Source organism: Alkaliphilus transvaalensis ATCC 700919 (assembly GCF_000621485.1).
Lineage (GTDB): Bacteria > Bacillota > Clostridia > Peptostreptococcales > Natronincolaceae > Alkaliphilus > Alkaliphilus transvaalensis.
This window is the reverse complement of sequence record NZ_JHYF01000002.1, coordinates 1-57,671: the sequence shown is the minus strand read 5'-3', so window position 1 is coordinate 57,671 and position 57,671 is coordinate 1. Positions and strand designations below refer to the sequence as shown.

General features: G+C 33.7%; 53 protein-coding genes, 15 tRNA genes and 1 riboswitch (1 of these 69 running past the window's edge). Of the genes, 14 read left to right on the top strand and 54 right to left on the bottom strand.

From position 1 onward, the window contains the following. The 8 genes from T335_RS0102550 to T335_RS0102515 form a co-directional block, all read right to left on the bottom strand. A protein-coding gene (locus tag T335_RS0102550; protein ID WP_026476142.1) for a hypothetical protein crosses the window boundary here: on the bottom strand, positions 1-322 show its 5' portion. The gene continues 176 nt to the left of window position 1, outside the view; only the first 322 of its 498 coding nucleotides appear in the window; the start codon lies at positions 320-322; its stop codon lies beyond the left edge, outside the window. A 283-nt stretch (positions 323-605) separates the two neighbouring features. Next, positions 606-863, bottom strand: coding sequence for a TIGR04076 family protein (locus T335_RS22950; RefSeq protein WP_026476141.1), 258 nt, complete (start codon positions 861-863; stop codon positions 606-608). A 403-nt stretch (positions 864-1,266) separates the two neighbouring features. After that, the gene (locus T335_RS0102540; RefSeq protein ID WP_026476140.1) at positions 1,267-2,097 is read right to left on the bottom strand and encodes an ion transporter; all 831 of its coding nucleotides are present in this window, start codon (positions 2,095-2,097) and stop codon (positions 1,267-1,269) included. A gap of 274 nt (positions 2,098-2,371) precedes the next feature. Next, on the bottom strand, positions 2,372-3,115 hold the full coding sequence (locus T335_RS21470; RefSeq protein ID WP_051569097.1) for a dienelactone hydrolase family protein: 744 nt from the start codon (positions 3,113-3,115) through the stop codon (positions 2,372-2,374). Positions 3,116-3,395: 280 nt separating this feature from the next. After that, positions 3,396-3,845, bottom strand: a complete 450-nt coding sequence (locus T335_RS0102530; RefSeq protein ID WP_026476139.1) for a DUF5071 domain-containing protein — start codon at positions 3,843-3,845, stop codon at positions 3,396-3,398. 260 nt (positions 3,846-4,105) lie between these two features. Then, entirely contained in the window at positions 4,106-4,717 is a 612-nt protein-coding gene (locus T335_RS0102525) for a class I SAM-dependent methyltransferase (protein WP_026476138.1), read from the bottom strand. Between the two features lie 215 nt (positions 4,718-4,932). Next, positions 4,933-5,868, bottom strand: a complete 936-nt coding sequence (locus T335_RS0102520; protein ID WP_026476137.1) for an amidohydrolase family protein — start codon at positions 5,866-5,868, stop codon at positions 4,933-4,935. A gap of 733 nt (positions 5,869-6,601) precedes the next feature. Next, complete coding sequence (locus tag T335_RS0102515) at positions 6,602-7,534, bottom strand: RluA family pseudouridine synthase (RefSeq protein WP_242837236.1); 933 nt, start codon at positions 7,532-7,534, stop codon at positions 6,602-6,604. A gap of 290 nt (positions 7,535-7,824) precedes the next feature. On the opposite strand from T335_RS0102515, the gene T335_RS0102510 reads away from it, so the two are divergent. Beyond that, positions 7,825-8,631 carry an NAD(+)/NADH kinase gene (locus T335_RS0102510; protein WP_026476135.1) on the top strand — a complete coding sequence of 269 codons (807 nt, stop codon included), beginning with the start codon at positions 7,825-7,827 and terminating at the stop codon, positions 8,629-8,631. Between the two features lie 323 nt (positions 8,632-8,954). On the opposite strand, the gene T335_RS0102505 is transcribed toward T335_RS0102510, so the two are convergent. From T335_RS0102505 to T335_RS0102495, 3 genes are all read right to left on the bottom strand, one after another. Beyond that, the gene (locus T335_RS0102505; protein WP_026476134.1) at positions 8,955-9,860 is read right to left on the bottom strand and encodes a response regulator; all 906 of its coding nucleotides are present in this window, start codon (positions 9,858-9,860) and stop codon (positions 8,955-8,957) included. Between the two features lie 13 nt (positions 9,861-9,873). Beyond that, complete coding sequence (locus T335_RS0102500; protein ID WP_034327552.1) at positions 9,874-11,154, bottom strand: sensor histidine kinase; 1,281 nt, start codon at positions 11,152-11,154, stop codon at positions 9,874-9,876. Positions 11,155-11,262: 108 nt separating this feature from the next. Further along, on the bottom strand, positions 11,263-11,898 hold the full coding sequence (locus tag T335_RS0102495; RefSeq protein WP_026476132.1) for a hypothetical protein: 636 nt from the start codon (positions 11,896-11,898) through the stop codon (positions 11,263-11,265). 252 nt (positions 11,899-12,150) lie between these two features. Between T335_RS0102495 and T335_RS19665 the strand changes: the two genes are divergently transcribed. Then, positions 12,151-12,627 carry an NUDIX domain-containing protein gene (locus T335_RS19665; protein WP_051569096.1) on the top strand — a complete coding sequence of 159 codons (477 nt, stop codon included), beginning with the start codon at positions 12,151-12,153 and terminating at the stop codon, positions 12,625-12,627. A 127-nt stretch (positions 12,628-12,754) separates the two neighbouring features. On the opposite strand, the gene T335_RS0102485 is transcribed toward T335_RS19665, so the two are convergent. Next, complete coding sequence (locus T335_RS0102485; protein ID WP_026476131.1) at positions 12,755-13,900, bottom strand: dicarboxylate/amino acid:cation symporter; 1,146 nt, start codon at positions 13,898-13,900, stop codon at positions 12,755-12,757. A gap of 542 nt (positions 13,901-14,442) precedes the next feature. On the opposite strand from T335_RS0102485, the gene T335_RS19660 reads away from it, so the two are divergent. Beyond that, on the top strand, positions 14,443-15,690 hold the full coding sequence (locus tag T335_RS19660; RefSeq protein WP_034327550.1) for a [Fe-Fe] hydrogenase large subunit C-terminal domain-containing protein: 1,248 nt from the start codon (positions 14,443-14,445) through the stop codon (positions 15,688-15,690). A 171-nt stretch (positions 15,691-15,861) separates the two neighbouring features. On the opposite strand, the gene T335_RS0102475 is transcribed toward T335_RS19660, so the two are convergent. After that, positions 15,862-15,938 (bottom strand) — tRNA-Val (locus T335_RS0102475). Between the two features lie 254 nt (positions 15,939-16,192). On the opposite strand from T335_RS0102475, the gene T335_RS0102470 reads away from it, so the two are divergent. Genes T335_RS0102470 through T335_RS0102450 form a run of 5 tightly spaced genes read left to right on the top strand, consistent with a single transcriptional unit; the run spans position 16,193 to position 20,114 of the window. After that, positions 16,193-17,155 (top strand): RnfABCDGE type electron transport complex subunit D, encoded by a 963-nt coding sequence (locus T335_RS0102470; RefSeq protein ID WP_026476130.1) that lies wholly within the window; start codon positions 16,193-16,195, stop codon positions 17,153-17,155. Next, a complete protein-coding gene (locus T335_RS0102465) occupies positions 17,152-17,760 on the top strand; it encodes an FMN-binding protein (protein ID WP_026476129.1) in 609 nt (202 codons plus the stop codon). Before T335_RS0102470 ends, T335_RS0102465 begins: the two co-directional genes overlap by 4 nt. A 1-nt stretch (position 17,761) precedes the next feature. Continuing rightward, entirely contained in the window at positions 17,762-18,394 is a 633-nt protein-coding gene (locus tag T335_RS0102460) for an NADH:ubiquinone reductase (Na(+)-transporting) subunit D (protein ID WP_034327547.1), read from the top strand. Continuing rightward, positions 18,394-18,984: an NADH:ubiquinone reductase (Na(+)-transporting) subunit E gene (locus T335_RS0102455; RefSeq protein WP_026476127.1), complete on the top strand. Its 591-nt coding sequence runs from the start codon at positions 18,394-18,396 to the stop codon at positions 18,982-18,984. Before T335_RS0102460 ends, T335_RS0102455 begins: the two co-directional genes overlap by 1 nt. Positions 18,985-19,004: 20 nt before the next feature. Beyond that, on the top strand, positions 19,005-20,114 hold the full coding sequence (locus T335_RS0102450; RefSeq protein WP_026476126.1) for an NADH:ubiquinone reductase (Na(+)-transporting) subunit F: 1,110 nt from the start codon (positions 19,005-19,007) through the stop codon (positions 20,112-20,114). Positions 20,115-20,190: 76 nt separating this feature from the next. Here T335_RS0102450 and T335_RS0102445 read toward each other — a convergent pair whose 3' ends face one another. The 6 genes from T335_RS0102445 to yedE all read right to left on the bottom strand — a co-directional run bounded on the left by T335_RS0102445 (position 20,191) and on the right by yedE (position 27,305). Beyond that, positions 20,191-21,390, bottom strand: a complete 1,200-nt coding sequence (locus tag T335_RS0102445; protein WP_026476125.1) for a WG repeat-containing protein — start codon at positions 21,388-21,390, stop codon at positions 20,191-20,193. 451 nt (positions 21,391-21,841) lie between these two features. Further along, positions 21,842-22,726: a YitT family protein gene (locus T335_RS0102440; RefSeq protein WP_051569095.1), complete on the bottom strand. Its 885-nt coding sequence runs from the start codon at positions 22,724-22,726 to the stop codon at positions 21,842-21,844. A gap of 173 nt (positions 22,727-22,899) precedes the next feature. Then, on the bottom strand, positions 22,900-25,194 hold the full coding sequence (helD, locus tag T335_RS0102435) for an RNA polymerase recycling motor HelD (RefSeq protein WP_026476123.1): 2,295 nt from the start codon (positions 25,192-25,194) through the stop codon (positions 22,900-22,902). A 494-nt stretch (positions 25,195-25,688) separates the two neighbouring features. Next, the gene (locus T335_RS0102430) at positions 25,689-25,961 is read right to left on the bottom strand and encodes a DUF3343 domain-containing protein (RefSeq protein ID WP_026476122.1); all 273 of its coding nucleotides are present in this window, start codon (positions 25,959-25,961) and stop codon (positions 25,689-25,691) included. A gap of 8 nt (positions 25,962-25,969) precedes the next feature. After that, positions 25,970-26,203 (bottom strand): sulfurtransferase TusA family protein, encoded by a 234-nt coding sequence (locus tag T335_RS0102425; RefSeq protein WP_026476121.1) that lies wholly within the window; start codon positions 26,201-26,203, stop codon positions 25,970-25,972. Continuing rightward, complete coding sequence (yedE, locus tag T335_RS0102420) at positions 26,196-27,305, bottom strand: YedE family putative selenium transporter (protein ID WP_026476120.1); 1,110 nt, start codon at positions 27,303-27,305, stop codon at positions 26,196-26,198. Before yedE ends, T335_RS0102425 begins: the two co-directional genes overlap by 8 nt. A 258-nt stretch (positions 27,306-27,563) precedes the next feature. Between yedE and T335_RS0102415 the strand changes: the two genes are divergently transcribed. Then, complete coding sequence (locus tag T335_RS0102415) at positions 27,564-27,977, top strand: hypothetical protein (protein ID WP_026476119.1); 414 nt, start codon at positions 27,564-27,566, stop codon at positions 27,975-27,977. A gap of 15 nt (positions 27,978-27,992) precedes the next feature. Here T335_RS0102415 and T335_RS0102410 read toward each other — a convergent pair whose 3' ends face one another. The 12 genes from T335_RS0102410 to T335_RS0102355 all read right to left on the bottom strand — a co-directional run bounded on the left by T335_RS0102410 (position 27,993) and on the right by T335_RS0102355 (position 39,183). Further along, positions 27,993-28,382, bottom strand: a complete 390-nt coding sequence (locus T335_RS0102410; protein ID WP_026476118.1) for a hypothetical protein — start codon at positions 28,380-28,382, stop codon at positions 27,993-27,995. Positions 28,383-28,638: 256 nt separating this feature from the next. Then, the gene (locus T335_RS22155) at positions 28,639-28,794 is read right to left on the bottom strand and encodes a hypothetical protein (RefSeq protein WP_156943610.1); all 156 of its coding nucleotides are present in this window, start codon (positions 28,792-28,794) and stop codon (positions 28,639-28,641) included. A gap of 124 nt (positions 28,795-28,918) precedes the next feature. Next, a complete protein-coding gene (locus T335_RS0102400; protein ID WP_026476117.1) occupies positions 28,919-30,247 on the bottom strand; it encodes a helix-turn-helix domain-containing protein in 1,329 nt (442 codons plus the stop codon). A gap of 465 nt (positions 30,248-30,712) precedes the next feature. Further along, positions 30,713-31,381 carry a hydrolase gene (locus tag T335_RS0102395; protein WP_026476116.1) on the bottom strand — a complete coding sequence of 223 codons (669 nt, stop codon included), beginning with the start codon at positions 31,379-31,381 and terminating at the stop codon, positions 30,713-30,715. 206 nt (positions 31,382-31,587) lie between these two features. After that, positions 31,588-32,775 (bottom strand): aspartate aminotransferase family protein, encoded by a 1,188-nt coding sequence (locus T335_RS0102390; protein ID WP_026476115.1) that lies wholly within the window; start codon positions 32,773-32,775, stop codon positions 31,588-31,590. Continuing rightward, positions 32,772-33,992: an aspartate kinase gene (locus T335_RS0102385; protein ID WP_026476114.1), complete on the bottom strand. Its 1,221-nt coding sequence runs from the start codon at positions 33,990-33,992 to the stop codon at positions 32,772-32,774. The genes T335_RS0102390 and T335_RS0102385 overlap by 4 nt, the downstream gene beginning before the upstream one ends. A 3-nt stretch (positions 33,993-33,995) precedes the next feature. Beyond that, on the bottom strand, positions 33,996-34,709 hold the full coding sequence (dapD, locus tag T335_RS0102380) for a 2,3,4,5-tetrahydropyridine-2,6-dicarboxylate N-acetyltransferase (RefSeq protein WP_026476113.1): 714 nt from the start codon (positions 34,707-34,709) through the stop codon (positions 33,996-33,998). Between the two features lie 15 nt (positions 34,710-34,724). Continuing rightward, the gene (gene dapB, locus T335_RS0102375) at positions 34,725-35,447 is read right to left on the bottom strand and encodes a 4-hydroxy-tetrahydrodipicolinate reductase (RefSeq protein WP_026476112.1); all 723 of its coding nucleotides are present in this window, start codon (positions 35,445-35,447) and stop codon (positions 34,725-34,727) included. An 11-nt stretch (positions 35,448-35,458) separates the two neighbouring features. After that, the gene (dapA, locus tag T335_RS0102370) at positions 35,459-36,331 is read right to left on the bottom strand and encodes a 4-hydroxy-tetrahydrodipicolinate synthase (RefSeq protein ID WP_026476111.1); all 873 of its coding nucleotides are present in this window, start codon (positions 36,329-36,331) and stop codon (positions 35,459-35,461) included. A 32-nt stretch (positions 36,332-36,363) separates the two neighbouring features. Beyond that, positions 36,364-37,368, bottom strand: a complete 1,005-nt coding sequence (locus T335_RS0102365; RefSeq protein ID WP_026476110.1) for an aspartate-semialdehyde dehydrogenase — start codon at positions 37,366-37,368, stop codon at positions 36,364-36,366. A gap of 313 nt (positions 37,369-37,681) precedes the next feature. Further along, a riboswitch (Lysine riboswitch) is annotated at positions 37,682-37,866 on the bottom strand. A gap of 97 nt (positions 37,867-37,963) precedes the next feature. Next, complete coding sequence (locus T335_RS0102360; RefSeq protein WP_026476109.1) at positions 37,964-38,800, bottom strand: family 1 encapsulin nanocompartment shell protein; 837 nt, start codon at positions 38,798-38,800, stop codon at positions 37,964-37,966. An 11-nt stretch (positions 38,801-38,811) separates the two neighbouring features. After that, on the bottom strand, positions 38,812-39,183 hold the full coding sequence (locus tag T335_RS0102355; protein ID WP_026476108.1) for a demethoxyubiquinone hydroxylase family protein: 372 nt from the start codon (positions 39,181-39,183) through the stop codon (positions 38,812-38,814). Positions 39,184-39,431: 248 nt separating this feature from the next. Here T335_RS0102355 and T335_RS0102350 point away from each other — a divergent pair, with 248 nt between their 5' ends. Then, entirely contained in the window at positions 39,432-40,751 is a 1,320-nt protein-coding gene (locus T335_RS0102350) for a bifunctional folylpolyglutamate synthase/dihydrofolate synthase (protein WP_026476107.1), read from the top strand. Between the two features lie 416 nt (positions 40,752-41,167). On the opposite strand, the gene T335_RS22550 is transcribed toward T335_RS0102350, so the two are convergent. The 3 genes from T335_RS22550 to T335_RS0102335 all read right to left on the bottom strand — a co-directional run bounded on the left by T335_RS22550 (position 41,168) and on the right by T335_RS0102335 (position 44,134). Beyond that, complete coding sequence (locus tag T335_RS22550; protein ID WP_051569094.1) at positions 41,168-42,154, bottom strand: cell wall hydrolase; 987 nt, start codon at positions 42,152-42,154, stop codon at positions 41,168-41,170. Positions 42,155-42,230: 76 nt separating this feature from the next. Then, complete coding sequence (locus T335_RS0102340) at positions 42,231-43,247, bottom strand: alpha-hydroxy-acid oxidizing protein (RefSeq protein ID WP_026476106.1); 1,017 nt, start codon at positions 43,245-43,247, stop codon at positions 42,231-42,233. Positions 43,248-43,300: 53 nt separating this feature from the next. Beyond that, on the bottom strand, positions 43,301-44,134 hold the full coding sequence (locus tag T335_RS0102335; protein ID WP_026476105.1) for a carbon-nitrogen hydrolase family protein: 834 nt from the start codon (positions 44,132-44,134) through the stop codon (positions 43,301-43,303). A 320-nt stretch (positions 44,135-44,454) separates the two neighbouring features. Here T335_RS0102335 and T335_RS0102330 point away from each other — a divergent pair, with 320 nt between their 5' ends. After that, the gene (locus tag T335_RS0102330) at positions 44,455-45,174 is read left to right on the top strand and encodes a lysophospholipid acyltransferase family protein (protein WP_026476104.1); all 720 of its coding nucleotides are present in this window, start codon (positions 44,455-44,457) and stop codon (positions 45,172-45,174) included. 1 nt (position 45,175) lies between these two features. On the opposite strand, the gene T335_RS0102325 is transcribed toward T335_RS0102330, so the two are convergent. Beyond that, entirely contained in the window at positions 45,176-45,790 is a 615-nt protein-coding gene (locus T335_RS0102325; RefSeq protein WP_026476103.1) for a DNA-3-methyladenine glycosylase, read from the bottom strand. Positions 45,791-46,025: 235 nt separating this feature from the next. Here T335_RS0102325 and T335_RS0102315 point away from each other — a divergent pair, with 235 nt between their 5' ends. Then, the gene (locus T335_RS0102315) at positions 46,026-46,808 is read left to right on the top strand and encodes a ZIP family metal transporter (RefSeq protein ID WP_026476102.1); all 783 of its coding nucleotides are present in this window, start codon (positions 46,026-46,028) and stop codon (positions 46,806-46,808) included. 165 nt (positions 46,809-46,973) lie between these two features. On the opposite strand, the gene moaC is transcribed toward T335_RS0102315, so the two are convergent. The 4 genes from moaC to T335_RS0102295 all read right to left on the bottom strand — a co-directional run bounded on the left by moaC (position 46,974) and on the right by T335_RS0102295 (position 50,779). Next, a complete protein-coding gene (moaC, locus tag T335_RS0102310; protein ID WP_034327545.1) occupies positions 46,974-47,456 on the bottom strand; it encodes a cyclic pyranopterin monophosphate synthase MoaC in 483 nt (160 codons plus the stop codon). A 50-nt stretch (positions 47,457-47,506) separates the two neighbouring features. Next, positions 47,507-48,691 carry a tRNA uracil 4-sulfurtransferase ThiI gene (gene thiI, locus T335_RS0102305; RefSeq protein ID WP_408605156.1) on the bottom strand — a complete coding sequence of 395 codons (1,185 nt, stop codon included), beginning with the start codon at positions 48,689-48,691 and terminating at the stop codon, positions 47,507-47,509. Next, entirely contained in the window at positions 48,691-49,845 is a 1,155-nt protein-coding gene (locus T335_RS0102300) for a cysteine desulfurase family protein (protein WP_026476099.1), read from the bottom strand. The genes thiI and T335_RS0102300 overlap by 1 nt, the downstream gene beginning before the upstream one ends. A gap of 316 nt (positions 49,846-50,161) precedes the next feature. Continuing rightward, positions 50,162-50,779, bottom strand: a complete 618-nt coding sequence (locus T335_RS0102295) for a lactate utilization protein (RefSeq protein ID WP_026476098.1) — start codon at positions 50,777-50,779, stop codon at positions 50,162-50,164. 618 nt (positions 50,780-51,397) lie between these two features. On the opposite strand from T335_RS0102295, the gene T335_RS0102290 reads away from it, so the two are divergent. Next, positions 51,398-52,393 (top strand): asparaginase, encoded by a 996-nt coding sequence (locus tag T335_RS0102290; RefSeq protein WP_026476097.1) that lies wholly within the window; start codon positions 51,398-51,400, stop codon positions 52,391-52,393. 120 nt (positions 52,394-52,513) lie between these two features. Here T335_RS0102290 and T335_RS0102285 read toward each other — a convergent pair whose 3' ends face one another. Beyond that, entirely contained in the window at positions 52,514-54,547 is a 2,034-nt protein-coding gene (locus tag T335_RS0102285; protein WP_026476096.1) for an ATP-dependent helicase, read from the bottom strand. 437 nt (positions 54,548-54,984) lie between these two features. On the opposite strand from T335_RS0102285, the gene T335_RS21460 reads away from it, so the two are divergent. Further along, on the top strand, positions 54,985-56,043 hold the full coding sequence (locus T335_RS21460) for a ribonuclease H-like domain-containing protein (RefSeq protein WP_051569093.1): 1,059 nt from the start codon (positions 54,985-54,987) through the stop codon (positions 56,041-56,043). Positions 56,044-56,362: 319 nt separating this feature from the next. Here the strand turns inward: T335_RS21460 and T335_RS0102275 are convergent. The 14 genes from T335_RS0102275 to T335_RS0102210 all read right to left on the bottom strand — a co-directional run bounded on the left by T335_RS0102275 (position 56,363) and on the right by T335_RS0102210 (position 57,670). Continuing rightward, positions 56,363-56,438: transfer RNA gene (locus T335_RS0102275), tRNA-Phe, on the bottom strand. Between the two features lie 12 nt (positions 56,439-56,450). Then, a tRNA-Ile gene (locus T335_RS0102270) sits at positions 56,451-56,527 on the bottom strand. A 24-nt stretch (positions 56,528-56,551) separates the two neighbouring features. Next, positions 56,552-56,628 (bottom strand) — tRNA-Ile (locus T335_RS0102265). Positions 56,629-56,646: 18 nt separating this feature from the next. Next, a tRNA-Pro gene (locus T335_RS0102260) sits at positions 56,647-56,723 on the bottom strand. Between the two features lie 8 nt (positions 56,724-56,731). Beyond that, a tRNA-Ser gene (locus tag T335_RS0102255) sits at positions 56,732-56,822 on the bottom strand. A 6-nt stretch (positions 56,823-56,828) separates the two neighbouring features. Further along, positions 56,829-56,917: transfer RNA gene (locus T335_RS0102250), tRNA-Ser, on the bottom strand. Between the two features lie 21 nt (positions 56,918-56,938). Continuing rightward, a tRNA-Gly gene (locus T335_RS0102245) sits at positions 56,939-57,012 on the bottom strand. A 9-nt stretch (positions 57,013-57,021) separates the two neighbouring features. Next, positions 57,022-57,106 (bottom strand) — tRNA-Tyr (locus tag T335_RS0102240). Positions 57,107-57,148: 42 nt separating this feature from the next. Next, positions 57,149-57,237 (bottom strand) — tRNA-Leu (locus T335_RS0102235). A gap of 7 nt (positions 57,238-57,244) precedes the next feature. Continuing rightward, a tRNA-Asn gene (locus T335_RS0102230) sits at positions 57,245-57,319 on the bottom strand. A 23-nt stretch (positions 57,320-57,342) separates the two neighbouring features. Further along, a tRNA-Arg gene (locus tag T335_RS0102225) sits at positions 57,343-57,419 on the bottom strand. Between the two features lie 4 nt (positions 57,420-57,423). Further along, positions 57,424-57,498 (bottom strand) — tRNA-Cys (locus T335_RS0102220). A gap of 16 nt (positions 57,499-57,514) precedes the next feature. Beyond that, positions 57,515-57,590 (bottom strand) — tRNA-Lys (locus T335_RS0102215). 4 nt (positions 57,591-57,594) lie between these two features. Then, positions 57,595-57,670, bottom strand: a tRNA-Gln gene (locus T335_RS0102210). Position 57,671: the final 1 nt, after the last annotated feature.

The following is a 57,671-nucleotide window of genomic DNA, read 5'->3' as shown; positions in this document are numbered from 1 at the left end:
TAGCTGGCTCATCAAGCTCATACATTTCATTCTGTAATTCGCTAAACCAACCTTCGTAATATTTGGATTTTGGTCCTCCCATTCCATGTGGGCATCCGTTTTGACTTAATTCATTTGGATTAACATAACACCACCAGCTGACTGCTGTTATAAGTACTCCTAACTTACTTAACTCCATGATAAATGCTTCAAGGTTATCTTTATGAACGATACAATCAATATACCCAGAACCCACAGACTCTACTTTGTATCTATTCATTAAAATTTCTAATTGATCTACTAATACTCCCTTATTTATATTCAAGTAATCAAAGTATTGCATGTTCAACAACCTCCTATAATATTAACTACTTAGTTGGATTGCAATTCTCTTGAATTCACACTAACATAAATCAGTTCTCTGATAGTGCCGCCATGCTCGGTCCGTCTGTCATATAACGTCTCTGTGTTTGCGGCGCCTTCGAACTGGACGCGCCTGACCTTTCCATTGACACATGCAGGCAGCACCCGTACGCCAAAAATTTTGTTATATGATGGTTGGTGCTCCCCCAGAGACCACCTCTATTAAAATCTATCATATTTTCAAATATTTCTATAATTATTATCTAGTACTTACAGTCATCAATTATTTCGCCACGTATTAAAACTCTCCCATTATCCGGACACCTCATTTTAAATTCCTTTGACCTTGTATTCCCGTAATCCAAGTCACCATTATTTAACAATGTATAGATACTAGGATACATACTCTGCCATAGTTCATGACAAATAGGAGGACAAATATCTATAACTTCATAAATATCTCCTACCTTATGAAAATTTCCTCGGCACTTGCTTTCTAAAACGGTTAATTTGACTTTCATATATTTTCCCTTCCTCTTATTTTCTTTCAACTTCTTTTCGCTTATCAAAGTATATTTATAGCTTTTCTTACTATGAAACAGCTTGAAAAATCTACCTACATTATAATTTTCATGATCCTACATTATCAGCAAGTTTAAGCTAATTATAGTAGATTAAAATAACGACTAATCTGTCACATTCTTTTTTATAGTTATAATGTCTTGAATATCTTCTTAATTTTTTTTGCACCATATGTCATATAAGGGTCTCGTGTTTACAACGCCTTCGAGCTGGATCCAATAGATAGAACTTCGTTCCCAGTGAGAAGGTGTGTGCTCTGACCTTTCCCTTGACACGTGCTTCTGGCACCCTTGAGAAAAAACATTGTTATAAGACGGCATGATCTCTAAATTTATAATTACTCTAATCATTAATCTTTTCACCACAATGTTTACAATATTTTGCGCTTTTCACAGTATCATTCTGATTATTATTTTGAGAAAGCTCTTCCATAAAGCCGGAACTAATAATACCAGTAGGTAACGCTACTAAACCTATACCAAGTACTGCAATTAAACCACTCAAAATCTTTCCCCACACAGTAATTGGATATACATCACCATAACCAACGGTTGTTAAAGTAGCAACAGCCCACCAAAAAGCAGCGATAATGTTTGGAAATACGTCTGGTTGTACATCCTGTTCTATGTAGTACATGAGCGTTGAAGCAAATAAAACTAAAAGGAATGTAATCGAAATGGTTATAATTAACTCTTCCTTTTTATTCTTTAAGACTCTACCAACTAAGCTTAATGCATTAGAATACCTGTTTAACTTAAATATTCTCATCAATCTTGTTATTCTAAGCATTCTTAAGAATCTCAAATCAAAAGGAATAATCATTGGTAGGTAAAATGGTAAGATAGCAAATAAATCTATTAATGCGATTGGTGATATAATGAATAAGATACTAGCAAAAATCTTCTTTTTATCTTTATATTTTTGATCGGCTGTCCAGACTCTTAAAATATACTCTAAGCTAAATATAGCAACTGATATAATTTCAAAACTCTTAAATAAATAACCATATCTTAAATAAACTGAATAAAATGATTCCAATATAATTGCTAAGACATTAAGTATTATCATACTTACAATAAAATAATCAAATAAGCGACTTAGAAAATCATCTTCTTCACCTTTTTCGATAATCTCAAAGACCCTTAGCTTAAAATTTTTTTCTAATATCAACACGTTATCCCCTCCAAAAACTTAAGATAGTAGAGACTTTGCAAAGTGCTGTCTTATAACGTCACTACCATTCCCGACGCCTTCGAACTGGACCTTAAGAGGAATACCCTCTTGGCAGTACTTGTCCCCAGTGAGAAGGTGTGGTGCCCTGACCGTTCCCTAGACACTTGCCCACCAGCATCCTTGTGGGAATACTTGTTAGAGATTTAAATTGTGATTTAATAATTGTTTAGTTTCAGCAAGCAAACTCTTCTTTACATTAAAGATTTGCATTTAACTATGTAATTAAATTTTCAACCATACTTATGGTCACTCTATGGTTAACGTTACTAAATTCTATTAGCTGCAATTTTTCCTGATTTGTGTAAATTGATTTCATTCTATCAACAAACTTTCTCTGTATTTCAATAGGTATAGATGTATCTTCTACTCCGTGAAAAATAGAAATAGCTCTCTCTTTTATTTTTTCTTCATTTGTCATTGGATCATATAACTCAATTTCATCTTTATAAAGTTCACTCAATGGCAAGATATTCATTTTTATGCAATCTTGCCAAGCAAACGCTCCATTAAATCCAGACAGACATTTTATATTTTCATGCTTAACGAAAACTCCCCCAGCTGTTATTGCTCCCATCGAATCTCCCATTACACCTATTCTAGTTGGGTCAGCTCCATGCTTTTCTATTACATTTTTAATAATCACATCGGATTTTTCAATACTCTTAAGCATTATTTCCCATACATGTTTTTCTACAAATTTTGGAACATCAAGTTTTGTTGACCCTCTTTCACCATGGTATAATGCATCGGGCACAATCACTTGATAACCAAAACTGGCAATTGACATTGCTTGAAATCTTATAAATTCTTTACTTGAATGGGACCCATGATAATAAATAACAGTTGGTAGTGCTCCAGTATATTCTTTTGGTCTAAAGCTTAGGTAGGGAGCATCGCCTACTTTTTCTTCAGTGATCATCACAAATGCATTCTCCTGTTTAAATATTGACCATTCCATTCTTAGCATCTCCCCTTAACCTCATCATTGATTACTTAATCAATTTTCTAAGCAATTTACTTCGTCTAACGTTTAGCATTTGCGACACCTTTGAACTGGACCTCAGAGGGATACCCCTTGGCGGTGCTTGTACCCAGTGAGAAGATGTGGTGCTGACCTAGCTAGATTACAATTAATACAGAGACTTTCTTCATGACGGTGCTTCTTTCACCCCCTTGGGAATGGTCATGTTATATGTAGTGACAACCCCCAAAGCAATGATTAGTATCGATTTCGAGATTTAGTCATTGGATAAGCAAACCAATTGATTATATATATCGCTGTTTATTTTATGGTTTAGCTCTAACTTTTCTAGCAAGAAGACAATACCAAGTGCCCACAATCCATCCTCATCTATTATTGCTCTTTTTGAAGCTTCTTCTATATAAGGTATCAATTCAAACGGTTTGGCATCACGTAAAATTTCTATGATTGTATAAACCTCAGGCCAATTTATATCTTGGAACCATTGCATAATGTAGGGCAAAGCCGGCTTAATTCGAGGATAATCTATTAACTTCAACACAAGTGCAGCATTTTGCCAGCAGCCTTTGTGACAGATATCATTCGACTGTTTAGCCAATAATACTATATCCTCATCATCAATTTCTTTAAGTCTTCTTATTGCATTCTCTTGAATTTCTCTAGGTTTACCCCAATCCAAATCAGCAATTAATTCTTTAATCAGCATATTCAATCTCCTAAATAATAAAACTTCATATTCAACCCCGAAATTGCCATTACACATAACGACTCTGTGTCTGCAACGTCCCTGAACTGGACCCGCATGACCCTTCCCCTTGGTGGAGCTGTGCTCCCGGTGAAGGGATGTGATGCTCTGACCTTTCTCTGATATGGTTATGGACTAAGTTTTACTGACCTTCCCCCCCAGCACCTTCTGTAAACACATTGTTTGTATACCGTAGTGATAGAACAATTTTTAGAAAAACATTATTTTCGTCTCATAATTAGAGATTGAAAATAGTATTTTCCTCCTGTGTCAATTTTCTGAAAGTTTATTATGTCAAAATAACTTGAGACAACTCTTTGAATATTATCATCAGTGTAAAATGAAAAAAAACGAGGTGGATTGTAGATATCTTTCTCCCATATTCCTTCAAAATCTTCTCCACCATATACTCCCATAAAAAATAGCCCAGAAGGTTTTAAAACACTTTTTATTTCTTCTAACACTAAGTTTATATTTAGCTTTTCAACATGTAGTAAAGAATTCATTGCCCAAATTGCATCAAAATTTTTACCTATTTTATGAAGATTATGAAAATCTAATTCATAAGATTCAATAGATTTTTCTCTACATATTTTTATCATTTCTTCTGATAAATCTACTGCTATTACGTTAATATCATTCTTTTGAAAAAACTCGCTGTCCTTTCCAGTCCCTGCTCCAATATCCAAAATAGTGGACTTTTTCTCATTTAATATTAATTGTAAAAATTCACTTCTTATGTTTATTTTCCAGCTTTCCATATCGCTTTCTTCTCTTTCGCTAGCGTGATTATTATATGACTGTCTTAAAACATCTTTCACTACATTACTCATGATATACCTCCATAATCTTCTAATTTATTATCAGAATACCGAGCATTAGCTCTGTTGTTAATTTTATAATTTATTTCTCATTTAAATTTATTTTTTGCAATATTAAATAAGAGAACAACATATTGGGTCTATGGCATATAACGTTCCGCAAATTGCCGCCGTGGACATCCTTCCGATTCCCTGTCCATGTTGGCAATTCGCTGTTAGTCGACGTATTAGTCATCAGCCTGAGAACAACTTGGGTCCAACCCGAACCCTCTCACTACATTCAAATCAGTAGCAGATAAGCAACCACTATCATACAAATTCAAGTAATCTTGAGTCACGCTCTGGTCAAAGATTAACATATCATCACTATTAATTGTCACTCTTATACCATGATAAAACAATTCTTTAATCGGATGTTTCTCATAAGAGTTAACTCTGTTTAACATTACATTACTCGAAGGGCAAACATTAAGCTGGACATCATTATCTCTTAACCAGTGCATTACATCTCTAGATGTTACTGCAGAAATACCATGCTGTACTTCATCTAGCTCCAAATCATTGACACCTTTACGAATACTTTCAGCATCCCCAAATTCACCCAAATGTGCCTTAAGTATATATCCATTCCTCTTAGCTTTCCGATAAATATTCTTATAATTGGATACTGGCAACCTATCATCACCCACTAAATCTATAGACTTGAAGAAACCATAACTTAATACCTCTTCAAACATCTCTTCTACCGGTTCAATATTATCAGTACGCCCAAGGCAAAGTTCAGGTATGAAATTTATCTCAGGGGCAATAGAATGCTGAATGCTTTTCAGCTCTGCAAGATACTCCTCTATATTAGTAAAATGAATAGAATCTCCGATACCAAAACTTAGTGCTAACCTTGTCACTCCATCATTCTTAGCCTGTTTAAATGCCGACTTAACCCTGGAAATAAATCCTTCTCTTCCGGAAAACAGATACTTAACATTAGAATCATACCAATATTGCATCTCATCTAGACTTCTAAAATTTCTCTGTGGTAAATCTATGTCATTTAAGAAATCTCTTATATTGCCTCCACGTGTTGCATGATTGTGCAAATCAGATTTAGGTGTTCGCCTTAAAAATTCAAAATTTCTAACCTGTAATGCTTCAACAAACTCCATATTTCTCTACCCCCTACATCATGATTCATAACCAGATTAATATGTTGACTAACGTAATATTACCGCCCCCATATTCGTAAACCATACCCATCTAAAAGGTATTTGCGAACCTAGTGCTATTAATCTTCTTGATCTTTATAATTGTAAAAGAAAAACTTTCTCTACCTCTTTTTATCCTTTTCTTGATGTCCCTTTTTGTTACCTATATGCGACGCCATTTAAAACCTTTTTTCATATATTTTCATATAACTACTATTCTACGTGCTTCATTATCACACCTTTCTAAAGTGTTCGCCAAATTCCCTTAAAATTCGACAATTCTTATTAAATGTCTTACTATTTTTTTAGTAACAAAATAACCGACAGCGTCTTTGATCTGCTCCACCTTACAGTAAACAGTTTTTATTATTTTAACTGTCTACCATAAGGGGAGCATATCACTTTACCATCGGTTTTCTTTATTATCTTTATATTAATTGATCTACCAAGAGGTTCTTCATCAGTTTGTCTATCTTGTTTATCTTGTCTATCTTCTCTATCTTGTCTATTCGTTCATTAGTTTCTTAGAATTAATTTTATAGCAAAAAATACTTAAGTCATTAAAGAGAGCATTAAAAATATCTTAATTTTCAAACAAAAATAGCTTTTATAATTTCCCTCCTAATTAATGTTCTATAATTAATACAAGAGCCCTAGCAAAAGCGCTAGAGCCTATAATCTATAATCATTCTTGTTATCCCTTTAATGTATTCTGTAGCTGAAGTAAATCCTCTGGTAATGGTGCCCTTACCTCTACCCCATGTCGATATCTAGGTTGATAAAATTTAAGAAAAGCTGCATGTAGTGCCTGTCTATCTATTAACTTACCCTCTGGATCACCGTATAAGGTATCGCCAATAATGGGATGTCCAATATGGTTCATATGTACCCTAATCTGATGGGTTCTTCCTGTAAGTAATTCAACTTCTAACATTGAGGCATTATGGTACCTTTCTAATACTTTATATTTGGTAATTGACTGTTGTCCTCTAACATCAACCACCCGTTTAATTGAATCCTCTGTTGGTCTATAGATAGGTGCATCTATTGTCTCTTCATCTTTATCAACAACCCCTTCAACAAAGGTAATATATCTTTTTTCGACCTTGTCGGCTTGCATCTGTTCTGAAAGAACATGGTGGGCATAAGGGTTTTTAGCAATCACTAACAGTCCCGATGTATCCATATCTAATCTATTTACGAATCTTATTCTGTATTCTAAACCTTGCTTATGTAAATAATAAGTAGCAGCATTAGCGATTGTATAGTTAGGATGACTTTTAGTAGGATGAGAAACAATTCCTGGTCGTTTATTAATAACGATTACATCAACATCTTCATATACTACTTCAAAGGGAATCTCTTGAGGTAAGAATTGATTTGGCTCCTCTTTCATTAATACCTTAATATAGTCACCTTCCTTTACTTCCTCATGATATTTGACGTATTCATTATTAAGAAATACCATTTTTTCATGCTTTAATTTAGTAAGTAGGCGACTTGAAAAGTCCAGTTTAGTTTTTAGTACCTGTTTTACTGTTTTGCCTTCATCATCATTTTCAACTTGATAAACTAGTTTTATTTCTGTCTGTTGGTCTGCAACCAGCATTTCTTCACCTTCTTTCATATCATGCCTATTATATTATGAAAAGAAATATACATCAACTCTTTTATGATCTTTAAAGGATATTTTAGATTATAAAAGGAATTTAGCATCTAAATATAGAATTACTAAATCATTGGTGATGTATACAACAAAAATGAAATCCTAAAATTTAAAGTTGCAAATGTGAATAATAATCTGTATAATTTAGATTTATTATAATAAATTTAAATTAAATAGTTTAAAACTTCAACTTTTGATACATACATTAGATACAGAACATTATAAAACATATTTATAAAGGAGTAGTGCTTATGAGTAATAAAAAAATCATTTATATCGTCTATAATGAATCTAAATTTTCTATAGATACGGCTAGCTATGTTAAAAGAAAATTTGAAGAATTAGGGTACCATGTCTGCGAAGACTTCGACTATAATGCAGAATTAATTGTTTGCATAGGTGGCGATGGTTCTTTATTAAGAACACTACATAATCATCAATTTCCAGAAATACCAATAGTGGGAATAAATACCGGTCATCTAGGGTTTTTAGTTGAAATAAACCCTGACGAAATAGATAATTTCCTAGAAAAATATATTAACGGCGAATATTTTATTGAAGATGTTAACCCTATCGAGGGTGTCATCTGTACAAGAACTGATTGTATCAATACCTTTGCTGTTAATGAAATTGTTATTAAAGGAGATAAGTCTCGCACAATCCATTTAGACCTCTCAGTTAATGATCAACTGGTTCAGCGTTTTAGTGGTGATGGAATTCTTCTAGCCACTTCCACTGGAAGTACTGCTTATAATTATTCCATTGGCGGTTCTATTGTAGATCCTAGTCTAGATGTTATTCAAGTTAGTCCCTTGGCCCCTATCAATACTAATGCCTATCGGTCTTTTACATCTAGCATGATTTTACCTTCTAGTGCCACCATAAAGGTTAATCCAGAATATCGTTTCGAAGATTCGATTGTAATAGTAAGTGATGGAATGGAACACAGACACAGCAGTATTATTGAAGTATCATTAAAGCTATCAACCCTAAACATCAAGATGCTACGCTTAAAGGGTTTTGAGTTTTGGACCAAAGTCAAAAACAAATTTTTATAAACGAAGAAATTGCATAATATCATAACTCTGAATTTATTTTCGTTTCATCCAAAGATGAAAGCTGAGTCGTGCATTGTGAAAAGCAGATGGGCGAAATCTTAGATTTCGAGGCAGTCGCTTTGTTATAAACTTTAATACTAATTACAAATGTTTATAATATTGAACTGTTAGTATGAAAGTTTCTAACGTCATTTATATTACTCATTGAACTCTAAACAGCGAGGTTTTCATTTTGCATTAATATAAATATGCAATTTCATCAATTATAAGGACACTACTAATGAGTAGTGTCCTATCTATTTTACGCCTTTATTCTTTACGGTTTATTCCCTTTGGTTAGCAAATAAAATTACCCCTTCAATAAATTTTTTAACATTAATCTTACCACGATACTTTGATTTACCTTTTAAAAAATCCATCTCCATTCTAACCTCTTGAAAGTCAAAAAGAGTATTAGCATAGGTGTTAAAGGTAAGGTCTCCATAATCTTCTAGCCCTAAACTTGCTATGTTTCTTAGGGCCTTCCCTATTGCCCGCCGCACCCTTTGCTCTATTGCCTTTTCACTTGCATCCTCCAATCGCTTCTCTTCTCGATAAAGATCACTAAGCAGTTTATAAATTTCAGATGTTTTATATCTTGGTAACGTTTCCTTTGTTGCTATTCTATTATTTGCTAATATTGTAGCCATTTCTACAATGTCTTTGCTACCTGTCTCCCCTAAAATTCCTAGATGGGATAAATTTAATTTAATTCGCTCTTTTATACCTGCCGTATCTTCTTTCACATATATTTTATTCCCCTTCATATCCCCCAAGAGACTAAAGGCACTTTCTATATGTTTTAATGCTCTAGTCAGTTTATATTTTTCGATCACTTTTTTTAATATTGAGACAACTTCATTGACATTAATAGGTTTATTAATGAAGTATTCTATCCCTTCTTCATAGGCTTTAACCACCATATCTTTAGCACTTACTTGGGAAATCATAATAAATAATGGGCCTTCCTTTATTGTCTTAGCCGACGAAACTAACTCTATGCCATCAATAAAGGGTAGTAATAAGTCTATGATTACAATGTCTGGTTTTAACAAGAGAATATCCCTTAACCCTTCTTGTCCATTGTCACTTTCTCCTACGATATTTCCGATCTGTCTAGAAGTAATAATATCCTTTAAAATATGTCTAATACTTATATCATCATCAATTATGTAAATATTTAAGTCCATGTCCCCCGCCCCCTTAAACATTTTTTAATGGTATTGTAACTTTAAAGCATGTACCCTCTCCTTCTTTCGATTTAACAGATATTTCTCCATCTAATTTAGTTTTTACCAAATAAGCCACATGGGTTAGTCCAATTCCCGAACTCATTTTACCAGATAATTTATCAAATTTAGTTGAGTAGCCCGCCTCAAAAATTATTTCTATATTTTTTGAAGCGATGCCTGCTCCATCATCATCAACATAAATTTCAAGAAAATCATGGGAAGAATTAGCCGTTACTTTAATTAATCCTCTTTTTTCAATCGCTTCAATACCATTTGTTACTAAATTATTTATAATAGATATTAGTTCATATGATTCCTTTATGAAGATATTATTATTATAATTAAAATCAAGCAAAATTTGCTTGTCCATCTGTATAGAATAGTTGTCACAACTGTCTTTAACTAAATTTAAAAGTTCTTTAATATACATTCCTTTGTCGTTTTCCATATCTGGTAATACCTTTTCTAGACCTACAGATACCCTCAAATAGTCCTTTTTTATTTCATGGATGTCCTTTGCTATTGAAAGAGCTTGAAAGGATAAATTACCTAGATTAGGCTTTTCTTGAAGTTGATCTTTTGGTAGTTCCTTTAATTGCTGATAAAGCTGATAACTCTTCTCCATAGCATTTTCCATATCATCCATAGACTTTCTTAAAAAGAATACTTCTGACTTCAAGTTTGAAGTTAGTAAAATTAATTGTTTATACCTTTTCTCATGCTCTTCCTTCCTTAAAAACAGCTCATAATACCTAGTGCATTCCATTACTAAAACCGCCATAAAAGCCCTAAGGATACCTACAAAAAAAATAGTATTTATTCCTTGTAGATCAGTACCTTCTCTTCTGATCATTACCTCCACTATATTGGAAAGGCTGTCAGAAAAACTTAATACAAAAAGAGCGAGTAAAGCTTCTTTATGGTACTCTCTAAATCTTAAAAGACGTAAAAAGATACCAAAGGTCAAATAATATATTATCACAGGATAATGAATAATCATTAAATTAATTAGTGAAGATTCTGTAAATATTTTGGTTATCAAAACTCTAAAGCCAAATAAAAATATACCAGTAACTACAGCAGTTGGAATAATCTCTAGTTCTTTATACCAAAAAATTAACAGTGAAAAGGCTACTACACTTAAGGAAATACGAAAATCCGTAGAGAATGGATTAATAAAAATTTGCCCCATAAAACTTGTTACACAACAGATCAACAGTAATTTCTTTTTCTTCGTGTTAAAGTATTCCAATATTATATCACCCCGATAATAGATCATAGTTTTCATAATTAAGTTACCTAATCAAGACATAATTACCTCTATTATACAGGAATATGAGGAAATTTAAAATTTCCTCATTTATTTAGACAATTCATTAAAAATAAAATTTGCATTACCTTCAGCCCATACTCGATGTTGCTTATTATTCTTGTAGAATACTAATGCCCCATTTTCAGGCATCACTTTCCAAACACAATTATTTTTTTTATATTGACCACTTATTAAAAATTCTTCTAAGATCATAAAATTATCCTCAAAATCTTCTTCATAAAGGGTCCTTAACTGAATTTCTGGAGTTAAATGTTGAAAAGCATCTACCGCCATAGCCTTTAAAGCCCATTGTAATTCCTTCATTTTTGCAATCATCTTTAACATAAAAAACTTTTTTTTAGCAAAAATAAAAGTATTTATATCTTTTGTGGCATTAAATCCGTCCTCTAGCTTTTCAAATAACAGCTGATTAACTTCCGTCCATCCAATCTCCTTCATTTTATCTCTAACTATTTTAATCAATTCAGTTTCGCTAATTTTGTTTATTTCATCCACAAGTTCCTTTTCGTCATAACTATCGTAATCTATGGCATTCATAGCCAGGTCAGCAAATATTTCATTATTGACCCATATCCATTCCTCTTTATTAAAATCTAATCCAAATAACTTTTCTAGATTGCAGTCTTTTATAGCTTCTGTTAAGATAAGATTAATTTTAATCACCCTCTTTATATTTGATTATCATTATATTAAAAAAGAAATACTAACACAAGAAGAATCTTTACTTAAGAGTATTTCTTTATACTATTTCTATGAATTAACTCATCACTTCATAACCCGTAGTGTTTAATTCTTTAGATGCCAACAAACCTAAAACTAATTTCGGATATTTTCATTAAGGTAAAAACATATTTTTCTTATGTATTATAAGATATTATTACTTTAACTATTCATAGCTTAAAGGAGGTAAAGGAGATGAAAGATCACAACTTTATAGGTGTAGGGGGCCTTCTATACCACCAAAAAAAATATTTATTAGTTAAGCATTCCTACGGAGAATATGATCAACAATGGATTATCCCAGGTGGATTTGTAAAAAACGGAGAACATCCTAGTGATGCTGTTAAGCGGGAATTATTTGAGGAAACCAGCGTTATTGCATCAACTAAAGATCTTGTTGCAGTAAGAACACGTCAAAGAAGTGATCAATGTGTTGATTGTTATTTAATTTTTACTATGGAATATCTTTCTGGCCATCCCACATCTGATGGATATGAAAATTCTGCAGCTGAATTTTTTACTTACGAGGAGGTTATGGCTTTACCTAACTTGATTCCTTTATCAAAACTCATTATCGAAAAACATCAAAAAGGAGAGTTACAATCTTTTAAGAGAGTTACTGATATAGATCCCTACATAGAAGAACATACATTTCTTAACCTATTCATATGAAAGAGGAAGTTCCCTACAATATAAAACAATTTCTTCATCACAATAAGAAACCCAACGGAATTTAATTAAAGCCCGTTGGGTTTTTCATTATTACAACTTCATATAACTCATATAATATTTCTATTAACTATTTTGATCCTGCTATTTTATTTACTAATAATGCAATTGCTCCATCACCAGTAACGTTTGCTGCTGTTCCTAAACTATCTTGAGCTACGTAAATAGCCATCATAATAGCTAATTGAGCTTCATTAAATCCTAACATGGTTCCTAATAGACCATAGGCCGCCATAATTGCTCCTCCTGGCACCCCTGGGGCAGCAACCATCGTAACCCCTAACATCATAACAAATGGTAAAATTTCGCCAATTCCTGCGGTTTGTCCACTCATCATTAAAACTGCTAAGGCACATAAGGTAAGTGTAATTGTACTACCTGCTAAGTGGATTGTTGCACAAAGAGGTACAGCAAAGTCAGCAACCTCATCTGAAACTCCATTTAACTTAGTTTGTCTAACTGTAACAGGAATTGTTGCAGCTGAAGATTGTGTTCCAATAGCTGTTAAATAAGCTGGAACCATATTTTTTAATGCTGCAAAAGGGTTTTTGCCAGTATAAGTTCCCGCTATCAGATATTGAAGAACAATATATACAATATGTACTGCAAATACAAGAATTACTACTCTTCCAAAAACACTAAGGGTTTCAACAACATCACCTTGGAATGCCATTCTTGCGAATATCCCAGCAATGTATACAGGTAATAATGGAATAATAATGTTTTGAATTACCTTATTAATAATTTCTTGGAATTCCTTCATAAAGTTAAGCATTGTATTTCCTTTAATTGCAGCCATCCCTAAACCAAATACAAAGGCTGTTACTAGGGCTGACATGACACCCATAATGGCAGGTATTGCAATTTCGAAATATGGCTCTACAGAAACACCAGAACTAGCTACTTCACCTGCAGTAATGATAGAAGGTAAAATTGTAGCTGCTGCTAAATAAGCAAGAATACCAGCTAACACAGTTGATGCATAGGCTATTAATGCTGTAATACCTAAAAGTCTACCCGCTTTAACTCCTAAATCTGCAATCCCTGGTGCTACGAATCCAATAATCAACAATGGTATGATGAATCCTAAAAAGCCTCCGAAGATGCCTGTAAAGGTTACCAATAACCTTGTTAAAAACTCAACCCCTGTAGATCCAATAATAATTCCTAAAATAATCCCAATTACCAACCTAGGCAATAAACCTAAATTTTTCATACTTGTCCTCCTCCAATTCATATTATTACTAATGATGGTTAATAATTTAAATAATTGTATTATATTTATTCAATTAACTCAACATTTATAAACACATTTTTATATCAAAAAAAAACAATATATATCTAAGTTACTTCTACTGAAGATTTTATACTAAAAATCATGATATTAAACAGCTTTTTTAAAAATTTTCATTTTTTTTGTTTCATTTTAACTAATTAATCAATATAGAAAATTATATCATATCTACATCTATGAATTTATATTCACTACAATTTAATAAGAAAACTTCAATGACCAGCATAAAAACTAGAGAATTAGTCTAGTTGTATATATCTTAATATTTTAATTATTTTAAATGTTTTATATTAATACAAATCTATAATAATTATGCAGTTTGCCCAAAAACAAACTGTAATTAATTCTAGAAAAGTTAAATAAATATAAATATTTAAATAATTTAGTTTTATTTGTTTACCGATTCATTGTATAATAAACTTATATCATTTTATCTTCTATTATTAACTTAAGGAGGAATCCTTATGCATTCGCAAATACATTCCATTGCTCTAGATTCTTCTAAATGTGTAGGTTGTACAAATTGCTTAAAAAAATGTCCTACAGAGGCAATTCGTATTAAATCTGGCCACTCTAAAATTGTAAAGGAACGCTGTATTAACTGTGGTCAATGCATCCATGCTTGTCCTCGTCGTGCCCGATATGGTGTTACAAACTCTTTAGAGAGTCTTTCAAAATTTAAATATAATATTGCTTTAGTAGACCCTGTTCTTTATGGTCAATTTCATGACTCTTTTACGCCGCCTCAAATTCTTAATAATATTTTGTCCTTAGGCTTTAATCGTTTTTTTGAAATTTCTCGAGCAGCCGATCTAATTACTGAATTCACAAAGGAGTATTTAGAAAACCATGATAATTATCCAGTTATTTCATCATCATGTCCAACAATTGTTCGTCTCATTCAAATCCGTTTTCCAGAATTGATTGATCATATCTTACCAATTGATTCTCCAGTTGAAATATCTGCTTATTTAGCACGTAAAAAAGTGATGGATTCCTTAGGTTATGCAGAAGCTGATGTTGGAGTCTTCTATATTTCACCTTGCCCTGCAAGAAGCTTTAGCTTTCAGAAACCTGTAGGCATCAAAAAATCTCGTATTAGTGGAACTTTTTCGGTTCAATCTATTTTTCTTGAAATCAGTAAAAATTTCAATAAAAACGAAGCCTACCACCCAGACTTTTATCCTTCCTATAAGGGGATTGGCTGGGCAAAGTCAGGGGGACAAAGTAAATCTTTAAATATAAGCAATTTTCTTTCAGTTGATGGAATAGAAAACGTTATCAGTGTTTTAGAAGAAATCGAGTATCATAAAATTAAAGATGTTAGCTTTGTTGAATGTCATGCCTGTACTAACGGTTGTATCGGGGGTAGTCTTAATATCGAGAATTCCTTTGTTGCTAGAAATAGAATTAGAAAACTAATTGATCTTCATTGTGGTGTAAAAGTAAAAATACCTCAGTTTTCCCATGAAGACTTTCGTTTAACCGAATCATTAAAACCCCTTCAAGTCACCCAACTTGATGAAAACATTTCTACTGCCATACAAAAAATGCAGCAAATTGAGGCTGTCTTAGGTACTCTGCCAAATATTGATTGTGGTGCATGTGGTTCCCCCTCCTGCCGTGCTTTAGCAGAAGATATTGTTTTAGGGTTCTCAAATAAGAAAGATTGTATTGTAATCTTAAAAAATCAAATTAATTCTTCAGAATAGTTCTGCTTTAAGTATTCCTTCAGTTAAAAATATCCATTTAAATAAAAAATAGCTATAGCAAGGTAAATTTATGTATTCGATAAATTTACCTTGCTATTTTTTAAATTAAAAACTTAAAAATAAATATCCCAAACATAAAAAAACTACCTATTAAGGGTAGTTATAATTAATTGGTGAGGATAATTGGACTCGAACCAACGACCTCTACGATGTCAACGTAGCGCTCTAACCAGCTGAGCTATATCCTCAGAATGTAATATTAATATAGCACTAATTACAGATAATTACAAGATTAAATTATTATATTTAATTTTTTTATTAAAGTTTCACTTATTTATTTCATATCTATTAATAGAATGGTTATTTTTGTCATTCAATATCCATTATTGAAATGATAAGCCTTTTAACATCATTTAATGTTTATAAACATTTTTATTTGTTTTAGGGTTGAAGTAGTGGGTAGATTATAACTAAATTTCATTTCCTAAGGGGGACAGTACAAATGGGAGCAATATTTAACATTTCATTTATGAAACAACCAATTATGAGAAAGTTACTGTTCAGTTTAACGCCTATTTTGTTAGGAACCATCTATTATTTCGGCTGGAGATCAATGGTTTTGATAGGTGTTGTAACTGCATTTGGTGTTCTAACAGAATACCTATTTAAAAGAAACAGCAAAAAACCCGTTACCGAGGCAGTCATCGTTACAAGTGTTTTATTTGCCTTAACATTACCAGCATCAACACCTTTTTGGGTTGCTATCATCGGTATTGTATTTGGGGTAGCCTTTGCTAAAGAAGTTTTTGGTGGTTACGGTTTTAATGTATTTAATCCTGCATTAGCAGCCCGTACCTTTCTGTACATCTGTTTTCCAGAATATCTAACCATTAGATGGAATGCTGTATCAACGGGTTTTCCAGGTGGTTTCATTAGATATACAACCCCAATTATCGAGACAGTAAGTAGATCCACCCCACTTTTGATGCTACGACAAGCAGGTGAAAGGTTGCCTCTACAACAACTTTTTTGGGGAAATACTTCGGGTTCAATGGGAGAAACAAGCGCACTATTAATCATTATTTCTGCAATCATTCTTCTTAAAACTAAAACAGCTGACTGGAAGTTAATGGCCTCACCAATTATTGGATTTGTAGCTATGGCAACATTAGCATCATTCTTAAACCCATCAGCTCCTGGTCCGTTATTTGGTCTATTTTCTGGAGGCTTCTTATTACTTTCTGTATTCTTTGTTACAGAACCAATTACAGCTCCAAAGACCACCAGTGGTAAGTGGATTTATGGTGTCTTAATCGGTGTTATTACCGCTCTTATTCGTAGTTTTGGTATTTTTGTTGAGGGTGCAATGTTTGCTGTCTTAATCATGAACACCTTTGTACCAATTCTTGACGAAGGAATCAAACATCTTAAAGCAAGACAAAAAAGAAAGCAGGTGACGGCATGAAAAAATTCAACTATAATTCTATCCTTTTCATGATTGTTATTTCTGTGGTTTTCACAGGTTCTTTAGCACTTATAAACGAAGCGACTAAAGATGCAGTGGCACTAAATGATGAGCTAAGGGAGCATAAGTCTTTACTCTATGTAGCCGATATCCCTTTCAACAATAAAACAGCTGTAGAGGTCAGTAATATCTTTCAAAATAATGTAAAAAAAGTGAATTTTAATGGACTTGTCTATTACGAAGGATACCAAGAAGATGTTTTAGTAAGCTACATCTTCCCTATTGAAGGAGATGCTGTATGGGGACACCTAAAGGGTTTTATTAGTCTAAGTACTGACTTAACAGAAATATTGGGGGTAGATTTTTTATCCCACAGCGAAACTCCGGGTTTAGGGGGGCGAATTGATGAACTAAGTTATAAAGAACAATTTAGAGGAATCGAAATTGACCCTAACCGTGAAGACGGAAACTATATTATTTATAGACCAAACCCAGATGGACAAGTAGATTCAATATCTGGTGCTACTGGTACCTCCAATGCAGTAAGAAGAATTCTTAATGAAAATCTACAAGCTATCATAAAGGGAATGGAGGGGAAAATATAATATGATCAAACTTAAAGAAATTAAAAACATCTTTACTATGGGTTTAATCAAAGATAATCCGGTCTATCGACAAATCCTTGGTATATGTTCTGCTTTAGCAGTAACAAACCTAATGCTAAACTCTCTAGTTATGGGGATTGGTTTAATCTTTGTTGCATCCTTTTCAAGTTTAACAGTTTCAATTATTAGAAGATATACGCCTAAACATATTCGGATGATGGTTCAAACCCTTATCATATCTGCCTATGTTATTATAGTAGACATTGTTCTAAAGGCTTATTTCCCAACCATGAGTGACGCCTTAGGCCCTTATGTTGGATTAATTATTACCAATTGTATTATCATGGGTAGATGCGAATCCTTTGCCCAAAAGAATCCACCAATTGCTTCTTTCTTTGATGGAATCGCCTCAGGTTTAGGATATACTTTTGTACTTTTATCCGTAGCATTTTTCAGAGAATTTTTAGGTTTTGGAACGCTATTTGGTATTTCAGTTGTAGGAGATTGGTGGGTAAATTGGATCTTTATGATTATGCCTCCTGGAGCCTTTTTCATGATGGCCATACTAATTTGGGTTGCCAACTCATTCTCATCTGTTAAAGAAGAATCTACAGTAACTGGAGGTGGACACTAATGCCAGAAATTAATCCAATCGTTATATTATTTGCTTCAATTTTTACAAGTAACATGGTTTTAGCAAACTTTTTAGGTATGTGTTCCTTCATCGCCGTTTCCAAAGAAATTAAAACCTCAATTGGTCTTGGTCAGGCGGTAACCTTTGTTTTAACAGGAACAACCATTATTAATTACTTTATCTATCACTATATTCTTATTCCGTTTGGACTAGAATATTTAAGATTTATCGTCTTTATTATTACAATTGCTGCCTTTGTTCAATTGGTAGAGATGATTATTGAACGTTATTTGCCAAGCCTTTATTATTCTTTAGGGATTTTCCTCCCTCTAATCACTGTAAATTGTGCAATTCTAGGGGTATCACTATTTATGGTTATCAGAGATTACAGCTTCATTCAATCCCTTAGCTTCGGTCTTGGTTCTGGACTTGGTTGGGCTCTAGCAATACTAGCAATGTCAGGCATCCGTAAAAAACTTGAGAGAGCACCAATACCTAAAGGTCTTCAAGGGCCTGGTATTACCCTAATTATAACAGGATTAATGGCGCTTGCCTTTATCGGGTTTTCAGGAATCGTAAGAATACAATAGAACTAAGGGGGTGCGGCTAGATGTACACTATTTTGATAACAGTCGGGGTAATTACAGGAATTGCAACTGTATTAGCGGTTTTACTTACTTTTGCTGATTCCTACATCGCCGACTATGGAATAAAGAAAATTACAATTAATAAAGAGAAGGAGTTTGAAATAGATGGAGGAAGTACGCTACTTTCCTCCTTAACTAGTCAAAGTATATTCATTCCTTCAGCATGTGGTGGCAAGGGAAGTTGTGGTTATTGTAAGTGTAAGATCAATAGTGGTGGAGGTCCCGTTTTAGCTACAGAACTATCCTATTTATCAAAGGATGATCTTCAAAATAATGTCAGGCTATCTTGCCAAGTCAAGGTTAAGGAAGATATGTCAATTGAGATTCCTGCTGAGCTATTTAATGTTAAAATGTTTAGTGCAACAGTTGAAAAATCAACCAATGTTACTGATAAAATTAAACAGCTAAGATTCAAAATTACAAGTAATGACCCTGCCTCATTAGATTTTAAGGCAGGTCAATATATTCAGTTATTAGCTCCACCTTACCCAGGAAGCCCAGAAGAAGTTTATAGAGCTTATTCCATTGCTTCTGCTACTAAGGATGAAGGCTATATTGAACTATTAATTGGATATGTAGAAGGTGGTATCGTTACCACTTATGTACATCAACATCTGTCAAATGATGATAAAGTCACCTTTACAGGTCCCTATGGTGATTTTTACCTACAGGATACTGACGCTGAAGTTATTCTAGTTGCTGTTGGTACGGGAATGGCTCCAATTAGAAGTATTTTATATGAACTTTTAGCCCAAAAAAGTGAACGTAAGATTTCTTTCTTCTTTGGTGCTAGAACAAAAAGTGATCTATTTTTACTTGATGAGATGGAAATGTTCGAAAGGGAATTGCCTAACTTTAAGTTTATTCCAACACTTTCTAGGCCAGAAGAAAATGATGATTGGACTGGAGAAGTAGGAAGAGTAACCCACGCAATAGAAAAACGATTAGAGGAAAGTGACAGCCCTAAAGAGGCTTATCTATGTGGTAGTGCCCCAATGATCGATTCTACTGTAAAAGTCCTTGTTGCCAAGGGAATACCAGAAGAAAAGGTTTATTTTGATAAGTTTGATTAATAGTAAACAACATAGAATTTAGTAAAACACCCTCCATTAATATTCATTCTGGAGGGTGTTTCTTCATCAATAAAAGTTACTGAAAATGTACTCTATGTTTTTTTAAAATATTTGTAAGGGTTTCATTTTCTGTTTTATCGTTATTTACAATGAGTCCCTTCAGCCTTATTCCACTGGCTACAACAGCCACACCTTCTGAAAAATGTCTAATAAAATGATCTGCTCTTTCAATTATATTATTATTTGTATCAATTACCATATAGACATCACCTTTTTTTACAACAGCATAACCATCAACAAAAGGTTCAACATAGTCATAGATCATGGGGATTACTAATTCTCCTTCCCTATCAATATAACCATATTTATGATCTTTTCCTACTATAGCTAAGTCCTCTGAATAGTAACTTACTTCATCATATTTACCAAAACTTATAATAACTTCTTGATCCATATTGATCATTCCCATTCTATTACTCTTCATTGCAATTGCTTGTCCATCTATAAATATTCCTATGTAATCATACTCAAGGGGAATTACTGCTTCTCCATCTCGGTTTAATGCCCCATATCTATTATCCTTAACTACGATACCAAGACCTTCGGCGTAGGTAGTTAATGCATCATATTGAGGTTCTACTATAACATTCCCTTGTTGATCAACGTATCCCCAATAATTACCTACTTTAACACCAGCCCTGCCTTCGCTAAAAACCCCAACGCTATCATAAATAATGGGAACAATTACATCTCCTTCTGGATTGATAAATCCCCATTTTCCATCCAGTAAAACCGGAGCTAGTCCCTCTTGTGGTTCGTTTACGAAATCAAAATGCATTTCATATTTTGTAAGCTCATGGGTTTTTAAATTATAGAAATGATACTCATCATCCTTTAGTATAATTAATCCATCGCCAAATTCCATGCCATAATAGTCAAACTCTATCGGTACAACAATTTCATTATCGTGGTTAATGTACCCCCACTTACCATCCAACCAAACAGCTGCTAGACCTTGGTAAAATGGTAAAGAACCATCCCAGATAAAATCGACGACAGTATTTCCTCGTGGGTCTAAGTGTCCGAACTTTCGTGTTTCAACATTTTCTACCACAAGCTTCCCTTCTGAAAACTCAGAAAACTCATAAAGGGTATAAATATCTTCAACTTCAATAAAATTTACAGAACTTGCTTGAACAGGTTTAGTACAACCTGTCATTGTAGCAAATAATAACATAAAAACCATAAGTAGTATTATACCTTTGTTCTGCTTCATATCCCCACTCCTTTATCCCATGTAATTTTTGATGGCTATGTTTACACCATCTATCTAATAATAATAACTTTATATTACATTTCATAATCCGACATGTCAATATCGTGGGCGTAAAAGGTCATTTTGACTCCTTAAAATGTCTTCTCGCTCCAAATATCTATAGATGAAGCATTCTTAACATCATCATTTTAAATTTGGTGTCTATCATATCACTAATTTTATAACATTTAAGTCTTCCTTTTTATTCCTTTGTCTTTCCTTATATTCTTTTGTATTTCTTTATTCTCATTGGAAGATTCAAAGAATAACTAAAGTTCTTATCTGTTAATGTTGAATCTCATAACGTAAAGTTCTTTTATATTAAAATGATTAAAGAAGAACTTTCATATTGGTTTTTCATAAAAAAAAGAATCCCTTAGTTTAGTAAGGAACTCTTTCTTTAAACGAATATTTATGCCTCATTTTCAACAATACTTTGAAAACCTAATCCTTTTCCCCAAACGGATATCACTGGTAGTACATCTACAAAAGCATTTTCATCGATTTGTGAAATATACATTCTAATGAGCATAGCCTCCCTTGGAGAACAAATAGAAACAATCTTTTGTTTTTCTTGGTTTGTATACCCACCTTTAATTGCATAAACACTAATACCTCTATTAATTTCCTTCAAGATATAATTAGAGACCTCTTGATGCTTTTCAGTAATAATTTCAATCTTTATTGTTTTGGCGCTTAATCCAAACATTACTGTTTCTAAAGTCTTCATAAATACAATTTGAGTCAAAATTGCATAGAGGGCAACTGTTCGATCAAACAAAACACCGGAAGCAATTACAATTAAACTGTCTACAACTAATATCACTTGACTTAAGCTTATGGTAGGTAAAAGTTTTTTATGGAGAATTTTCGAGATTGTGTCAGTACCTCCCATAGAAAAACCCCTTTTTAATACCAATCCACAACCGCCACCTGCAATAATACCATAATAGATGGTTGCTAAAAATGTATCGTTCTCTATTAATGGTGTTGGGTTTTTTTCAAATAAAATTAATAGCAGCGGAAAGAGTGTTGATAAAGTTATAATTTTATAAGCTTCTTTTTTCCCTAAGGTAATCCACGCTAAAAATAGTACCATTAAAGATAAAGCATAATATATATAACTATAATTAATCTTTAGTAATTTTTCCAAAATGATTGATGTACCTGTGATCCCTCCTGTCATTAAACCATTGGGTTTAAGAATAGAGGTAATAGCATAGGCCAATAGCAAACAACCTACTGAAACCAATAGTACATCTATTATTTTCTTTTCAATATTTTTTTCTAACTTCACAGAAGCCTTCCCCTTTCAAAATAACTGTTCCTTAATCATCTATATCTATCCTACTCCTTTTTTTTGTCCAATACAATTAACTTTCTGTAAAAAAGATTTTGTTTTTTCGTTAATTGATTCAATATTTAGATGGTTAAAAAACCCAGTAATGAGTATCACCACTGGGCTTAATCTTACAACTTATATAATTCACCATTAATATCATTTAATATTGGAATAGTACCTTCCTTCATATAGATTAATAACTGATGAAGGGTTCTTGTCATGGCTACATAAAGTAACTTAATATCAAGGGGATTTTCATTATAACATTCATCTAAATTGACAATAAAAACAACATCAAATTCTAGCCCCTTAGCTACATGGGAAGGAACCAGCATGATTCCCGCAGAATAATTTTCTTCTTTACCCTCCAACAAATTAGCCTCTAGCCCTTCCTTATTAAATGCCTTCTTAATAATCCTACATTCCTTTTGGGTTTTGCATATAATAGCTATTGATTTATACTTTTGCTCCTCCATTTCCTGTACTTTTCCTATTAATTCTGATATAAGTTTATCCTGCTTATGGAATCTTTTGATAATAGGCTTCTCTCCATGTCTAATAACTGGCTTAGCTAAGACAACTCTATCATTTTGTAATTTCTTGATTACTTCGTTGGCCAGTAGCATTACTTCTATCGTCGTACGATAACTTTGTACTAAAGTTAAGTAATTACATCTTTTCTTATCAAAGATGTGCTCTATCACTTCATCCCAGTTTTGAATACTACGATAACTATGGATTCCCTGGGAAATATCCCCTAGTAGGGTGAACATGTTGGTATTTAAGATTTCCTTTAGGGCATACAATTGGAATAAACTAAAATCTTGTGCTTCATCAATTACAATATTATTAATCTCTATCTTCTTATCAAAGCCAAAAAGTTTATGTCTTAAATAAGTTACTGCAGCCAAATCCTCCATCTCAATAACCTTTTTTGATAATAGTTTACTATTTGTTTGGCATAGATACCTGTACTGCAAGTCCGTCAAACTATTTTTAGTATAATAACGAAGCTGTTCTTCTTGTGTAACAAGTTCAGTGTAATAATCGATCAATTTCTTAGAAGAAAACTTTGCTAAATATTTCTTAATACAGGTTTTTAAGATTTTCTTAGTCTCCTCTAAGGTTTCGTCCCTTTCATCCATTAAGGCGACTAAAGTTAGTCGTCTGTCTTCAGATGGTTCTACCCTACTCCTAATAAAATCTATTTTATGATCATAACTTACTTGAATATCTTCTAGTATCTTTTCTTTACGGTATCTTAACTGATTTCTTAAAGTCTTCTTAATTTCATTAATTCTCTTATATAGAGGAAGATACTTTAATTCCTCTAAAAACATCTTCTCTATTCGTTCTTTAGTTACAATAACCTGTTCTCCTACGCAGAAATCTTCTTTAGGGTAAAATACTTTTTCTATCTCTACTACGTAGTTGTCAATTGAATCTCTCATAGCTAAGGAGCCCTTGTAGGCCGACGCCCAAGCCATCAATTCAATTTCTTCTCTGTTATTATTATCACCTTTGATTAAATCCGTTAGCTTTTCCGCCTGATCAGATAACTTAAATGGGGGACCCACCAGCTCTTTCATAAAGTCTATATAGGTTGTCTGTACTACCTGCTCTACCCCCAATTCTGGTAAAACTTCAGATATGTAGTTAATAAATAAATTATTTGGAGCCATAATCATAAAATTTTCTGGATCAAAGGTTTTTTCATAAGTATAGATAAAATAAGCGATACGATGAAGGGCAATAGTGGTTTTTCCACTTCCTGCAACCCCTTGTACTATAAGGGGCCTATTCATATCTGCTCTAATAACACGATTTTGTTCCCCCTGAATGGTTGATGCAATATCCTTTAATCGACTATCGGCATTGGCTGATAGGGAGGCTTGTAGAAAGGTATCGGTGGTGGTTATATCTACATCTAAAATATCTTCTAGTTCTCCATTATTAATGGTATATTGTCTTTTTAAGAGAAGTTCGCCTTCTTCTTCCCCTACTTCAGTTTTATAGTTAACTTCCCCTAATCGACCTTCATAATAGACATTAGCAATTGGTGCTCGCCAGTCGACAATCAACGGAACATCATCTTCCGCCCTATATAAAGAGGTTTTACCTATATAGACCCGATCAGTTGTATGACTACCCTTTGTCTTAAAATCTATTCTAGCAAAATAAGGCTTATCTTTTGCTCTAGTGAGGGCGTAATAGTTTTTTTCAGCTCTTTCCATAAACTCCGAATTAATTAAAATATTGATATAACCTTCACTACTATCAATATTTGCTATACCTTCTTTAATGTTTTCCTGCAATTTCTTTTGATTCTCTTCTGTAGCACGTAAGGTCAGTTTAATATATTCCTTTGTGTATTTCAGCCGTTCAATTTCTTCTCCATAGGATGGATGCTCTTTAACCGACATATCCTTCCTCCTCTCCTCTACCAAACCATCATCACGAAAAAAATTAATAGGACAGACTATTCTCCATCCTATTAATTCCAAATGTTATTATATTTTAATATATTTTGGTATTTACGACAAGGGGGTATTAATTACAAGTTGATGACATTTTCTTAGATACTATTAAATATGTATGAAATTTCATAAGATATTAAATACATAATTCAAAATTTTATTAACGCAAAATGAAAACTTCGCTGCTTAGTGATCAACGAGTAATATATTATTATATCAAAGAAATTACTCATTTCACAATGCACCACTCAGTTTTCATATTTTCATAGATCGTATATAAATCATAGTTATCGTGCAATTTCCTCAAATTTATTAATGCAAAAAAACTTCGATTTAAGTTAGAAAAAATCATTTACATTCCTGTAAATACCATACGAGTTCTTGTTAAGGTATGGTCTATTTTTCTTGCCTGATTATGTTACCATTTATACCTAATTTTATTATACCTTATTCATTAGATTAATAAACCAATTACTTTTTTTATTATCTTCTATTTTATGAATCTCTGCAATTTCTACACTATAATCTATACAGATCTTTGATATTCTTTGTCTTTCTTCGCAAGGAATTTCTGCTGCAGTACCGCAACTTGTACTTACCTGACGAGGAACAGGCATTAATTTAGTTAATATTCCATTTTCCAACATTACTTTTTCAAAGTTTAGTGCATGGTATGTAGAATGAAAGGTTACAACACAATAAAAGTTCTTCATTTAATCACCTATCTATTTATTAATAAAGAGTATCCTTCATCAACTTCTTTCACCTCTACATGAAAGCCGTGATTACCTGCAAATCGTCTAATATTTTCAACTGCTACCATTGCATCCACTAATACCTCTATCGTCCCATCAGAATGTCTTTCTAGGGCGTCCTTAGTCATTATTACAGGCTCTGGACAAGACCTCCCCCTAGCATCTATCATATTTATAGACTTAGTTTTTCCCTTACCCAATCTGAAGTCCTCCTTTTTCCTTGCTATTTTTACCTAAGCTTTGTTTTTGAACATTAGCCACTATACTAAAACCAATACTTAAAACAATAATAAAACCGATAATAACCGCAATCTTACCATTTTGTCCTACGCCTTGGGCAGAAGCGGCTAATCCAAAGTTATGGGCAAAGGCTGCTCCAAATATTAACCCCATAATTGTAATTGCTGCGTCGCCATCTCCTTCACCCGCCAAAATAGTTTGTCTTAAAGGACAACCCCCTAGCATTACTGCTGTTACCCCAGCTAGAGCCATTCCTAATAAATTCCAAATATGATCTGTATGGGCGATAGGCTGATCAGTAAATCCTATTTTAAAGCTTTCAAAATTAAAAATTACATTACCTAGTAGGGCAAAGGCAAAAATACCAATTAAACCCCATAGAAAATGAAAATCTTTAATTAGTATTGCATCTCTAAATCCTCCAGCTGTACATAGTCTTGTTCTCTGAAGTAATACACCAATTAATAATCCAGCTCCTAAAGATAATAATACTGGTGCTGCCATTGAACCAGGTCCACTTTCACTAAAGTAAATAAAGGTTGGAGCCGCTATTAATAAAAGCAATATACCTATTGAAAAAATTGGCATAGCATAACCAGTTGCTGAAGGTTGAGTAGTGCTTCTTCCAAGGGTAAATCCCCTCTTTAAAAACTGGATTCCTATCCAGATTCCAATGACATAGCCTGCTAAACCAGTTAAAGCATTTAAATCTCCATTAGCAAGCCTTAAAATCATTCTTAAAGGACAACCTAAAAAAACTAAGGCACCAATCATTAAGAAAAACCCCAGTATAAATCTAAGTATTGGGGAGGAACCACCCCTTGGTTTAAATTCTCCTTTTGCCTTTGCAATAGTAAACGATCCTAAAATAAAACCTGGTATTTCTGGCCTAAGATATTGTACTACCTGTGCCCTATGTAAACCAAGACCACCTGCTATGTCTCTAAAAAAGCAGGCTACACATACCCCCATATTAACAGGGTTACCAAACTTAACTAGTATTGCTGCTAGAAGTCCCATGATTCCTCCAGTAGCAACAATTTTCCCTTTGCTTTCCCTCATTACTTCCCCTCCTACTAAATATATTACTCCCCTTGATTATAATAAATTTTTAACAAACTTTGTTATTGAAAATTTCTATACTACTCATTTGCCCAATTTAACACTTCTATGAATTTTTCTAGATTATCAACTATATAGATGGATATATCAATGTCTTATATAAAAAATTTTGAAATTACACTCAACAGCATTATAAGATTATCTATAAGATATTGTTATAAATATAACTATGATTTATGGATGAAGGGGGAAGAAATTATGAAGAAAAATACTTGGAAAGATAAGGGTTTTATTGGTCACCAACTGCTGACGTCTAATCATAAAGATGTTAATTACCAACTATCTTTTTTAGGGGCAGAAGCTAACCAATTTAATACAGTTAAAGATTTTAATACAGTTAAAGATTTTAAAGTACATCTTATGATCTCTCAACAATTTTCAAAGGAGTTTAGACCAATGCAGGTATCTACCGCTAATAATGGCATTGGATATAGTTTAACCGTTGCTGAAGGTGAAGAAATACGATTTGAAGGCTATTGGGGGGTCCACCGAGAAATTGCTTTTGAATATGCTCCTGAAGATTATGGCTTTTGTAACCGTTTTTTACGTGTTAAATCCATTAAATTTTTAAAGATTGAAAAGGATTTTATTGAATATGAGGTTTGTTGTTAAACTAATTAAAAGCAGTTACTCCAAGGGTAGCTGCTTTTTACTTACATTTCTAATTTTTAAATATAGTGTACAAATGAAAAAGATTAGGTAGAATCCCTCACCGAAGAATGTATATATTAATAATAAGAAAAGTAAGGAAGCAATGACTCTTCGATAGAGTTGATCTGCTATCCCTTCTTTTTGATACTTCAGATGATATCCATACCAAAAGATGAAAGTTAAACCTGCTCTTAAAAGCAGTCCAAATAAAAGCCCTGTAATAAATAGGATCACCATCACAAGCGAACCTACTTCATGGGTTATTTCTTGATAGAAGCTATTAACGTTGGCAATTGCAATAATGGTTTGAATGATGATTAAAAGGCCCATAAGGATTTTTAGGTATTTTAACTTGGTTCTTGTCATGCTTCACCTCTTATCATTGTTGTTTTCCATCAATGGATGTAAATAGATGTACTGGCTAATTATCATGATTTAATTTTTTTCTAATTTGCTTTAGTATAGGACTCCTCTATTATAAATCCTCCCATTGTAAAAATATGTATTATTATATCATTATAACACATATTATGTATTATTTGTGGAAAATAAAAACTTCTCTCAAATATTTAGTCTGAGAGAAGTTCTTATTTTCACGCCTTTTTAAATCGTTAAATTAAAACTAATGAACAGCAGGTCTTGGTTCGTCCATAGGTCTAATAATCCCTGTAGAACCACTTTCATCAATGCCAGAAATATTAATATAAGTCCAACCAAAACTTCCTAATAGCATGCCACTAATTGTTAGAGCCACTACCATACCTTTAATTTTTTCCATAAACCTATTCCCCCAATCTTTTTTTATTTGAAAAACTGTATTTTGCTTTAACAATGAAATGACATAGGACCTATGAAAATAGGTAAACTCCTGACATCATTTGCAACGCCATTTTGTAGTAGACTCATTTAACCAAATATACACTACGCATTTTAGCTGTATACATTTTGCTCTTTTCTATATCCCCTAGACTGATATAAACATCTATATAGAAACTATATAATTCATTTACTTTGGTCTTAATATTATTATCGGTTATAACTTTTTCAACCTGTTGCAAGTAATATAATGCTTTATTATAATCTTCTAATCTGATATATAATTCTACAAAAGCAAAATATATATCAATAATCGTATCTTTTCTTTCAATCTTTTGGGCTTCGATTAACCCCATCTCTAACAACTCAATTACCTTTGTGTAATTTTTAAATATTACATAGCAAATCGCTTCATGTTTAAATAATACAGGTTTATAGTAGTTATCTTCTATTTTTTCAGCAATTTCAATTCCTTTATTAATATAATCTAAAGCACTATTAACTTTCTGGTTTTCTCTGTAAAAAATTGAAATATTAATGTATGCTAAAAATAAAGTATTAACATTAATCTCACTGCCTCTTTGTATTAATTTCTCATAAAGCTTTTCTGCCTTTTCAAAATTTCCAACATCTCGATATGTATTTGCTTCTAAAAGCGTAACCTGATCATTAAAATAGTCGTATACCTCGTAATCATGATCCAAACTTTTGAAAAGATTAATGTTCTGTATTACCATATCAAACTTTTCAAGTTTTCGATAACATAATACCATATTGAATACAGCTTCTATTTTCACCCTTGATTTATTATGTATATCGTGTTGTACTGCTATCTCGTATGACTTAGCAAAATAATCTAGTCCTCTATCTATAGCCATTTGCATATAATAGCAAGAACCCATAAAATTATAAATACGAGCAACTTCACCATAATTCTTAACTTCTATGTAATACTCTAATACTGTTGATAAGTCTTTTAAAGCTTGGTTATATTTATAAAGGGAGTAATAGCATTTACCCCTTAATGCGATTACTGCCATCCCATCTTCCTTAATATCCCATTCTTCTGTTAATGCCAGTAGGCTTTCAAAATTTGGTATAATCAATTTTTCTTCAATTTTCTCTGTTTCTATAATAGAATTTAGATAATCAAGCTCTGTTTTAATTTCCCTTCTAACCTTATCTAAGTCTGTTTCCATTAAGAATTCTGCTGTAATTTCTTTCCCCATAGATTTATAGTATTTATTTAGGCTATTGGCTATAATGTTGGCGGTATATAGGGTTAAGCTTCTTTTTCCCTTCTCAATCATGCTAATCAAACTTTTTGAAACCTCATGGTTGGTTAAATCTTCTTGTTTTAGACCTAAATCTAACCTTAGTTTCTTAATTTTTTCCCCTTGGCTTTGACCTTTCATCCCTATTCCTCCTTTTAACCATCTTAATTGGCTTATCTTTATTAATGGTTATTCTTTATCTCTATTTAACCAATAGACGGTCAATGGTGTTTTTTATTCCCTATATAATAATACACCACTATTAACGTATATTCAATAATTAAGTAAACGATTACCTGTGTTTTTTTATAATATTCAGAAAAAATATTGCAAATGCATATTATTTGAATTTTTCTAGGCAGCTCTATGTTAACTTTCTTATACTAAATTTATAGACTTAAAATTTTACCCATCTTAGTTATATTTTTTTGTACTTTTTCATAAATTTTAAATTACATCTTATTTTGGTTTATGTGTAGTATTTGATTTTTAATATTTATATTCTTTAGCTTTAAAATTATTCATAAAAAATACCTCCAAGTAGAAAGCCTATTTTTAATAATTAGCCTGTCTACGTTGGAAGTATCATATCAACTTCTTGTCTCACTAATATTCATTACGGTACATACTCATTCTACTGCGGAAAATCTCTAAAGTTGATGGTGGATTAAAGATGATGGAATTAGCACCAGCCTCTATTGTTTCTAAAATAGAATCGTCAGTATAACCACCTGTAGCAATAATCGGTATGTTTGAATAGTACTTTCTTATTTCCCTAACAACAGCTGCTGTATGACTACCCGCTGCAACACTTAATATGTCAGCTCCTGCTGCCAGACGATCTTCTATTTTGTCCATTTTGGCTGATACTACGGTTATTGCAACTGGTATATCAATTGTCTGCTTCATCATGGATATTGTTTCATTAGCAGTAGGTGCATTTAAAACAACCCCTATCGCTCCTTGAAATTCTGCATGAAGGGCAAGATTTGTTGACCGTTGACCGTTTGTTACACCACCACCGACTCCACAAAATACAGGAACATCTGAACAGGTCATAATTGCATGGGTGATGGTTGGCTGAGGTGTAAAGGGATATACAGCCCAAATGGCATCAGCATTAATATTTTCTATAATTGCTATATCTGTTGTAAAGGCAAGAGATTTTATCTTTCTTCCCAACACTTCAATTCCAGAAGCTTGTCTTATACACTCAGGAACCTTTAGCATATAACTTCTTAAATTACCGGTAATCCGGGGTATCATTGGTTTCATTATGTTACAACCCCCTACTATATCATATTTGTGTATCAATTATAACTCTTCCATTAAAATATGTAAAGATAATTAACAGCCTTTGTTTCGAGCAATAAATAATCAATTCGACAATTACTTATTATAAGTTTTTCCAATACCTATTTTACTATTCAGCTAGAAAAAAACATGGGATAACTGGCTTTACCAGTACCCCATGATCAGTTTTAAGTATTCCATTCTGTTAAAATCTCGATAAAGACATTGAAAAATTCATCAATGTGTTTTTCTTCTATAATTAAAGAAGGTAATAATCTTAAGATATTGCCATTAGTAACATTAACTAATATCCCCTTCTCCATAAATTGATCCCGTAACAAGGTATGATTCTTTAATATTTCGATACCAATCATCATACCTTTCCCTCTAACTTCACCTAGCATCTTAGGAAATTGATCTTTAATGTCCTTCAGTCTATTTAGTAGGTAGGCTTCTTTGACTGCAACTTCCTTTAATAAGCCAGCTTCTAAAACCTCTAGAGTCCTTCTTCCTAAGCTAGCACTAATGGGATTTGGGGCAAAGGTTGTTCCATGGTCCCCTTGTTTAAAGTAATGGGATATAGACTCCCTAACAATCATTCCACCTAAAGGAAGACCTCCCCCTATGCCTTTAGCAAATAACAAAATATCTGGCTCGACAGTAGTATGTTGATAAGCAAATAATTCCCCTGTCCTTCCTACCCCAGTTTGAATTTCATCTACACAATATAAGACACCATTAGCTTTACAGATTTCAGCAGCCTTTTCCATAAAGTCTTTAGAAATGACCTTAATTCCCCCCGAACCAGAGATGGGCTCAAATAACAATGCCGCAGGTCTATCTTCAGTAATAATGGTTTCTAATTGTTTTAGGTTTTCATCCTCCAGCTCATAGACTGGGAAATCTACTACAGGGAAGTCCTGTTGAACACTTGCCATCCTTGTAAGCTTCAATGCGCCTAATGTTCTTCCGTGAAAACTATTCTTAAAAACAACAACGCCATTTAGTCCCTTGTCTTTGCCATATTTATGGATATACTTAACAGCAGCCTCTGTGCTTTCTGCTCCTGAATTAGCAAAAAATATTTTTCCAGGAAAAGTGCTATGGATTAATTTTTCTGCTAGCTCAATAGCCGGTTGATTATAAAAGAAGTTTGATATATGAGAAAACCGACTGCTTTGCAGGGCTAACTCTTCCTTTAGTGCATCATGGCAATGGCCTAATATATTTACAGCTAGACCCGAGAATAAATCTAAATAGGTTTTACCCTCTACGTCGGTTATATACATTCCTTGAGCTTTCTCAACTACTACAGGCATTCTACCATAGACGGGTAATAAATATTGTTGATCTAACGCCATCCAGTTTTTACTCATTCTGCCACCACCAATTCGAAGGCATTTCCTATTAGTTCAATTACTTTTTCTTCATGAATTTTGTCTACTGCAAAGGTAATCTTGATCTCTGATGTCGTTACTATTTTAATAGCAATATTATTATCAGCCAATATCTCGAATACTTTAGCAGCTACTCCCGAATGGGTACGCATGCCTAAACCAACAACTGATATTTTGGCTATATCAGTATTTACCTCCCAACGAAGTAGGGGGTCTTCTTGTTGCCATTCCTTTAAAATTCCTTCAGCAATCGATAGATCATCTTTGGGAATTGTAAAACTGACATACATTTTCCCATCATCTGTAATCATCTGGGAAATCATATCTACATTTACTTCCTTCTCGCCCATTTGTCCAAATAAACGGTATAGGCTAGAAATAGAAGAAGGTAAGTTTAAGACTGTAATTTGAATATCATCTAAGCTTGAAGCCATTCCTGTAATTACGGTTTCTTCCATTACTTCTGACCCTCCATGTGCTATCATTGTACCCTTAACGTTTGAAAAAGTTGATCCTACATATAGGGGTAGCTTGTACTTATTTGCAAGTTCCACAGCCCTATAATGCATAACACCTGCCCCTAAACTTGCCATTTCCATCATTTCTTCATAGCTAATACGATCAATTTTTCTTGCCTTCTTTAACTTTCTTGGGTCCATGGTATAAATACCATCTACATCTGTATAGATTTCACAACTTGCCCCAAGCTTAGCAGCTAGGGCAACAGCTGAAGTATCGCTGCCGCCCCTTCCAAGGGTAGTGTACTCTTGATCTTCTGTTACCCCTTGAAAACCTGCTACAACAACAATTTTATCATTTTCTAGTGCATTCATCACTTTACTTGTTTCTATATCTTTAATTCTTGCTTTCTGATGGGATGATGTTGTTTGGATATATAACTGGGGTCCAGTATAGGAAACAGCAGGATATCCTTTAGAAATTAGAGCCATTGTTAATAATGAGATAGAGATTTGTTCTCCTGTTGTTAAGAGCATATCCATTTCTCTTGGTTCTGGCTGTTCGGTTACTGCTTTGGCCAATGAAACCAATTCATCTGTGGTTTTACCCATCGCCGACACAATTACAACAACCCGATAACCTTCTTCTCTTTTCTTTATAATTTTATCAGCTACTTGTTTAATTTTTTCTGTAGTGCCGACAGAGGTTCCCCCATACTTTTGAACTACTATTTTCATAGACTATGCTTCCAATAAATTTCGAAGTTCTTGCACAATCTCTGTTTTAGACTTCGTCTTATCATCAATTTCTTTGATTATTCTTGCTGGTGTACCAGCTACAACAACATTTTGTGGTACATCTTCTGTTACAACAGCTCCAGCAGCAACAACAGATCCTGCTCCAATTCTAACCCCTTCTAAAATAACTGCATTAGCCCCAACAACTACATCATCCTCAATAATTACTGGTGTTGCTGAAGGTGGTTCAACTACTCCGGCAACGACTGCACCTGCACCAATATGACAGTTCTTACCAATCATCCCTCTACCTCCAACAACTACGTTCATATCTATCATAGTACCTTCGCCAATTACAGCACCGATATTAATTGTGGCCCCCATCATAATAACTGCATTATCGCCTATTTCTACATTTTCTCTAATGATGGCACCTGGCTCAATTCTAGCATGAATGTTCTTTAAATCTAGTAAAGGAATTGCAGAATTTCTTCTATCATTTTCGATTACAACGTCTTCTACAACAGTTGCATGCTCTTCTAAAAAGCGACCGATTTCCTTCCACTCTCCAAAAATAACGCCAGTATTGCCAGTAATAAAGTTCTTAATTTCCCATTGGCTCCAATCAATTTCATTAAAATCACCTTTGATATAAGCCTTTACAGGTGTCTTCTTAACGCTACTTCTAATGTACTCAATAATGTAATGTGCATCCATTTTAATTATTCCTCCTTAGTCTAATCCAAGCACGTTTTTCATATTGTACTTTCCATTTTCTTTTCCAATGATATATTTTGCTGCCTCAAGTGCCCCCTGTGCAAAGACAGATCGATCGTGGGCTTCATGGACTATTTTTACCGTTTCTAAGTCATTGATAAAATGAGCCTCATGTAGACCGACTATATTCCCACCCCTAATGGCGTGAACACCAATTTCTCCCTTTTCTCTAGGGCATTGGCCTTCTCTTCCATGTTGATGTTTAGCTACACTACCGAGTCCCTTTTCGATAGATTCTATAATCGTCGTTGCACTACCAGAAGGGGCATCCTTCTTACGATTATGATGGGCCTCAACTACTTCAATATCTACCTTATCTTTTAGCATCCTTGCCACCTGCTCTACAAGGGAGAACATAATGTTCATACCCAATGACATATTAGTGGCTTGTAGAATTGGAATTGCTTTTGAAGTTTCTTCAATTAGTTTAGTCTCTTCATCGGTAAATCCTGTTGTTCCAATTACTAAAGGAATATTATTCTCTCCACAATAATCTAATACTTTTTTTATAGCTCCTGGATGGGAAAAATCAATTACCACATCTGGCTTTTCAATGAGGTCCTCTACTGATCTACTGGAATTCATCCCTTCTATTGAAGTCCAATGGGCATCCTTTTCAGCAGTTTCTTTAATGTATTGCCCCATTCTACCACTGATTCCCCAAATGAGTAGTTTCATATTAGCCCCCCTTAAATAATTTGTAATTGCTTCATTTCTGCCTCTAGTTTGGCTAGGTTAGCATCTTCCATTGTCGTTAATGGTAGCCTTAATTCATTTTCACAATAACCCATTAAACTTACTGCTGCTTTAACTGGTATTGGGTTTACTTCTGAGAATAATAGGTCAATGAATAACTTATATTTTAACTGCAATCTTAAAGCTTCCTTAACATCACCTGTTTCAAAAGCGCCACACATTTGTTGCATTTCCTTTGGAATAACATTAGCCGAAACAGAGATTACACCATGACCACCAGCGGAATATACAGGTATTACTTGATCATCATTTCCTGAATAAATTTTAAACCCTTCTGGAACTAATCTTTTAATCTCTAATACCTGAGAAATATTTCCACTTGCTTCTTTAATACCAATGATGTTATCAATCTTTGCCAGTTGAGCTACTGTATCAGGATTTATATTTACATTTGTTCTTCCTGGTACATTGTATAAAATATTTGGAAGCTTACTTGCATTTGCTATTGCTGTAAAGTGGGCAATTAAACCCTTTTGAGTTGCCTTGTTATAGTAGGGTGTAACAACTAAAACCCCATCGGCCCCTAAATCTTCTGCTTGCTTTGTATGCTTAACTGATTTTGCTGTATCGTTACCTCCTGTACCAATAATTACAGGAATTTTTTTATTGACCTTAGCTACAGCTGCTTTAATGACTGCCTCTCTTTCTTCGTCATTTTGGGTTGTTGCTTCACCTGTAGTTCCCAATACAATTAGTGCTTGAGTATCGTTATTTAAATGAAAATTGATTAGTTTATCAAAGGCTTCAAAGTCTACCTTTCCTCCTTTAAAAGGAGTCACGATTGCTACACCTGAACCATTAAACATATTCTTTCTCTCCTTTCTATTTAACTATTTAATTATCTATTTAATTTTTGTTTTTCCATAGTTTCTAATACTTGAACTGCATTTGTTGCAGCTCCTTTTCTTAAGTTATCAGCTACAACCCATAAGGAGATGGCATTTGGATTAAATAAATCCTTTCTTATTCTTCCTACATAAGTATCATCAGTGTGGGCAACCTCTAATGGTGTTGGATATTGATTTTCTGCTGGACTATCTACAACTTTAATCCCTTCTGTTCCCCTTAGTATCGTATATACTTCCTCTAAACTAGCCTCTTCCTTTAATTCTAAGTAGAGGGATTCACTATGCCCATAAAGAACTGGGATTCTTACAGCAGTTGGGTTTACTTCAATGCTATTATCTTCAAGGATTTTATGGGTCTCATACACCATTTTTAGTTCTTCTTTTGTAAACCCATTATCGTAGAATACATCTATATGGGGAATACAATTGCCTACAATTTTTCTCGTATAAACTTTATTTGGATAATTACTATCTTTTAATTGATTTTCTAGTTCATCAATGGCTCCTTGACCACTTCCAGATACAGCTTGATAAGTAGATACAACGATTTTTTTAATTCCATATCTCTTATGAAGGGGCGCTAATGCCACCATCATTTGAATAGTAGAACAGTTGGGGTTTGCAATGATCCCTCTGTAACCTTCTAAAACATGAGGATTCACTTCTGGCACCACTAGAGGAATTCCCTCCGTCATCCTCCAATGGGATGAATTATCTATTACAATGTTTCCTGCCTCTGCTGCTATGGGAGCATACTTTTCTGATACGCTTCCTCCTGCAGAGAATAATAAATAATCAAATTGATCCTTCATTACTTCTTCAGTTAGTAACTCTACTGTTATTTCAGATCCTTTATATTCTACTGTTGAACCCGCAGATTTTTTTGAGGCAAATAATCTTAATTTTTCAATAGGCACATTTCTCTCTGCTAAAATTTCAACCATTTTTCTACCCACGGCACCTGTAGCGCCCACTACTCCAACTGTTAATCCCATAAAAAGACCTCCCTTTATTTTATTATCTATTAGATTTTTGACAGTTTTACGACTTAGAGCATTTTAAAAATTATTGGTCATTTCTTTACTTATTGTTTGTTAAAAATACATATAATATAATTCCCTTTATTAATGTAAAATCCTCCCCACCCTATACAATATAAATTATTTTGATGAATTGTTCCATAAAAATAGAAAAAGCTCCAAGAAAATTCTTGGAGCTACTGAGTTTTGTCTAATGTAATATAAGTAAGTCAAGGAAATAGACTTATTTTAAAGATTTGGTCTTTTCCAAAATCTTTTTAATTACCTTTCAACAAATAGCACTCCACAGTTTTTTCTGTGACAGTCGCCCAGCTATTCACTGGAACAACCAACCATTAAATCGGAGAGTGATTTAACAGCTTCGGCACGTCAGCCTTTCTATAATGGTATTGAGGACTCTTCCCCTCTTAGCACCCACTATATACTCTTCTTCAGTGCGCCTCTATTTATTTAAGAACTTTTTTCAATTGTATAGTAGGTAGTGTATCATAGGGATATTTCTCTGTCAACAGTTTTTATAAAATAATATCATTGGTCTAGAAGCCTATGTCTATTCAAAGGTAACAATTGCTTCTGGTCGCTTAATTCTTAATACAAGGGTCTCTAAAACCCGCATTTTATGATTTAGCTGCTCTGGACCGATATATCCTGTGATCATATCTTGCCCAATTACAAGGTCCATATTTTGGGGACCTATTGCTACTAACACGGCTGTATTTTCTGGCAAAACAGGAGATTGAAACACGTTACCATCAACTAGTTCCTTTACTCTTGTAAATTCTAAAAGGCCTGTACTTTCTTGTAGTCTTTGCATTTGAACATACAGATCTGGGCTCGTAACTAATCCGTAGGGACCATAAACACCTTCTTCAATCAATTTTTCAATTCCCTTTGCAACATCGTTAAAGGGATTCTCGTCTTCTCGCCAATCACTTTTATCGACTACTTGCCTTCCTTCTACTGTTAGTAATCCTGGATAACCAAATTTATTACTACCATTAAAAATTAAATAATCTTCTTTTTTGGAACAAGCAGCAGCTGCTGCTGCAACCGTTGATAAATCTAAAGGGGTCCTTAACCTTTTACTTGTTTCTACATCCCTCCACGAAATAGACAAATCCTTATAAATCATGGGAATTGCCACAAATCTTCTTTTATCTGCACTTATTTCACAAGTATCAGAATCTCCAAAAAGATCCATTTCTCCTTCCTCTTTATAACTAACAGTATCAAGATTAATACTCTGTATTCCTGCCCCTAAGGGTCCATAAACTGGTAATATTCTTCTGCCCACTAATTGTTGCGTTGCTACTTTAACAACAAGTTCATCTATTTTGCCCCATTGTTCTTCTGAAAATGGGCTGTCGTCCCTTAATAAATATTCCATTTTATCCCCTCCTATTTTCCTAATAGACTACCTACAGTTTTTAAAGCCTCAATCTTTTTCCCTTCTGGAATGTTTTCTCCTTCCGTCCCTAATTCCTCCATCAATTCCCTAACTTCTTGAACTCCTTCTTCAAAAAATTCCCCCTCTGTTGGATCTAATATCTTTAAGAGTTCCATCAGTTCACCTACATGGGCTTTTTCTTCATCTCTAATGTCTTCTAATATTTTCTTTGCCCTAGGATCTTCCGTAGCTTTAGCATGGGCATCATAAAGAAAAATAGCTTCTAATTCACCCGCAATATCCATTCTTACTGCCTGAATTAATTCCTCTTTTGAAATCTTTCGTGGTATATTCCCTTGAAAGGGGTTTGGAAAACTTGGCATATGATTATCCTCCTCCTTTAAATATTCCTATTTATATTCACTTACCTTTCTTTTAAAGTTTCAACAACTTTATATTTATTAATCAAATTAATTGTATTTTTTTATCTAGGAAATTATTCTAAATTCCTAAGAAAAATCATTCTAGAAAAATAGTTTTCTTTTTGCATTTTTTCCCTATTGTAGTCCCTGTTATTGGGTAGTATAATTAATCTTGCCCATATGAAAATTATATTTTAGGAGGAGTTAGATTGAACTTTTTAGAGGCCATTCAATTTGTTGAAAAATGCCATTCCTATGGCACAAGGTTAAGTAAGTCAGAAATGGAAATGATATTATCCTATTTGGGCAACCCCCACCTACATCTTAAATACATTCATGTTGCGGGGACTAACGGAAAAGGTTCTACATCTTCATTTCTGCATAGTATGTTAAAATCTGAGGGATACCAAGTTGGTCTTTTTACCTCTCCTCACCTTCACTGTTATACTGATCGTATTCGAATTAACGGTATGAACATTCCTCAGGAAGAATTCGCAGAAATCATCAAGATGATTTACGACTACATTGATCCTTTGATGGGGGATCAGATAAATTACCCAGCAATGTTCGATCTAATGGTTTTACTTAGCTTTACTTATTTTACTAGGAAGCAAGTAGATTATGTAGTACTAGAAGTTGGACTTGGTGGACTAATGGATGCTACTAACGTTATCGAAGATTCTTTAATTTCTGTCATAACGCCAATTGATATAGACCATATTGATGTACTTGGGTCTGATCTTGGACAAATTGCCCACCATAAAGCAGGCATTATAAAATCCAACGGTTTAGTTGTTGCCCATTGGCAGTTACCTATTGCTGATGCCGTTATTAAGGAAGTTGCAGAAAATAAAAAAGCTAAGTTGAAAATTTTAGAAAAGGATGCTGTATCTATATTAACCCAAGAAGTTAAAGAACAATCCTTTGACCTAGACTTTTCAGAGGGTCTTCTAACTAATATTAAGATAAGAATGATTGGAGAGCATCAGGTTTACAATGCCGCATTGGCTATTCTTGCCCTAATCACTTTAAGAGATAACAATAAATTACAAATTTCAGATGAAGCAATTTATTCTGGTGTATATCAAAATAGCTGGGCTGGACGTCTAGAATTAATCCAAGAGACGCCTCTTATTTTCATCGATGGGGCCCATAATCTACAAGGGGCTTCTGTTTTATCCTCAGCTATTCAAAAATACTTTATCAATAAAAAGATTAATTTTGTAATCGGTATGTTAAGTAATAAAGATGTTTCGGGAGTACTAAATCAATTAATCCCCCTATGCGATAAGGTAATCTTTACTAGACCAAAAAATCCGAAGGCAATGGACCCCCATCTATTGGCTCAACAGGTGAGTTATCTTGGTAAAGAAGTGCTTGTAGCTGAAACCATCCAAGAATCTGTTCACCTAGCTTTAGAGTATACTAGTCACGATGAAGTAACCATATTTACAGGTTCTTTATATTTAATGGGGGATGCCAGAAAAGTATTGTTAGAAGTAATTCATAGCAATGAAATAGCAAGTTAGATATAAAATTTATATGATGTACTTTAAAGCGGCCTATGGTCGCTTTTATTTTATATAAATTTGTGTTTGAATTGAATTAGTATTAAAATTGAATTTGATCTATTTTCCATATTAAATGTGGGAATTGCATTATTAGTTTTAGATTTATATTTGCATAAAATCAATTTCGAGTTATGATTTTGCCGCTATGGCCTTACGAACTTATGGATTTATTTGTAAGTTATAAAATTGGTAAGCTGTAAAATTATTTTACTATTTTAGTAAGTTTATTAGCTTTAATAGTAGGTCTATTAGCTTTAAAGGAAAAAAAAAGAGAGACTGAACGCTACTCTATGAACTCCTCTGCCTACTTGATAGAGAATAGTCCACGATACAGAATTCAGTCTTTACTGTTATCATTATTAGTCTATTTAGTTTTAATAGTAAAAGTCATGATCACCTATTGTCTGCTTAAACTTACGATTATGAACAATCCAGAAATTTGTGGCTTTTCTTGGATTCAAGAAATATAGGGCTTCCCCTACAGGTCTTTGTCCATTTAAGGCATCCCTTGCAGCATTTATACTATCTGCATTAGGGGTGTTATTAATGCTTCCATCTAATACTGGTGAGAATTGTGTATAACCAAATTGCCTATCAAAAACAACACCATATATTGAATTAGGAAAATCACTACTTTTTACTCTATTTAGAATAACATTCCCTACTGCAACCTTTCCAACATAAGGCTCTCCTTGGGCTTCTGCATGAATAATTCTACTTAACCAATAAAGATCTTCTTCTCTAGTTCCTCTTGATGCTACATCTGTTGAAGTATCATTAGCAGGATTTGATCCTTTAATTGCTAGAATTTGCCCAACCGTGATAACATCTGAATTTAGGTTATTAAGAGACTTTAAATTTTCCACCGACACATTTGCCCTTTGAGCGATGTGAAACAATGTATCGTTGTTTTTAACAACATACTGATTACCAGTAATAGGAGATCCTGCTGTTGGTGTCGAAACTGGATTATTGTTTGTTGCTTCATTCTTCTCTTCAGTTTTTTCATTTTGTACTGATTCTATTGTTTCTTCTGGTTTGATTTTAGATGCCTCTACTTTAGATGCCTCTACATTAATTACTTCTTTATTCTCTTCTTTTGTACCTTCTAATGTATTCTCTGGTTTTTCAGCTATGTCTTCCATTGAATCTGCAATATCTTCTTCATCTGGAACACTTGAGTCTTCTGCTTCATCAACGGCCCCGAAATAATCTTGCTGAGGTTCTAATTCCTGTTCAATTGAAGAGAAAATTAGCCCTTCACCCAAAAATGAATTAACCAGCAATACTGTTCCAAGGATTCCAACTAAAATAAACACATATAATAGATGCTTTTGCTTCTTTAAATCTACTAATTTCATTTAGTCACCCCTTCTTTTCTGACACTAAAAATTTTATCATACCTCGGGGGTGTTTTTTAGCTGTAAGTTTTACCAACTATATCGTTATATGCTTTTCATTAATATCTTCTAATTTATGACATCCAGTCATAATCATTGTCTCTAATAGTTCTTGTCCTAACTTATGGGTGTATACCTCAACCCCCTCAGCACCACCACCATAGGCTACTGTTCCATAGGGTCTTCCTATTAGCACTGCATCGGCTCCTAAGGCCCTTGCTTTAAATAGATCTACACCACTTCTAAATCCACCATCTACAAAGATCTTCATCTTCCCTTTAACTTCTTTTGCAATTTGTGGTAGTACTTCAACTGTAGCATAGGTATGGTCTAATACTCTACCACCATGGTTAGAAACAACAATTCCATATGCACCTGCCTCAAGAGCCTTCTTTGCTCCTTCCACCGTCATAATTCCCTTTAAAATGACCGGCAGCTTAGTTGAAGAGATAATCATTTTTAATTCATCTACCGACTTAGTTGAAACTGGCTTTCCCAACATAGCTAATAGCACTAAACCAGCTGCATCCACATCAATCGCCACAGCTATAGCGCCTTTTTCTTCTGCCTTTTTTATTTTATTTATAATTTCTTCAGTTTTCCATGGCTTTATTGTAGGAATACCCATTCCTTCGTTTTCACCAACTACCTTTAATGGGTCGTCATAAAATTCATCCTTTACCCCATCACCTGTAAAGCCCAATGTGCCTGCCTTTTTACAACCTTCGACAATAGCCTTTGAGTACTGATAATCATCCATAGCATCACTATAGTTCATTCCTACTGCTGCAATGGGGGCAGCAAAGACAGGGTATTTAAATCTTCTACCAAATAATTCAATTGAAGTATCAATCTCACCCTCTGGTACAAGGGTATCCAAATTGATTTTAATTTCGTTTACCTTCTCCCTATTACGAATAAAAGACTGTCCAGAACCTTTTCCCCCAACCCCTGGAATCTCTCCTCGACAGACAATCCCATTACAATCTTTACAGACACGACACTTATCCTTAATGATATCCCTTGCTTTAGTTAATATTTCATTATATTCCATTTCTAAGTAGTCCTCCTTTAAGTATTCTATAATTCTATTGTACAAAATATTGCCTATAACTTCAATCTTCTTAGCTCATATTGGTCTGACCTTCTATGTTTAAGTAAAGGTAACTGCTCCCTAATCTTTTTAACATAGTCTAAATCAATTTCTCCCCATATGATCTCTTCTTGGTGTCCAGCTTCCGTCACTGTATCTCCCCAGGGGTTTACTATTTTAGAATGACCATAGGCATGATAACTTGCCTCTAAGTTCCTTGCGGGAGAAGCAGCAACGAAATAAACTTGATTATCTAACGCTCTTATTTTAATTAGTTCATTCCAATGGGCTGGTCCCGTAGTCATGTTAAAGGCAGCCGGTAAAATGATTAATTCTGCCCCTTCTAAGGCCATTAATCTCATCAGCTCTGGAAACCGCATATCATAGCATATGGCAATTCCTATTTTGCAATAGGCTGTCTCTATAACCGTAATATCTTTACCATACCCTAAAGTGTCGGACTCTTTAAAGCAGACTCCCCCCTCTATATCAATATCAAAAAGATGCATTTTTCTATGACTTCCAATCATTTTACCTTCAGGATTAAAGGTATAGGAGGTGTTATAAATGGCACTCCCATCTTTTTCTGGAATTGATCCCCCAACGATATAGATCTCTAAATCCTTTGCCAAAGTCGATAACATTTCTGTTGTTTCACCTGAAAAATCCTCTGCATATAGAGGAAAATACTTATTTTCATAGGGACAGTTAAACATTTCAGGCAATACTACTATTTGAGGAGAATATTTCTTAACAGCCTCTAGAATCATTGACTTTGCCCTATCTAAGTTTCTTTTTTTATCCTTCTCAACATTCATTTGACAGATGGCCACTTTAAACTTACTCATTATTTTTACCTCCCTTTCATCCATTAATAAAATTTAAAGTATAGCGAGGAAACTAAAGATAACGATCTATGATACGGTGAATTTCCCCACATTGGGTAGTATATAAAGTCTATTATCAAATTAAATATTAACTTTTATCACTTGCTTTTATTGTCTTTTTACTCTTTTTACTCTTTTTACTCTTTTCGAGATAAAACTACATTTTCCTTTCTTGCTTTTATTTTTTATACAGACTGTCCTTCCTTGCCTTTATTTGCTTTTTCAATTAAAATGTTATGAGAAGGTTTGTCTGCATATACATAAAAAAAGGAGGTAAAAAAATGCGCACAATACTATGGTTTATTTCATTCGGAATTTATACCCTTTATACAACAATCCATTTACCTAAAATAAACAGGTTTATAAAAGCGGGAAAGATTAAAGAAAAAAGACTTTATGCCAATAGAATTGCAAAAAAGTGGGCCAAATTTTTAATAAGCTTAACTGGAAGTAAAGTTGAAGTGGTTGGTTTGGAAAATATACCTACTGATAGAAATATTTTATTTGTTAGTAATCATCAAGGAAACTTTGATATTCCCCTTCTATTAGCTTATTTACCTAACCCTATAGGCTTTGTAGCCAAAATTGAACTAAAGAAAATACCAATTGTTAGTACTTGGATGAAGTTGATGGACTGTGTTTTTATGGATCGTAAAGATATGAGACAGTCTTTAAGAACTATTTCTGAGGCAACTGAAATGATAAAATCAGGTCATTCTATGGTAATTTTCCCTGAAGGGACAAGAAGCAAAAACCATGAAATTAGTCCCTTTAAACCTGGCAGTTTAAGAATGGCTACAAAAGCAGATGCCTTAATCGTCCCCATCACCATTAGTGGCTCTTATAAAATATTTGAAGGTAATGGGAATCGAATTAAGCCAGCAAGTGTAAGAATTATAGTATCTCCCCCTGTAGAGCCAAAGGATATTGATAAGTCCTCTGACTTAACAGTTACTGTATTTAATATTATTAAGGATCATCTTGACCAAAGTCCATCTTAGTTTATTTTTTAGATACATAGGGATTATCCTTTATATAGAAGCGCCATGGAAAATCTATCGCCTCCTCAGCATAATCGATATTGATCCTTTTTGAAGTGACAATATCCATTTTTGCTGGGGAGGTTTCTTCTGTTAAAAAAAGTTCTTCTCCCCAAAGGTCTTCACCGTTATATTTTTTAGTGATTCCCATTGCAATACAAAGTTTTCCTGGTCCACTGGTCAGATTAATTAATTCTTTCCTTTTTATTTCTCCTATGCTCTTTTTATACCTATTTGATATCATTTCTTCTAAACCCTCGATAGGCTCTACAGCCCGTATTAATACTGCTGCGGCTTCTCCTTCTTCTTCGGTAACGATGTTTAAACAATGATACATACCATAAATTAAATATACATAAGCAATCCCTGGCTTTCCAAACATTACTTCTGTTCTTGGGGTTTTTTTATTATTATAGCAGTGGGCAGCTTTATCAATTTTTCCAATATAGGCCTCTGTCTCGACAATTTTACTAACTAATCGGCTATCACCTGTATTTAGTACGATAAATTTCCCAAGAAGTTCTTTTGCTACATCTAAAGTCGGTCTATTATAAAACCCTCTACTTAACTTTTTCATTTAACACCTTCCTTATCTAATTCTTATATATAGATATTACCATTTGTTACAGTTTTCAAGGTTTTTGATCCATTTAGTAAATTATATAATGCCATAGCTTTGAAATAATATCCTATTATATAAATAATTATGAATTTCAATCCAATAAAATGTAATACCTTTAGGGTAACCAAAAGCCGCCATCCTCAATATTATAATTGTAGCAGGTTAATTACAATATTTGGAGGTGTTAATAATGGTGGAATTTCTATCTCAATATAATATAATTTACGTTGGATTAATAGCCAGTTTAGCTGCAGGCTTATGTACAGGATTAGGAGCGATTCCAATCTTTTTTACCAAAGATGTTTCCCATAAAACTTTAGATACATTATTAGGCTTTGCAGCTGGGGTTATGTTAGCTGCCACATGTTTTAGTTTAATTGTTCCTGCTGTCGAATATGCTGGAGGAGGTGTAAAGGGGGCCTATGTGGCTGCAATTGGAGTGATGCTGGGTGGCATCTTTTTAGATTTTATGGATCACTATTCACCCCACAATAGAGTGTTAAAAATTCCTAACACAAAGGAGGCAATGCCTTTAAGAAAAGTATGGTTATTTGTCATTGCCATTACCCTTCATAACTTTCCAGAGGGATTAGCTGTTGGGGTAGGTTTTGGTAATGGTGATGTTGCTAATGGTTTGATCATTGCTATTGCCATCGGACTTCAAAACATACCCGAAGGCTTAGCTGTGGCCTTAGCCCTAATTCGAGAAAAATATACTGCTGCCAAAGCTTTTTTAATTGCCCTTTTAACTGGCCTAGTAGAGCCAATAGGAGGACTTTTAGGAATCGGATTAGTCCATTGGATGGAACCTATTCTTCCCTATGCTTTAGCCTTTGCAGGTGGAGCGATGCTTTATGTAATTTGTGATGAAATAATTCCAGAAACCCAGAAAAATGGCTATGAAAGACTTGCTACCTATGGTTTAATGATTGGATTTGTAATTATGATGTTTTTAGATATTAGTCTAGGATAACTTTTTTATAAACTTACTGCTTAATGAACTGCTTAATGAAATTGAGTTAGTAATAGAGGTATTAATCCTTTATCAAGAAAATAACCCAGTAGTTAGTATAGTCTAATACTTTTCTACTGGGTTTCTTCTAGATTAAAAGGCTGTCTAAAGTTTTATAACAATAATTTATTCTCGAATATAATCTGACTTTCCGCCTGTTTTCTTGACAAGTTTGATATCAGTAATGGTCATTCCTCGATCTACTGCCTTGCACATATCATAAATAGTTAGAGCAGCTGTAGAAACTGCAGTTAATGCTTCAATTTCTACTCCTGTTTTACCCGTTGTTCTTACTACTGCTTCAATATCAATTTTGCTATTTTCTCTATCGATGCTAAAATTAATGTCTGCTCCTGTCAAAATAATATTATGACACATAGGGATTAAGTTGCTGGTTTGCTTTGCAGCCATTATTCCTGCCACCTGTGAAACTGCCAATACATCACCTTTGCTGATATTTTTATCAATAATTCTTGTTAAGGTATCGGGCATCATATAGATTCGTCCTACTGCCACTGCCTCTCTACGAGTATTTAATTTTTCCCCTACTTCAACCATTTTAGCTCTACCTTCTTCATTAAAATGGGTAAAATCATTGGCTTGATCCAACTTAATCTCCTCCTTTTTTTTGGTGAATTATATTTTAATTAAATAGGCTATTACTCATCATCTAAACTAATCTTTTCAATTTCCATATTCTCTAAAGCCGCTTCAATTAATCCTTCTACATCCAAGTTAGATTCTGATCGTAAAATCTTATCTAATCTTGGTTTAGTCGTTGGGCGTTTTGGTAAAAAGACTGTACAACAGTCCTCAAAGGGCAATATTGATGTTTCAAAGGTATCAATTTTTCTTGCAATTTCAATGATATCAACTTTATCCATTGCAATTAACGGTCTGAAAACTGGCATACTAACTGCTGAATTGGTTACATGTAAGCTTTCAATCGTCTGACTAGCTACTTGACCTAAGCTTTCACCTGTAATTAATCCATTTGCTTTAATCTTTTCTGCCACCCGCTCAGCAATCTTCATCATAAATCTTCTAGATAAAATCGTCATTTCCTCTTCTGGACATTTTTCATTAATTTCTTTTTGAATAGGCAATAGATTAATAGAATAAAGCTTAAATTGCCCTACATAGCCTGAAATGATCTTAGCTAAGTCCATCACCTTTTCCTTTGCTCTTTCACTTGTAAAAGGATAACTATGAAAATGGATTGCCGCTATCTCTACTCCCCTTTTTCCAACCATCCATCCCGCTACAGGGCTATCTATTCCCCCAGAAAGAAGCAATAATGCCTTGCCATTTGATCCTACTGGTAGTCCTCCTAGTCCCATCACCTTATTACTAAAAACATAGGCTTGGTCCCTTACTTCAACATATATTCTAGTATCTGGATTATGTACATCCACCGATATATTGTCTTCATTCTTCAGTAGATATCCTCCAATTTCTCGACTAAGCTCTAATGACTGTAGGGGGAATTTCTTGTCTACCCGTTTACTTTCCACCTTAAAGGTTTTAGCACCATCAAGTTTTATTCTTTCCTTTAGCTCTTCTAAAGCAACTTCCTTAATTCTTTCTAAATCAACTTCAAATCGTTTTGCTGTACTAATTAAAGCTACTCCAAAAACCCGCTTAATTCTTTCAATCAATTGATCTTCATCATAATGATCAACATCCACATAGATACGGCTATGGGCCTTATATACCTTAGGTTTTCCTAGGTCGCTAATTGCATGCCTAATATGGGCTACTAACTTGTCCTCAAAAAATCTTTTATTAGCACCTTTTAACATAATCTCTCCATAACGGATTACGATGACTTTGTCCACTTTCATCACCTCATAATTTTTCTAAGTAGTTCGACTTGCTTTTTTATTTGGGTAACTGCATAATCTATTTCGTCTTTTGTATTAGTATCACTTACACTTATTCTTAAAGAACTATCTATTAAAGCTTCCTTTATTTTCATGGCAGAAAGAACATGACTGTAGCCCTTCTTTTTTGATGAACAGGCAGAGCCAGAAGATACATATATACCATCGCCTTCTAAGCTATGAAGTAACACTTCACTTTTTGTACCCATAAAAGACATGTTGATAATATGGGGCGCAAAGCTTTCTTCTGTACCACTATGGATCACCACATCTTTAATTTCTCCCTGTATCTTTTCTATAAAGTAACTTTTTAAAAATTTCATTTGTTTAATTTGTTGGTCTTGTTCTTCCATTATGATCCTAACGGCTTCAGCAAAACCTAAAATCCCTGGTACATTTTCGGTGCCTGCACGTAAACCCATCTCATGTCCGCCACCAGTAACGATAGGTTTTATTTTTATACCCTTTTTTACGTATAATCCACCGATTCCCTTTGGCCCATGAACTTTATGACCACTAATGGCCATTGTATCCACTTCCAAATTAGATAATATAAACTTAATTTTTCCAAAGGATTGAATAGCATCTACATGAAATAAGGTTTTTGAATTTTTACCTTTAATAAGTCTTCCTATTTCTTGAATAGGCTGTATACTTCCAACTTCATTATTTACATGCATAATTGATACCAGTATCGTATCCTCTCTAATAGAAGCTTCAAGTTTTTCTAAGGAGATAAACCCACCACTATCTATATCTAAATACGTAACCTCATAGCCTCTTCCTTCTAAATCTTTAAAGGTATTTAAGACTGAGGGATGCTCGATTTTTGTAGTCACAATATGCTTGCCAGCCCTATGATTTGCTTCAGCAATACCTCTTATAGCAATATTATTAGATTCTGTACCTCCTGATGTAAAGTAAAATTCTTGATCTTTACAGCCTAATGTCTTTGCGATAAGTTTTCTAGCATTTTTAATACTTTTCTCCACTTCCACCCCTTTTCGATGAAGGGATGAAGGGTTTCCATAATTTTCTTCCATAGCCTTTACAACAGCTTCTATAACGGTCTTCTTAGGCTTTGTTGTGGCTGCATTATCTAAATATACTTCCATTAATATTTTCACCCTCGATTCATTCCATAATTACAATTTTTATCATATCTGAATAATTGCAATTTGTAAAGTTTTCCTCAAAAAATAGTATATCCAAAAGCAATAAGAATGATTGAATTAGTCCTGTAAATTAGAATTAAATCTTTTCCAGCTTAGAAACAATAAAACCAAAATTGTCAAACGCTATAATAAATTATCAAACTACTCATTAGCACATTTAAAACCTCAGACATATTAGATGATCCAACCTAATATTCTGAGGTTTAATGGGTTTATCTGTAATATTATAAAACTTATTTATTTGCTACTATTTATACTAATAACCTAAGTTTTCACCAATCAAATAAATATGAAAGTCAATTGCCATCGGTTTATGGCTTATTATAGTTGTGATATTACACATTCTATCAGGACTTAGGCAATCATTGCATTCACCTGTGGCAGCGCAGGGTGTTTTAAGACCTAATCGTCTAGCATTTGACGGACAGGCACTCTTCTTAATTCGTTCTATCGCCGTATTATAGTCACTAGTAATTTTATTTATTCCACAAATTACAATTACCTTTTTAGGGCCATAAAACATCCCACTTACTCGATTTCCTAACCCATCTATATTAACAAGTTCTCCAGCTTCTGTTAAAGCATTTGTACTTGATAAATATACATCTGCATTATTTGCCTTCTGTCTTATTGCGTTTCTTTCTTGAGGTTCTACTAGCCAATGCCAATATATCTCTTTGCCCTGCCCCTTTAATATTTCATGTAGTTCTAATTCTTTTATCGTCATTGAGCCACCAATTCCAACTACATGATCATCCACTGTTTCTGCCAAAACTGATTCAATAGCCTCTTCTTTTTTCTCAAAATACTTGACTTTAAATTTCTTTTCTTCTAATTTTTTTATAAGATTTTCTACAGCTAAATTCAATTTCATTTACCTCCTTAAACATGTCTATAACTTAATTATACACCATTGAGGTTCAATTACAAACTAAATCCCTTTAGCTTTAAAACTATGCCCTATTAACCATAAAATTCTTTTTAAATGTCGAATAAAAATACATTCTTTCAGTTGCATTTTTTGTCGATATTTGTTATAATTTAAATGTGGTTATCCCCCTGGTAACCTCGATTATATAATCTCTATTCCCAATACCCCTTTTGAAATCACATTAAGCTAAATGTGAAACTGGGTCCGCGACCCAGTTATTTTTTTACCCTTTTTTAATTTAAACTATTTAGCCACATTATGTCATACTCAACAGCATAACGGTTCCTATTATTCAATTCACATAATTTCTTCACATAATTTCTTCATATCATTTTTCTTCCCTTAAACTTAAACTTTAATTTTTATGTTGCTAGTACTAGTTTTATTTTTGTAATGCCACTTTTGTTTTTATTATTCTCATTTAATTCACTCCAAATTTCCTTTAGATTGTTTTTATTACAATTTTGTCATTCACAAAATTAATATGATAATATATAATAATGTTGCAGTAGATAATAATTAAGTCTTAATTAATCAATATAACTAAAAGGAGGTTTATTTATGAATAAACCTAAAGTGGCCGTTATTTTTACTGGTGGAACAATTTCAATGTCTGTAGATCCAAGGATAGGAGCAGCCATCCCATCATTGTCTAGTCAAGAAATTTTATCTTTGGTGACTAATATCGATAAATATGCAGAAATTGAAACGCTTAACTTTTCTAAATTACCAGGCCCTCAAATTGACATTAATATGATGATGGATTTGAGAAAACTGGTGGTGGATACCTTAAATAGAGATGATATTACTGGAGTTATTATCACCCATGGGACTGATACATTGGAGGAAACTGCTTATCTACTTGACCTTTCAATTGATAGTCCTAAACCGATTGTAGTTGTTGGAGCAATGAGAAACAGTTCAGAATTAGGTTACGATGGTCCGAGTAATTTGGCTGCAGCAGTTTGTACAGCTATTTCACCTGAAGCAATTAATAAAGGGGTTTTAGTTGTTATGAATAATGAAGTTAATGCTGCTAGTGAGGTAACAAAAGCCAACACGCTAAGTCTAGATACTTTTAAATCATTAGAGTATGGACCTTTAGGAATTGTTGACAATGATGAAGTTATTCTACATAGAGATATCGTTAATCGTCAACATATCCTAACAGACTCTATCGTTCCTGAAGTTGATTTAATAAAATCAGCAGCTGGCATGGATTCCCGCCTTATTAACTATTGTGTTGATTCTGGTTCAAAGGGAATTGTTATTGAAGCTATGGGAAGAGGTAACGTACCTCCTACTATGCTTGAAGGAATTCAGTATGCCATTAAGCAGCAGGTAGCAGTTGTTATGGTATCCCGTTGCCCTACAGGAAGAGTATTAGATAGTTATGGTTATGAGGGTGGTGGCCGTCACCTTAGAAACCTTGGCGTTATCTTGGGTGGAGATTTGCCAGGTCAGAAAGCCCGCATTAAATTAATGTTGGCATTAAGTGTTACTAAAAATCTTGATGAGATCAAAGAAATAATGGAGTATAATCAATATAAAAAGTAAGACTTTCCTATTCGTTATAAAAAATAGAGATCGACAAATGTCGATCTCTATTTTTTATAACAAAAGAATTAGTATTTATTTTCCCTAATACAAATCAAAATATACTGGCCATTTCTTTCTTCAATTATTTAAAATATTATTCTTCATACAAATTTCTAGGTCTAAATCTTTAACTAAATTATTCTTCGTAAAGCGTATCTTAACAATTTTTTCTGTAAGTCCCTCAATAAAACCCCTTCCAAAAATTTTATGAAAGACCTCTTTGCCTATTTTTAACTCAGATCTCTTTGGTCCTGTATATTGCATCTCGTTTATAAATCTGGAGGGTTCAGCCTTTCGATCAAATCGGAATTGTGGGGAATAAATGTAAAGTTCCTCTTTAGCTCTAGTAATAGCTACATAAAACAATCTACGTTCTTCTTCTATTTCATCTACCTCTTCCATTGACTTGCTATGGGGGGTAATTCCTTCTACTGCATCTACAACAATAACGACACCATACTCTAACCCCTTTGCGCTATGCATAGTTAATAGCTGAACCTCATTATCGCCTGCTTCCTTCTTCTTTGGCTCCTTAATCATATTTTTAAAATCTTCTATATGTTTTAAGAAAGCATGATGTTCTAAATATTTTAGTGAAGATTCTTCAAATTCATCTATCAATTCAAAAATCCCATTACTAGAGATTTTCTTGTCAAAACAGTATCCTTCTATATATTCATCATACTTCATTTCTTTTCGTATATATCTAATAGCCTCAATTGTAGTTAGTCGACTAATATTTTTAAAGTCTATTTCTAATTGATCCAACAACTTAATTTGATAGGGCTTTAAATTTCCTTTTACTTTTAATGAGGTTATTAAGTCCTTATGATAACTATTAGCTTCTGCAACAGACTTTTTAGAAATATATCTAGTGGGCTTGTTTAGAATCCTTGTCAGAGATTCTCTATCATTAATATTATTGGCACATTTTAAGTAGGCAATTATATCTCTAACAACCCAATGATCATAGATATTATTCACTTGATCTTTACAATAGTAAGGAATTTGATATTCTAGTAAGGCCTCTATCATTCCATTTGCCAATATATTTGTTCGATAGATGATTGCAATATCCTTATAATGATATCCCCTCTTTAAACAATCTTGGATTAGTTCACAAATTTCCTTTTTTTCTTCCTCACGGTCTTTTGGTGAATGATATTCAACCACTCCTCCTTCTGTTTTGAAGGCCTCTATCTTTTTGTCTACTCTAACTTGATTTTTACTAATTAAGGCATTGGCCCTTTCAATCACTTTTTGCCTACATCGATAATTCATATTAATAATGATTTTTTCAGCCTCTGGATAAATCTTGTCAAACTCTAAAATAAATTGTGGGTTGGCACCTCTAAAACTATAGATAGACTGATCATCATCCCCTACAACAAAGAGATTATTCAGTGGTTCTGCCAGCATCCTAACAATTTCAAACTGAATCATATTGATATCTTGAAATTCATCAATTAAAATATACTGATATTGTTGTCTTAGCCTACTTAAAATTTTAGGATTAGATTTTAATAAATGATAACATTGTATTAACATATCATCAAAATCTATTTTTTTATTATCCTTTTTATAGTTTTCATAGCAATCAACAATCCTAATAAAATCTGCTTTATCCATCGTATGAGGAGTAAATGCTTCTCGATTTAAATAATTGCTATAGTATAAACCTAGTTCTAAAATGATCTCTTTAATGTATTCGTCATCTTCTCCATGTTCAATATTTAAAGTCTTAACTATATTTTTAATTAAGATATACTTCTCCTTCTCATTTAAAATATCTTTTAGTCCATATCCGCCCCATGTTCTAATTACTTTAAAGAACACCGAATGGAAGGTTCCGAAATTTACATTTGACTCAAAAAAATCTCCCTGAAACTGATGAAACCTACTCTTCATTTCCTCTGCAGCTGCTTTAGTAAAAGTTATTACCAAAATATTTTGGGGATTAATTTTATATTGTTTAATTAAATACGATAATCTATGGGTAATTACTGTTGTCTTCCCTGAACCTGGCCCTGCATAAATCATACAAGGTCCATTAACGTGCATTGCAGCTTTTTTTTGTTGATGATTTAAATTATTTAAAAATTGGTAATCCATTATACACCTCTTTAATACATACTTTTTGTATACTTATTACAAGGTATTATAACTAACCCATGAACTGAGTTCAAATTATATTTTATAACCTTCTGTCACTTCCAACTAATCAATATAGAATTTTTCCACAGAAAAAGTAGGCTTTTCACCATAGAATCTTCATTTAAAAGTGTATCATATCTTTTACGTTAGAACAATTGCAAAACTATAAACCAATAGCTCGACTTAACGTTCTTCCTCATCATTTTCTTTTATTATACTAAGGTCAATTCTATCAATTAATGCTATTCCTCTTTGCCTTCGTTTCAAATTATTTCAATAGACTCTATCTTTTTAGCAAAAGAAGTATTAATTTTTGTCTCTTTTTAGGCGTGAATCCTCTAAAATATGATAAAATATGATTAAATTAATTGTGAGTATTTTTACAGGAGGAATTTATGAAAATAAAAAACCATACCATCAACGAAAAATTTCCAATGCCCTCCTTTTACAGAGGGATTTTAGAAAAAAACACTTTTTGCATATTAGATATAGAAACAACTGGCTTAAGTTCTAAATATCATAACGTTATTTTAATTGGTCTTCTCTATCCCCATAATAACCGAACAGTTATTAAGCAATTTTTTGCAGAAAATATACATGAAGAGGAAGAACTATTACAATTTTTTGCAGAAGAAATTAAAAGGTATGATTTCCTTATAACCTACAACGGAGTAACCTTTGATTATCCATTTTTAAAGGAACGTTTCAAGAAGTATAATATTACGTGGCCCCACGATGATATAAAACATTTTGATATTCTTCATTTCTTGAAAAAGTGCAAGGGACAATTACCGTTGGAGAATTTAAAACTTAAAACTGTTGAGAATTATCTAGGGATTAATAGACAAGATACCATTAGTGGAAAAGATAGTGTAGTGCTCTATAAAACTTATGAATCTAACCCGTCACCGGCCCTTGAAAAAACGATACTACTTCATAATTATGAAGATATCTATTATCTAGCAAAGGTGGCTACTATCTTTGACCATTTTCCTGATGTAAATTCTTTACTTGAAAAAACTTTCATCATACCAGAGGTTCCTAATAAGTTAATGAATCTTAGTTATCACCCTAACGATATCATAATTAAGAAAAATTGTCTTAGAGTATCTGGTAAGACTTCTAAACAATCTAATTTGCCACCAGAAGTACACTACACTACTAGCTATGATTTTAATTGGATCCCTAAGGATGGAATTTTTCAGATCGAAATCCCCCTGAAGAAAAGGATATTACCAGATAAGAAAAAACTCTATTATCTTAATCTTAATGAGTTTGAGCCTTGTTTCAATTCAACAATGCTTGATGATGAATGTAGTCCTTTCTTTTATCAGCATCTTATGGAAATTGATCTAAGTACAAAAGCAGGTTTATTAGCTGTTATTAGCCTTATCAATCACATAATTGATAATCTTGCAATGAATACCAACGAAAAACTAGCCTCTAACACCTAAGCATTGATTTCCTGCATCATTAAGTAGATTGCTAAAATTAGAGGTCTTAGAAAGGCCATAATGAACAAACAAATATCTTTTTTAAATTAAAATATACTCTATTTAAGACACTTTTAAGGAGTGTCTTTCTTTTCATGTAAATACATAAAAAACTATGGTCATTTAGAAGTTTATCCATAATTTTCAGCCATACTTTATTTAATATACTCTCTTAAATTTCGAATAAAAAATCTTTTAAAATATATTTTTTAATTTTATAGAATTGTCAATTTAAAAAAGTGCAAAAAAAATCTAGTGTATAAAGTACACTAGTTACTAATGGTGCCCAGAGGCGGAATCGAACCACCGACACGGGGATTTTCAGTCCCCTGCTCTACCGACTGAGCTATCTGGGCATAAAAATAAGCTGGTGGGCTTAAGTGGACTCGAACCACCGACCTCACGCTTATCAGGCGTGCGCTCTAACCAGCTGAGCTATAAGCCCTAAAATTAAATTATATAAAATGGATGGTGGGCCTTCAGGGACTCGAACCCCGGACCTACCGGTTATGAGCCGGACGCTCTAACCAACTGAGCTAAAGGCCCATTTTATATAAATTTTTATGGTCCGGGTGGAGAGATTCGAACTCCCGACCCCATGGTCCCAAACCATGTGCGCTACCAAACTGCGCTACACCCGGATAAAATCTGGCGGAGAAGGCGGGATTCGAACCCGCGCACCGCATACACGATCTAACGGTTTAGCAAACCGTCCTCTTCAGCCACTTGAGTACTTCTCCAGATTTTGGCGGAGAGGGTGGGATTCGAACCCACGGTCCCTTTCGGAATCACTGGTTTTCAAGACCAGCTCCTTAAACCACTCGGACACCTCTCCTTGCTTATATAATTATTAAAATGGAGCGGGTGAAGGGAATCGAACCCTCGCGGTCAGCTTGGAAGGCTGAAGTTCTACCACTGAACTACACCCGCATGATAAGTTGGTGGAGGGAGAAGGATTCGAACCTTCGAAGTCGCTGACAACAGATTTACAGTCTGCCCCCTTTGGCCGCTCGGGAACCCCTCCTGATTTTTAGAGCTGGTAAGAGAACTTACCAGCTTTATTTGTTGGTGCCGAAGACCGGAATCGAACCGGTACGGTCGGTAAGGACCGCAGGATTTTAAGTCCTGTGCGTCTGCCAGTTCCGCCACTTCGGCATTTATATGGCTCCAGAGAGAGGACTCGAACCTCCAGCCTACCGGTTAACAGCCGGGTGCTCCACCATTGAGCTACTCTGGAAAACTTTTTACTACTTAAATAAATGGTGCGCCCAGAGAGATTCGAACTCCCGACCTTCTGATTCGTAGTCAGACACTCTATCCAGCTGAGCTATGGGCGCATTTTGGAGGCGACACCCAGATTTGAACTGGGGAATAAAGGTTTTGCAGACCTCTGCCTTACCACTTGGCTATGCCGCCTTATCATTTTAGAAATTGGTGACCCATCCGCGACTCGAACGCGGGACACCCTGATTAAAAGTCAGGTGCTCTACCGACTGAGCTAATGGGTCAAATTGGCTGGGATAGCAGGACTCGAACCTGCGGATGACGGAGTCAAAGTCCGTTGCCTTACCGACTTGGCTATATCCCAA

Coding starts and splice junctions, on each gene's coding strand:
- T335_RS22950 (WP_026476141.1), bottom strand. CDS start 863: ATGAAAGTCAAATTAACCGTTTTAGAAAGCAAGTGCCGAGGAAATTTT.
- T335_RS21470 (WP_051569097.1), bottom strand. CDS start 3,115: ATGGAATGGTCAATATTTAAACAGGAGAATGCATTTGTGATGATCACT.
- T335_RS0102530 (WP_026476139.1), bottom strand. CDS start 3,845: ATGCTGATTAAAGAATTAATTGCTGATTTGGATTGGGGTAAACCTAGA.
- T335_RS0102525 (WP_026476138.1), bottom strand. CDS start 4,717: ATGAGTAATGTAGTGAAAGATGTTTTAAGACAGTCATATAATAATCAC.
- T335_RS0102520 (WP_026476137.1), bottom strand. CDS start 5,868: ATGGAGTTTGTTGAAGCATTACAGGTTAGAAATTTTGAATTTTTAAGG.
- T335_RS0102515 (WP_242837236.1), bottom strand. CDS start 7,534: ATGAAAGAAGGTGAAGAAATGCTGGTTGCAGACCAACAGACAGAAATA.
- T335_RS0102510 (WP_026476135.1), top strand. CDS start 7,825: ATGAGTAATAAAAAAATCATTTATATCGTCTATAATGAATCTAAATTT.
- T335_RS0102505 (WP_026476134.1), bottom strand. CDS start 9,860: ATGGACTTAAATATTTACATAATTGATGATGATATAAGTATTAGACAT.
- T335_RS19665 (WP_051569096.1), top strand. CDS start 12,151: ATGAAAGATCACAACTTTATAGGTGTAGGGGGCCTTCTATACCACCAA.
- T335_RS0102485 (WP_026476131.1), bottom strand. CDS start 13,900: ATGAAAAATTTAGGTTTATTGCCTAGGTTGGTAATTGGGATTATTTTA.
- T335_RS19660 (WP_034327550.1), top strand. CDS start 14,443: ATGCATTCGCAAATACATTCCATTGCTCTAGATTCTTCTAAATGTGTA.
- T335_RS0102470 (WP_026476130.1), top strand. CDS start 16,193: ATGGGAGCAATATTTAACATTTCATTTATGAAACAACCAATTATGAGA.
- T335_RS0102465 (WP_026476129.1), top strand. CDS start 17,152: ATGAAAAAATTCAACTATAATTCTATCCTTTTCATGATTGTTATTTCT.
- T335_RS0102460 (WP_034327547.1), top strand. CDS start 17,762: ATGATCAAACTTAAAGAAATTAAAAACATCTTTACTATGGGTTTAATC.
- T335_RS0102455 (WP_026476127.1), top strand. CDS start 18,394: ATGCCAGAAATTAATCCAATCGTTATATTATTTGCTTCAATTTTTACA.
- T335_RS0102450 (WP_026476126.1), top strand. CDS start 19,005: ATGTACACTATTTTGATAACAGTCGGGGTAATTACAGGAATTGCAACT.
- T335_RS0102445 (WP_026476125.1), bottom strand. CDS start 21,390: ATGAAGCAGAACAAAGGTATAATACTACTTATGGTTTTTATGTTATTA.
- helD (WP_026476123.1), bottom strand. CDS start 25,194: ATGTCGGTTAAAGAGCATCCATCCTATGGAGAAGAAATTGAACGGCTG.
- T335_RS0102430 (WP_026476122.1), bottom strand. CDS start 25,961: ATGAAGAACTTTTATTGTGTTGTAACCTTTCATTCTACATACCATGCA.
- yedE (WP_026476120.1), bottom strand. CDS start 27,305: ATGAGGGAAAGCAAAGGGAAAATTGTTGCTACTGGAGGAATCATGGGA.
- T335_RS0102415 (WP_026476119.1), top strand. CDS start 27,564: ATGAAGAAAAATACTTGGAAAGATAAGGGTTTTATTGGTCACCAACTG.
- T335_RS0102410 (WP_026476118.1), bottom strand. CDS start 28,382: ATGACAAGAACCAAGTTAAAATACCTAAAAATCCTTATGGGCCTTTTA.
- T335_RS22155 (WP_156943610.1), bottom strand. CDS start 28,794: ATGGAAAAAATTAAAGGTATGGTAGTGGCTCTAACAATTAGTGGCATG.
- T335_RS0102400 (WP_026476117.1), bottom strand. CDS start 30,247: ATGAAAGGTCAAAGCCAAGGGGAAAAAATTAAGAAACTAAGGTTAGAT.
- T335_RS0102395 (WP_026476116.1), bottom strand. CDS start 31,381: ATGAAACCAATGATACCCCGGATTACCGGTAATTTAAGAAGTTATATG.
- T335_RS0102390 (WP_026476115.1), bottom strand. CDS start 32,775: ATGAGTAAAAACTGGATGGCGTTAGATCAACAATATTTATTACCCGTC.
- T335_RS0102385 (WP_026476114.1), bottom strand. CDS start 33,992: ATGAAAATAGTAGTTCAAAAGTATGGGGGAACCTCTGTCGGCACTACA.
- dapD (WP_026476113.1), bottom strand. CDS start 34,709: ATGGATGCACATTACATTATTGAGTACATTAGAAGTAGCGTTAAGAAG.
- dapB (WP_026476112.1), bottom strand. CDS start 35,447: ATGAAACTACTCATTTGGGGAATCAGTGGTAGAATGGGGCAATACATT.
- dapA (WP_026476111.1), bottom strand. CDS start 36,331: ATGTTTAATGGTTCAGGTGTAGCAATCGTGACTCCTTTTAAAGGAGGA.
- T335_RS0102365 (WP_026476110.1), bottom strand. CDS start 37,368: ATGGGATTAACAGTTGGAGTAGTGGGCGCTACAGGTGCCGTGGGTAGA.
- T335_RS0102360 (WP_026476109.1), bottom strand. CDS start 38,800: ATGGAATATTTATTAAGGGACGACAGCCCATTTTCAGAAGAACAATGG.
- T335_RS0102355 (WP_026476108.1), bottom strand. CDS start 39,183: ATGCCAAGTTTTCCAAACCCCTTTCAAGGGAATATACCACGAAAGATT.
- T335_RS22550 (WP_051569094.1), bottom strand. CDS start 42,154: ATGAAATTAGTAGATTTAAAGAAGCAAAAGCATCTATTATATGTGTTT.
- T335_RS0102340 (WP_026476106.1), bottom strand. CDS start 43,247: ATGGAATATAATGAAATATTAACTAAAGCAAGGGATATCATTAAGGAT.
- T335_RS0102335 (WP_026476105.1), bottom strand. CDS start 44,134: ATGAGTAAGTTTAAAGTGGCCATCTGTCAAATGAATGTTGAGAAGGAT.
- T335_RS0102330 (WP_026476104.1), top strand. CDS start 44,455: ATGCGCACAATACTATGGTTTATTTCATTCGGAATTTATACCCTTTAT.
- T335_RS0102325 (WP_026476103.1), bottom strand. CDS start 45,790: ATGAAAAAGTTAAGTAGAGGGTTTTATAATAGACCGACTTTAGATGTA.
- T335_RS0102315 (WP_026476102.1), top strand. CDS start 46,026: ATGGTGGAATTTCTATCTCAATATAATATAATTTACGTTGGATTAATA.
- thiI (WP_408605156.1), bottom strand. CDS start 48,691: ATGAAAGTGGACAAAGTCATCGTAATCCGTTATGGAGAGATTATGTTA.
- T335_RS0102300 (WP_026476099.1), bottom strand. CDS start 49,845: ATGGAAGTATATTTAGATAATGCAGCCACAACAAAGCCTAAGAAGACC.
- T335_RS0102295 (WP_026476098.1), bottom strand. CDS start 50,779: ATGAAATTGAATTTAGCTGTAGAAAATCTTATAAAAAAATTAGAAGAA.
- T335_RS0102290 (WP_026476097.1), top strand. CDS start 51,398: ATGAATAAACCTAAAGTGGCCGTTATTTTTACTGGTGGAACAATTTCA.
- T335_RS0102285 (WP_026476096.1), bottom strand. CDS start 54,547: ATGGATTACCAATTTTTAAATAATTTAAATCATCAACAAAAAAAAGCT.
- T335_RS21460 (WP_051569093.1), top strand. CDS start 54,985: ATGAAAATAAAAAACCATACCATCAACGAAAAATTTCCAATGCCCTCC.